General features: G+C 71.6%; 23 protein-coding genes, 2 tRNA genes, 1 pseudogene and 1 riboswitch. Of the genes and pseudogenes, 10 read left to right on the top strand and 16 right to left on the bottom strand.

What is annotated here, in order from left to right; genetic code table 11:
- Positions 1-384: 384 nt before the first annotated feature.
- Entirely contained in the window at positions 385-939 is a 555-nt protein-coding gene (locus ABZ434_RS03890; protein WP_359131863.1) for a MarR family transcriptional regulator, read from the bottom strand.
- Between the two features lie 147 nt (positions 940-1,086).
- On the opposite strand from ABZ434_RS03890, the gene ABZ434_RS03885 reads away from it, so the two are divergent.
- On the top strand, positions 1,087-2,388 hold the full coding sequence (locus ABZ434_RS03885) for an MFS transporter (RefSeq protein WP_359131887.1): 1,302 nt from the start codon (positions 1,087-1,089) through the stop codon (positions 2,386-2,388).
- Between the two features lie 27 nt (positions 2,389-2,415).
- Here ABZ434_RS03885 and ABZ434_RS03880 read toward each other — a convergent pair whose 3' ends face one another.
- A complete protein-coding gene (locus tag ABZ434_RS03880; RefSeq protein WP_359131862.1) occupies positions 2,416-4,080 on the bottom strand; it encodes a SpoIIE family protein phosphatase in 1,665 nt (554 codons plus the stop codon).
- Positions 4,081-4,274: 194 nt separating this feature from the next.
- Complete coding sequence (locus ABZ434_RS03875; RefSeq protein WP_359131886.1) at positions 4,275-5,627, bottom strand: NAD(P)/FAD-dependent oxidoreductase; 1,353 nt, start codon at positions 5,625-5,627, stop codon at positions 4,275-4,277.
- A gap of 383 nt (positions 5,628-6,010) precedes the next feature.
- Here ABZ434_RS03875 and ABZ434_RS03870 point away from each other — a divergent pair, with 383 nt between their 5' ends.
- Positions 6,011-6,925, top strand: coding sequence for a helix-turn-helix domain-containing protein (locus tag ABZ434_RS03870; protein WP_359131861.1), 915 nt, complete (start codon positions 6,011-6,013; stop codon positions 6,923-6,925).
- A gap of 524 nt (positions 6,926-7,449) precedes the next feature.
- On the top strand, positions 7,450-9,441 hold the full coding sequence (locus tag ABZ434_RS03865; RefSeq protein WP_359131860.1) for a sigma-70 family RNA polymerase sigma factor: 1,992 nt from the start codon (positions 7,450-7,452) through the stop codon (positions 9,439-9,441).
- Between the two features lie 150 nt (positions 9,442-9,591).
- Here ABZ434_RS03865 and ABZ434_RS03860 read toward each other — a convergent pair whose 3' ends face one another.
- Together ABZ434_RS03860 and ABZ434_RS03855 are read right to left on the bottom strand one after the other, a co-directional pair.
- Positions 9,592-12,969 carry a BTAD domain-containing putative transcriptional regulator gene (locus tag ABZ434_RS03860; RefSeq protein WP_359131859.1) on the bottom strand — a complete coding sequence of 1,126 codons (3,378 nt, stop codon included), beginning with the start codon at positions 12,967-12,969 and terminating at the stop codon, positions 9,592-9,594.
- 280 nt (positions 12,970-13,249) lie between these two features.
- Positions 13,250-15,361: an asparagine synthase-related protein gene (locus ABZ434_RS03855; protein ID WP_359131858.1), complete on the bottom strand. Its 2,112-nt coding sequence runs from the start codon at positions 15,359-15,361 to the stop codon at positions 13,250-13,252.
- A 1,311-nt stretch (positions 15,362-16,672) separates the two neighbouring features.
- Between ABZ434_RS03855 and ABZ434_RS03850 the strand changes: the two genes are divergently transcribed.
- From ABZ434_RS03850 to ABZ434_RS03835, 4 genes are all read left to right on the top strand, one after another.
- Entirely contained in the window at positions 16,673-18,355 is a 1,683-nt protein-coding gene (locus tag ABZ434_RS03850; protein WP_359131857.1) for a sporulation protein, read from the top strand.
- 121 nt (positions 18,356-18,476) lie between these two features.
- A complete protein-coding gene (gene lhgO, locus ABZ434_RS03845; RefSeq protein ID WP_359131856.1) occupies positions 18,477-19,733 on the top strand; it encodes an L-2-hydroxyglutarate oxidase in 1,257 nt (418 codons plus the stop codon).
- 4 nt (positions 19,734-19,737) lie between these two features.
- Entirely contained in the window at positions 19,738-20,589 is an 852-nt protein-coding gene (trmB, locus tag ABZ434_RS03840) for a tRNA (guanosine(46)-N7)-methyltransferase TrmB (RefSeq protein WP_359131885.1), read from the top strand.
- A 182-nt stretch (positions 20,590-20,771) separates the two neighbouring features.
- Positions 20,772-22,346, top strand: coding sequence for a PrsW family glutamic-type intramembrane protease (locus ABZ434_RS03835; RefSeq protein WP_359131855.1), 1,575 nt, complete (start codon positions 20,772-20,774; stop codon positions 22,344-22,346).
- A 12-nt stretch (positions 22,347-22,358) separates the two neighbouring features.
- On the opposite strand, the gene ABZ434_RS03830 is transcribed toward ABZ434_RS03835, so the two are convergent.
- The 4 genes from ABZ434_RS03830 to ABZ434_RS03815 form a co-directional block, all read right to left on the bottom strand.
- The gene (locus ABZ434_RS03830; RefSeq protein ID WP_359131854.1) at positions 22,359-23,303 is read right to left on the bottom strand and encodes an aldo/keto reductase; all 945 of its coding nucleotides are present in this window, start codon (positions 23,301-23,303) and stop codon (positions 22,359-22,361) included.
- A 163-nt stretch (positions 23,304-23,466) separates the two neighbouring features.
- Complete coding sequence (locus tag ABZ434_RS03825) at positions 23,467-24,624, bottom strand: M23 family metallopeptidase (protein ID WP_359131853.1); 1,158 nt, start codon at positions 24,622-24,624, stop codon at positions 23,467-23,469.
- 11 nt (positions 24,625-24,635) lie between these two features.
- Positions 24,636-24,789: riboswitch (cyclic di-AMP (ydaO/yuaA leader) on the bottom strand.
- Between the two features lie 308 nt (positions 24,790-25,097).
- A complete protein-coding gene (locus ABZ434_RS03820; RefSeq protein ID WP_359131851.1) occupies positions 25,098-26,261 on the bottom strand; it encodes a PP2C family protein-serine/threonine phosphatase in 1,164 nt (387 codons plus the stop codon).
- 211 nt (positions 26,262-26,472) lie between these two features.
- Positions 26,473-26,546: transfer RNA gene (locus ABZ434_RS03815), tRNA-Met, on the bottom strand.
- Between the two features lie 432 nt (positions 26,547-26,978).
- Between ABZ434_RS03815 and ABZ434_RS03810 the strand changes: the two genes are divergently transcribed.
- Positions 26,979-27,347, top strand: a complete 369-nt coding sequence (locus tag ABZ434_RS03810; RefSeq protein ID WP_359131848.1) for a hypothetical protein — start codon at positions 26,979-26,981, stop codon at positions 27,345-27,347.
- Positions 27,348-27,502: 155 nt separating this feature from the next.
- Positions 27,503-27,913, top strand: coding sequence for an SHOCT domain-containing protein (locus tag ABZ434_RS03805; protein WP_359131846.1), 411 nt, complete (start codon positions 27,503-27,505; stop codon positions 27,911-27,913).
- A gap of 81 nt (positions 27,914-27,994) precedes the next feature.
- On the opposite strand, the gene ABZ434_RS03800 is transcribed toward ABZ434_RS03805, so the two are convergent.
- Positions 27,995-29,428 (bottom strand): NAD(P)-binding protein, encoded by a 1,434-nt coding sequence (locus tag ABZ434_RS03800; RefSeq protein ID WP_359131845.1) that lies wholly within the window; start codon positions 29,426-29,428, stop codon positions 27,995-27,997.
- Between the two features lie 515 nt (positions 29,429-29,943).
- Here ABZ434_RS03800 and ABZ434_RS03795 point away from each other — a divergent pair.
- Positions 29,944-30,177, top strand: coding sequence for a hypothetical protein (locus ABZ434_RS03795; RefSeq protein ID WP_359131844.1), 234 nt, complete (start codon positions 29,944-29,946; stop codon positions 30,175-30,177).
- 158 nt (positions 30,178-30,335) lie between these two features.
- On the opposite strand, the gene ABZ434_RS03790 is transcribed toward ABZ434_RS03795, so the two are convergent.
- From ABZ434_RS03790 to ABZ434_RS03765, 6 genes and pseudogenes are all read right to left on the bottom strand, one after another.
- Positions 30,336-30,409: transfer RNA gene (locus ABZ434_RS03790), tRNA-Lys, on the bottom strand.
- Between the two features lie 91 nt (positions 30,410-30,500).
- Positions 30,501-32,120, bottom strand: a complete 1,620-nt coding sequence (locus ABZ434_RS03785; protein ID WP_359131843.1) for an amino acid permease — start codon at positions 32,118-32,120, stop codon at positions 30,501-30,503.
- 374 nt (positions 32,121-32,494) lie between these two features.
- Entirely contained in the window at positions 32,495-34,615 is a 2,121-nt protein-coding gene (locus ABZ434_RS03780) for an FG-GAP-like repeat-containing protein (RefSeq protein ID WP_359131842.1), read from the bottom strand.
- 269 nt (positions 34,616-34,884) lie between these two features.
- Positions 34,885-38,034 (bottom strand): FG-GAP-like repeat-containing protein, encoded by a 3,150-nt coding sequence (locus tag ABZ434_RS03775; protein WP_359131840.1) that lies wholly within the window; start codon positions 38,032-38,034, stop codon positions 34,885-34,887.
- A gap of 285 nt (positions 38,035-38,319) precedes the next feature.
- Positions 38,320-41,406 carry an FG-GAP-like repeat-containing protein gene (locus tag ABZ434_RS03770; protein ID WP_359131839.1) on the bottom strand — a complete coding sequence of 1,029 codons (3,087 nt, stop codon included), beginning with the start codon at positions 41,404-41,406 and terminating at the stop codon, positions 38,320-38,322.
- Positions 41,407-41,634: 228 nt separating this feature from the next.
- A pseudogene (locus tag ABZ434_RS03765) lies at positions 41,635-41,889 on the bottom strand (RNA helicase); the annotation flags it as partial.

Here is a 41,889-nt window from a genome sequence, read left to right as displayed (position 1 = left end):
CAAGGAACGGACGCTTCCTTTGTACTCACCCTCTCGGGCTTTCCTCCGGGCGCTTCCCTTCGGTCTTGCGTTTCCGACTCTATCAGACTCTTTCGTGTCCGATTCCCCGTCAGCGGGGTTTGTCTTTGCGGCTGTTGGGCCGTTCCGACGTCCCAAACTCTAGCGAATTTTCCCGGCGACTCATAATCGAGTCTTCGCAATCAATTTCGGCATGCCGAAATTGATCCCCAGTGGGAGTTCGTGTCGAGAGTGGTTGCCGCATTCGCGGCGGATGGTTGTCCAAGAACCGTTCCGGCTCGGGGACAACTCGAAGAACCTTACAGATCTCGGCGAGTCGCGTCAACCCCTCCCCGCCCGCACCCGCAGGGGCGGTGCCGGGCGGTCTCAGCCCAGGTCGGTGAGACGGCCGCCGGCGTCGGGCTGGGCATGTTCGACGCGGCGCAGGAGGCGGATCAGTATCTCGCCGAGCGCTCCGCGCTCGTCGCCGGAGAGGTCCTGGAGCAGGTCCTCCTCGAAGCGCGTGGCCATCCGCATCGCCTCCAGCCACTTCGTGCGGCCCTCGTCCGTCAGCTCGACGATGACCCGTACCCGGTTGTTCTCGTCGCGATCGCGCGTCACGAGGCCTTCGCCTGCCATGCGGTCGATGCGGTGCGTCATCGCTGCGGGGGTCAGGCCGAGCCGCTTGGCGAGTTCTCCGGGGCCCAGGCGATAGGGAGCGCCGGACAGGACGAGGGTCTTGAGGACCTCCCACTCGGCGTTGCTGATGCCGAGGGCTGCGACCTGCCGTCCGTACGCCACGTTCATCCGGCGGTTCAGCCGGCCCAGGGCGGACACGACCTGCTCGACCTGCGGATCCAGGTCGCGGAACTCGCGCTGATAGGCGGCGATCTGCTCGTCGAGGCTCGGCTCCTGGAGCTCGGGCTCGGTGGTGTCAGACATGGCGGGCAGTATGGCACGCCCTCCGTAGCCGTCGAAGTCCTTCAGCCTGTATTGTTGACGTTCTAACTTTAGTGTTAAAGTCTTCGGGTTCGAGTCGTTCGATCGTGTGGTTTCGAGACCTTGAGGTAGGTGAGTGTGACCAGGGAAATGGGTGCAGCACTGCGGCGGATCCAGCTGGGGAGCGCGCTGAGCGCGTTCGGGCTGGGGTTCACCGTCCCGTATCTGTACGTCTACGTGGCGCAGGTGCGGGATCTGGGTGCCGGTACGGCGGGAGTCGTACTGGCGGTCTTCGCCATGGCAGCGCTCGCCGTCCTACCGTTCACCGGCCGGGCCATCGACCGTCGCGGGCCGCTGCCCGTCCTGGTCATCGCCTCCGTCGTCGCCTCCCTGGGCGCCGTCGCGCTCGGCTTCTCCTCTCAAGTCACCGCAGCCGTCCTGTCGGCCGCGGTGCTCGGAGCGGGGACCGCCGTCATGCAGCCGGCCCTCGCCACGATGCTCGTCCGCTGCTCCGACACCGCCACCCGTACCCGCGCCTTCGCGATGCAGTTCTTCCTGCAGAACCTGGGGCTCGGCATCGGTGGTCTGGTCGGCGGCCTGATCGTGGACACGAGCCGTGCCTCGTCCTTCACGCTGCTGTTCCTGATCGAAGCGGTGATGTTCCTCGTGCTCGGCGCCATCTCGGCGACCGTGCGGATGCCGCGTCTCCCCGCCGCCGCGAAGGAAGTGGGGGCCGACGGATCGGCTCCACGCGGCGGGCTGCGGGTGCTGCTCTCGCACCGGGCCATGGTGCAGCTCTGCGTACTGGGCTTCGTGGTGTTCTTCGCCTGCTACGGGCAGTTCGAATCCGGCCTTGCCGCCTACGGCACCGAGGCCGCCGGGATCCAGCCTTCGACGCTCGGTATCGCGCTGGCCGCCAACACCGCTGTCATCGTCGTCGCCCAGTTCGTGGTGCTGCGCCTGGTGGAGCGCCGCAAGCGCAGCCGGGTCATCGCCTCGGTCGGCCTGATCTGGGCGTTCGCCTGGATCGTGGCCGGATACGCAGGGCTGGGACACGGCAGCCAGACCATGGCGACCGCCGCAATGATCTCCACGTACGCACTGTTCGGGCTCGGCGAGGCGATGCTGTCGCCGACCGTCGCACCTCTCGTCGCCGATCTGGCGCCGGAGTCGATGGTCGGTCAGTACAACTCGGCGTTCGCGCTCTGCAAGCAGTTGGCGCTGGCGGTCGGACCCGCTGTGGGCGGCCCGATGGGGGCCTCGCTGCACGGGCCGTACATCGTGACGTTCGTGCTGTTCTCGCTGGGCATCACGGTGCTCGCACTGCGGCTCGGCCGGCGGCTCACCCCCGTACAGGACCAGCCTTCCCTCGCGGCCGTGCCGTCGCGGGTGGTGGCCGTGTCGTTGCCGGAGAACACTCCGGCGCCGGCGCCGGTCGTCGCCGTGCACTGACGGTCCTGGTCCGTGCGGCCCTGGCCGTTACTGCGGCAGGGCGAACTCACACCAGACCGCCTTGCCACCGCCGGGTGTGCGGCGGCTGCCCCAGGACGTGGCGATCGACGCGACGATGGAGATGCCCCGGCCCGCTTCGTCCCCCGGTTCGGCGCGGCGACGCCGCGGCAGGTGGTCGTCGCCGTCGGTCACCTCGATGATCAGCCTGCGGTCCGTACGCCGCAGGCCCAGGCGCATCGGCGGCGTCCCGTGCTGGAGGGAGTTGGCCACCAGCTCACCGGCGGCGAGAACGCCGAGGTCGCACAGCTCCATCGGGAAACGCCACGACGTCAGCACTCCCGTCGCGAAGGCGCGGGCGCGGGGTGCCGCCTCGATGCCGCCGAGCAGATCGAGCGAGGCGTTGTGGAACAGCTCCGCCGCCGCGCCCGTGCGCGCGGGGTGCTGGACCACCAGCACCGCCACGTCGTCGTCGTGCTCCGCGGTGATGTTGAGAGAACGCATCAGGCGGTCGCAGACCACTTGCGGCGACCCCTTCGCGCCGGAAAGCGCCCGCTCCAGCGAGGCCACGCCCTCGTCGATGTCCTCGCTGCGGCGCTCGACCAGGCCGTCCGTATAGAGGACGGCGGTGGAACCGGGTGGCAGCGCGATCGTGCCCGAGGTGTGGATCCAGCCGCCGGTGCCGAGCGGAGGGCCGGGCGGGTCCGCGGCGCGGCGCACAGTGCCGTCCTCGTCGCGCACCAGGATCGGGAGGTGGCCGGCGGAGGCGTAGACGAGCAGGCCCTCGTTGGGATCGTGGACGGCGTAGGCGCAGGTCGCGATCTGGCTGGCGTCGATCTCGGCGGCGAGCCCGTCGAGGAGCTGGAGCACCTCGTGCGGGGGAAGGTCGAGCCGGGCATAGGCGCGCACAGCCGTGCGCAGCTGGCCCATCACCGCGGCGGCGCGCACCCCGCGGCCCATCACGTCCCCGATGACCAGTGCGGTGCGGCCCGCCCCGAGGGTGATGACGTCGTACCAGTCGCCGCCGACCGCGGCGTCCGTGCCACCCGGCTGGTAGGTGGCGGCGATCCGCAGGTCGTCGGGCTGTTCGAGCTCCTGCGGGAGCAGTGAGCGCTGAAGGGTGACGGCCGTTTCGCGGTGCCGGCTCTCGCTGGTGCGCAGCCGCTCCGCCGCTTCGGCGTGATCGGTGACGTCCGCGGCGTACACGAGGACGCCGCCCTCGTGGCCCCGGTCCTTGTCGTGCCGCACGGGGGTGCAGGTGACCGTGTACGAGTTGCCGCTGCCGGCCTTGCGGGACTTGACCGTGCGCGGCGTGCCGCTGCGCAGGACCTGGTCCATCAGGGGAAGCAGGCTGAGCTCAATGAGCTCGGGCATCGCCTCGGCCGCGGGCGCGTCCAGGGGGCGCGGGCCGAACGCCGCGGTGTAGGCGTCGTTGACGTACGCGATGCGGTGATCGGGTCCGTGCACCAGGGCGACGAGGGCGGGCAGCTGGCCGAGGATGTCGCCGGCGGAGAGGCCCTCCAGGGCTGGTGCGGAGCACTCGGTGGCGGGGCCGTCGAGATCGCCGCCCGGAGGGCCCGACCCGGTGTCGGCCTGTGCGTACTCGGCGCGGGCCGCCGGGACGGGACTGCGGTCGTCCCGGGCGGCTCTGCGCTGCGTACCGGGTAGGCGGGCGCTCCAACGCGTGAAGTTCACGGAATCTATGGCCTCGTGTGTCGGTCTGGTCCGCTCGGGCGGGCTGCTTCCTCTGCCGGGGCGTCGCAAGTATGCGTGGCGGTCTGTTTGCCCCTGGGACGGTCTTCCTCGGTGGTCACTGTCGGTCGCTGCCGGCCGGGTCACTCTGTGCAGATGTGAGCCCACCTATGGTCACACGTCCAGTGTGTCGGACCCTACTGACAGTCGCCGTCGTCCGGCCGCGGGCGCCTGCCTGCGGCGATTTCGAACTCGGCCCGGGGGTGTTCAAGCGATCCCAGGGAGACGATTTCCCGCTTGAAGAGTCCGGCGAGCGTCCATTCGGCCAGCACCCGGGCCTTCCGGTTGAACGTGGGGACACGGCTCAGGTGGTACGTGCGGTGCATCAGCCAGGCCGGATACCCCTTGAGCCGGCGACCGTACACGTGCGCGACGCCCTTGTGGAGGCCGAGGGAGGCAACGGATCCCACGTAGCTGTGCCGGTACTCCTTGAGCGGACGGCCGTCGATCGCCGCGACGAGGTTGTCGGCCAGGACCTTGGCCTGGCGGACCGCGTGCTGGGCGTTGGGGGCGGTCTCCCTGCCCGGTTCGGCGGCGGTCAGGTCGGGGACGGCGGCGGCGTCACCCGCGGCCCAGGCGTGTTCGGTCCCCTCGACGGTGAGCCGGGCGGTGCAGACGAGCCTGCCGCGTGCGTCGAGGGGCAGGTCGGTGGCCGCGAGCAGCGGGGCGGGTTTGACCCCGGCGGTCCACACGAGCGTGCGGGTCGGGAATCGGGAGCCGTCGCTGAGCACGGCGATCCGGTCCTCGCACGACTCCAGCCGGGTGTCGAGGCGCACGTCGATGTTGCGGCCGCGCAGCTCGCCGACCGCGTACCTGCCCATCGACTCCCCGACCTCGGGGAGGATACGGCCGGTCGCCTCCACGAGGATCCATTTCAGGTCCTCGGCCTTGATGTTGTGGTAGTACCGCGAGGTGTAGCGGGCCATGTCCTCGAGCTCGGCGAGCGCCTCCACTCCCGCGTATCCACCGCCGACGAAGACGAAGGTCAGGGCGGCGTCGCGGATGGCGGGGTCGCGGGTGGCGGACGCGATGTCCATCTGCTCGATCACGTGGTTGCGCAGCCCGATGGCCTCCTCGATCGTCTTGAAGCCGACGCCGTGCTCGGCGAGGCCTGGGACCGGGAGGGTGCGTGAGACGGAACCGGGTGCGAGGACGAGCTCGTCGTACGGGATCTCCACGGCACCGGTGCCGTCCTCGCCCGTGGCGAGGGTGGTGACGGTCGCGGTTCGCTCGCTGTGGTCGATGCGCCGGGCTTCCCCGACGACGATGGTGCAGTGCGCCAGGACCCGGCGCAGGGGCACGACGACATGACGCGGCGAGATGGAGCCGGCGGCTGCCTCGGGGAGGAACGGCTGATACGTCATATAAGGGTCGGGGGTGACGACGACGATCTCCGCCTCACCACTTCTCAGTCTCTGCTTCAGCTTCCGTTGGAGACGCAGCGCTGTGTACATCCCGACATAGCCCCCACCGACGACGAGAATGCGCATGCCCGGCGGGGGGCCGAGGGGTGTTCCCCCGGAATCTGAAGCCATCACCACCCCATGACGCAACGTGCGCAGGAGTTTGTCCACAGCCCCGGCAAATTGTGTGACCGGAGGTTCTGTGCGGGTCGCGGCCGTCGGCCGCACCGTATGTACGGAAGCCTCGCAGGTCAGGGGTTACGGAGGGGGCGACGGGAGGGGGCCTGATCGGATATCGGCCGGTCGGTGCTCCGACCGCAGGACGCTCCCGGCGGGCTGCCCCCTTCTGAATTGACCCTGGCTCAACTATGTTCGTATGTCGTCGGGGTGTCGGACGGTGACCATCGGTCCACCCTCGACTGACACGGCGGGAGTCTCCGGGGGGAGACGTCATAACCGGGGGAACAGTTATGCATATTCAGGAATCGCATTGGCCGACTGCTGCGGTCGCGTCCGAGGAAAACGGACGGATCGGCGCGGTCGGCACGGTGAGCGGTGTCGGAGCCGTCGCGGCCATGGCGCCGTCGGGGGCCATGAGCACGCTGGGAGCCGCGCTCGGCGCCCAGGCAGGCGGGGTCGGCACGCACGCCCGCTCGGCGCCGCTGCGCGTGGACGCACAGCGCAATCTCGAACACGTGCTGCGAGCCGCTCGCGAAGTGTTCGGTGAGCTGGGGTACGGCGCTCCCATGGAGGACGTGGCACGCCGCGCGCGGGTCGGTGTCGGCACGGTGTACCGGCGCTTCCCCAGCAAGGACGTGCTGGTGAGGCGGATAGCCGAGGAGGAGACGGCCCGGCTGACCGACCAGGCCCGGTCCGCGTTGGGCCAGGAGGAGGAGCCGTGGTCGGCGCTGTCGCGCTTCCTGCGGACGTCGGTGGCCTCGGGTGCCGGGCGGTTGCTGCCACCGCAGATACTGCGGGTCGGTGTCGAGGCCGACGAGGCCGAGGTGGCCGGCGAAGCGGGAGCCGTACGGGCCTCGGAAGCGGCGCCGGGCGACGCGTGGGACGAGCCCAGGGTGCCCCAGCAGCGCCAGGAGACCGGTCAGGCTGCGGCCCAGGCCGGCCTGCGGGTGGCCGACCACCGTCCGGTGCCGGGGGACGGGAGCGAGGACCTCGGTGCCGGAGCGGCCGATCTGCTGGAGGTCGTGGGGCAGCTGGTCGACCGGGCGCGGGCGTCCGGTGAGCTGCGCCGTGATGTGACGGTGGCGGATGTGCTGCTGGTCATCGCGACCGCGGCGCCGTCTCTGCCCGATGCGGCTCATCAGGCGGCGGCCTCGGCCCGGCTGCTGGACATCCTGCTGGAGGGGTTGCGCTCGCGTCCTGCCTGAGTGAGATGGCCCTGCTGCGGAACGGGCGGGGTAGGGACGGGGCGGCCCACGGACGCTACGGAACGGGCGGGGTAGGGACGGGGCGGCCCACGGACGCTGCGGAACGGGCGGGGTAGGGACGGGGCGGCCTACGGACGCGGCGGAACGGGCCCGGGCCGCGGAAGGGGTGGGCCGAGTCCGGAGGGGGCGGCCGCTGTCCGGAGGCGGTGGCCCTGTCGGGAGTCGGTGACCACGGTTTGGAGGCCGAGTCCGGATGCGGTGGCCGAGTCCGGATGCGGTGGCCGAGGTCCGGATGCGGTGGCCGAGGTCCGGATGCGCCTCGTCCTTCGCGGTCGTCGCGTTCCGTCCCGACTTCCACGTCAACACGTCCCGTCACTCCTTCCCCGAATGAGTGCCCCCTAGTGCTCACTCTCGGGAAGACGCCCCGGATGAGTGGTTGCCGCGGCTGAGGGGCCGCCGTTCCTGCCCTCTGTGGCACGCTTGCCCGGTGTTCGGGTCCGAAAGCGCATACGGGGGCGTCCGCGATGAGCGGTGACGGGCAGCAGGAAGAGTCGCTCGACGGTGTGGCCTCAGTCGCCGGCGGCACGGAGGCGGGCGGGCTGCCCGGGCATCAGGTGCCGAGCCAGGCCCGTCCCCGGGTCTCGGATGCCGGGGACGAGCGTGGCGGCACCGTCCTGCCCGGGCCTTGGCCGCCCGCTCCGGCCGAGAAGCCCGCAGCCATGGCCACCGACGCGATCGACGCCGCAGCCGCGGCCGGGGTGCCCATGCAGCGGGCACCCAGCGGTCCGCCCGCCGGGGACGCCCCCTCCGACGCCCGGTTGATCCAGCAGATGCGGGAGGGCGACGACCTCGCGTACGAGGAGCTGTTCCGCCGCCATTCCGACGCGGTGCGGCGCTATGCGCGTACCTGCTGCCGGGACGCGCACACCGCCGACGACCTGACCGCCGAGGTCTTCGCCAGGACCCTGCAGGCGGTTCGGGGCGGCAAGGGCCCCGAGGAGGCCGTACGGGCCTATCTGATGACTGCGGTCCGGCACGTCGCCGCCGCGTGGACGAAGACCGCCAAGCGTGAGCATCTGGTCGACGACTTCGCGGTGTTCGCCGCACAGGCTTCGCGCACCTCCGAGGTGTCGGACGCGGACACGCTCGATCTTGGTGCCGACGTGATGGCGATGCACGAGGCGGAGCAGTCGATGGCGATGCAGGCGTTCCGCAGCCTTCCGGAGCGCTGGCAGGCCGTCCTGTGGCACACCACCGTGGAGGAGGAGTCGCCCAGCGACGTCGCCCCGCTGTTCGGACTGACGGCCAACGCCACGTCCGTGCTGGCCAGCCGCGCCCGTGAAGGGCTCAAGCAGGCCTATCTGCAAGCCCATGTGAGCCAGGCGCTCACCTCCGGCGGGGACTGCGCGCGCTACGCGGACCGGCTCGGCGCGTACGCCCGTGGGGGCCTGCGCATGCGTGCCGAACGCGGCCTGCGCGGCCATCTGGACGAGTGCGGGAAGTGCCGGCTCGCGGCAGGCGAACTGGCCCATGTCAACGCCGGGATTCCCGCACTGCTGCCGATCGCGGTCATCGGCTGGTTCGCCGCCGGTTACACGCTCAAGGCTGCCGGAATCGTGGGTGGTGGCGTGGTCGGCGCCGCCGGTGCGGGAGCCGCCGCCGCGGCGACCGGAGGCGGCTCGTCCACGGGTTCCGCCGCCGGGGGCGCCGCCGCCTCCGAGGGGCTCGGTGCTCCGGCGAAGGCCGGTATCGCGGCGGCGGTGGCCGTCGCGGCCGCGGCCGGGCTGGTCTGGGCGCTGGTCGGGAACGACCAGCCCCGCCCCGAGGCGAAGCCGGTCGCCCGGCCCCCGGCCGTGGCGCCCGCGGTGCCGACCCCCACGCCCCCGAAGCCGACACCGAAGCCGTTGGCGCCCGCGCCGCCGGCCCCCGCACCACCCGATCCCACCCCGACACCCACGCCGACACCCACTCCGCCCCCGCCCCCCAAACCCACCCCCACGCCCACCCCGACACCCACGCCCACTCCCACGCCCACCCCCACACCTACGCCGACACCCCCACCGCCGCCCGCTCCCGCCCCGGAGGTGTACCAGGTCAGCGAGCTGGACTACACCCTGCTCGGCGACCACAGCGGCCCCGAGGTGGTACTCGGTGAGAGCAGTTGGGTGTGGCAGCGTTCCGGCATGTCGATCGGCGGCACTCGGTACGCGCACGGGGTGACCGTTCACAGCCGTTCCTCGGTCCACATCCAGCTGAACCGCCGGTGCACGCGCTACGAGGCGATGGTCGGCGTGGACGACCTGACCATGGGGCTCGGCTCGGTGCGGTTCTCGGTGTTCGACGGCGACGGGGCCCGGCTGTGGCAGTCCCCGGTGTTGAAGGGCGACGACCCCGCCGTTCCGGTGAGCGTCGGCATCGAGGGTCAGGAGCGGATCCGGCTCGTGGTGGAGCCCACGACCCCGTTGGGCGGGGTCGCCCTCGCCGACTGGGCCGAATCGCGCATCAGTTGCCGCTGATCGCCGGCATCCCTGCCGTGACGTGACGTGATGTGACCTGGCCCGGGGTGGGGTGACCTGCCGTGATGTGATGTGACCTGGCCTGAGTTGAGTGACCTGGCGTGCCATGCCGTGGTCGGTGCGGGCCGGAGCCGTCCTGTGCCCTTGGGGTCACGGCAGGTCCGCGGTGATGCCTTCCAACAGGTCGATGACCTCGTCGAGGGTCAGCCCCAGGCCCGCGCCACGCTCCTCCTCGTACCGCAGCGCACCGAGCTCCTTGCGGGCCAGCCGTTCGGCCGCGTCCACCTCTGTCTGCTCCGCCGCGGCCCTGGGCCCGGACAGCCGCCAGCTGTCGGCGGCGGCCAGGACGCGTGCGGCGGCCGCGTGACGGCCCACCTTCGGCAGCACCGTGGCCACGCCGTCCGCCACGTATCCGGTGACGATCTCGGGGCAGTGCGCATCCCTCGCCGCGACCAGGGCTGCCGTGAGCCTGCGCAGCCCTGCGACGGGTCCCCCCTCGGGCTCGGGTTCGCACACCGAGATCCGCGCCGACAGCCCCTCCAGTGCCACGGTGAAATGTGAGGGCGGGCCGCCGCGCCCGGCCTCTGCCCGGGCGGCGGAGAGCAGTTCCCGGGCGCCCGCCGCATCGCCGCGGTGAAATGCCATGGTGGCCCGGAGATAGTGGATGTACGCGGTGGCATCGTGCACCTGATGGCTCTCGGCCTCGGCCTCCGAACGGTCCAGCCCCAGGGCGGCGGCCTCCAGGTCACCCGTGCGGTAGGAGAGTTCGGCCAGCCGCGCCAGGAGGAACGGGGCCTCGGCGTGGGCACCGACCTCGCGGGCGAGCAGCAGCGCCTCCTCGTAGGCCGCACGCGCCTCGTCGTAGAGCCCGCGCATCATGCCGGCCTCTGCCGCGGCGCTCGCGACCTGGGCGCGCATCCACCGGTCGCCGATGCGACGGCTCAGTGCGCGCAGTTCGGCGAGGTCGTCGTCGATGCCGGGCATGCCTCCCGGCATGTCGACGATCATGTGGGTGCGGAACATCAGGGTGACGCCGTACTCCCACTCGCCCCCGTGAATGCGGGCGCTGTCGACGGCTGCGTCGATCTTCCGCCGTACGTCGTCCGAGGTTCCGGTGAGGAACGACGTCATCGGCCAGAGCAGTCCGGGGAACCGGGCTCCCCGCGGTCCTGCGGATGCGAAGGCCTCGGCCACCCGCCCTATGAACGCGTGGAGCTGCGCGTCGTCCTGGTTCATGTCGTCCGAGCCGCCCTCCGCCGCGTAGAAGAACCACAGCATGTGGAGGTTCATCCGGTCCCAGTACCGCGGGTCTGATTCGTCCGCGGGGTCCGGGCCGAGCGCCAGGACTCTCTCGGTCCAGGAGAGGCCTTCGGGACGGTAGTTGCGCAGCCACCAGAACCAGCCCATGCCCAGTACCAGGCGCGTCGCGTCGTGTTCGCAGGGGAGAGCGGCAGCCGTGGTGCGGTGCAGTGCGGCGCGGATGTTGTCGAGGTCCGTCTCCAGGCGCTGGATCCAGGGGAGTTGGTCGCCCGAGCGCAGGCGCGGCTCGGCCTCCTCGACGAGCGCGGTGAAGTAGGCGGTGTGCGCACGTCCGGCGGCGTTGCGGAGGTCCGGGGTCTCGGCGCAGCGCTCGACCGCGTACTCGTGGATGGTCTCCAGGAGGCGGTAGCGCATCGTGCCGTCCGCGGCCGGGGTGGCGACGACCAGGGACTTGTCGACCAGGGCGCCGATCAGGTCGGCTGTGTCGGCGCCCGCGTGCCGGCCGGGACCGGCAGGAATGCGGATGACGGCTTCCGCGGCAATCAGGTCCCAGCCGCCCGCGAAGACGGAGACCTGGCGCAGAGCTGTGCGTTCGTCCTCGTCGAGAAGGTCCCAGGACCAGTCGACGACCGCACGCAGGGTCTGCTGGCGGGGCAGTACGGTCCGGCTGCCTGCCGTCAGCAGGCGGAACCGGTCGTCGAGCCGGTCCGCGATCTGGCGTGGGCCGAGCAGCCGCAGGCGGGCGGCCGCGAGTTCGATGGCGAGCGGCAGGCCGTCCAGCCTGCGGCAGATCTCGGCCACGGCTTCGGGATCGTGTGCCGGTTCGTGTTCGGGATCGAAGCCGGGGCGCACGGCCCTGGCGCGTTCGGTGAACAGGCGGTGTGCGGGGTCGGCGGGCAGCGGGTCGACCGGTCGTACCGACTCGCCGGGCACGCCGAGCGGTTCGCGGCTGGTGGCGAGGACGCGCAGCTGCGGACAGCGGGTCAGCAGGGTCTCGGCCAGCGCGGCGGCCGCGCCGATGACGTGCTCGCAGTTGTCGAGGATGAGGAGCACCGGCCGGGCACGCGAGCCGAGGCGGTCGACGAGCAGATCGACCGGATGGGCTCGAGGAAAGGGCCCGTCGTGGGTGCCGTCCCGCAGCAGCGTCGTCTCACGCAGCCCGAGGGCGGACAGTACGGCCCCCGGTACGGCCTCGGGGTCCTCCACCGGGGCGAGCTCGGCGAGCCAGACGTCTCGGGGGACGTCGGTCGCCTGACTGTCGCGTGCTGCGGACTCCTCCGCGAGACGGGTCTTCCCCGAGCCGCCGGGGCCGGTGAGGGTGACCAGCCTGGACCGGGCCAGGTCGTCGCGGATGGCGTGGAGTTCGGGTTCGCGGCCCACGAAGGAGGTGAGCCGGGGGCGCAGGTTGCCCCGGGCCGGTTTCACGTGAAACGTGCCGGTCGGTGCGGGGGTGACGGGTGTGGGAGCCAGCAGTTCTTGGTGGAGGGCGGTGAGTTCGGGCCCGGGGTCGGCGCCGAGGCCCTCGGCGAGGGTGCGGCGCGCGTCCTCGTAGGCGGCGAGCGCGTCGGCCTGTCGGCCGTCGGCGCGAAGGGCGCGGATGAGCTGGGCCCGGAAGCGTTCGTCGTACGGGTGGGAGGCGGTCAGTTCGGTCAGCTCGGCGACGAGAGCAGCGGGACCGGGGACAGCGTCCGGCGGGGTGACGGCGGCCTTCCGCATCCCGGACGCGTCGGGTGCCGTAGCCGGCGCTCCAGGCACGGTGGACACCGCGCTGCGCAGATCGGCCTCGATCCGGCGTTCCAGCGTGGACAGCCGGTGAGCCTCAGGGCGAAGGGCGTGGCCGTGCTCCCCGTCGGGCAGGTCGTCGAGGGCGGGGCCGCGCCAGAGGGCGAGTGCGGTACGCAGGGTGCGCGCGGCTTCGGCCGGGGCGCCGGCCTCCAGCTCGGCCCCGCCCTGCCGGGCCAGCCGCTCGAAGACGTACAGGTCGACGTCGTCCGGTCGGGCGATGAGGCGGTAGCCGCCGGGGCTGCTTGCCAGCGCGTCCTTGCCCAGTACCCGTCGCAGCCGTCCGACGAGGGCCTGGAGCGCGGCGGTGGCGTCCGCCGGGGGCTCGTCCGCCCAGACGTCCGCGACGAGCTCGGTGACGGGTACGGCGCGGCCCGGTCGCAGGGCAAGGGCTGCGAGCAGGGCACGCAGGCGTGAACCGCCGAGGGGCAGCGCAGCACCGCGCTCGTCTCGCGCCTCCGTGATGCCCAGGATCAAATACCGCACCGCGCCATTGTGTCCCGCCGCTCGCGCCGAGGGGTGCCCCGCAATTCCTGGTGGGTCAGTGCGCGGCGTCAGATGCGGTGCATCGCAAGGTGGAGAGGGCTCCGCATACTGGACGTTACTGGATGTATTCGCGCGTTCCGACAACACTGCGAGATGCCGTAGCTGTCGTCGTGCGCCCGCCGGGGAGTGCGGGACACCCCTTGAAGGACGTCGCAGGTCCGGCCACTTCCTGCACACGGCAGGACCGGCCGCCCGTAACCCGGCGCCGGACGACCGCGGACTACCCCTGGAGCGAGCGCCGGGCCGGGGCCACCCCGCCGGCGACCGCGCGCTGGCGGGGTGCCGCCGTCCCCGTCCAGCAGGTGCCGCGCCGCGAGATGAGGCGGCGCAGCCACAGTTCCGTCGAGGCGAGGTCGGCCAGGCCGTCCAGGGGGAGGGGCTCGCCCTCGGAGGCCGCGCGCAGGGCCTTGCGCACGACGCGGGCCTCGACCAGACCCGCGTCGGCGAGCAGCGGAGCGTCGAACAGAGCGATCAGCTCGGGCAGTGAGGCGCGCAGCCCGGTCCGGGTGACGGCGGCCGAGGTGGCCTGGGACGGAGCGCCCCAGCCGGGTGGCAGTTCGTGGATGCCGGTACCCGCCAGGACCCGGCGCAGGATCGCCGCACGGGCGCCCGGCTGGACCCGGAGGGACTCGGGGAGCGCACGGGCCGCGCGTACGACCTGGTTGTCCAGGAAGGGTGCGTGCAGGCGCTGGCTGCGGACCTCGGCGGCCTGTTCCAGGATCCGGTGGCCGGCGGCGTGCCGGGCGAGAGAGGCTCTGGCCCGCGCCTCACCGGGGCGCTGGACGGAGGTGGGGCGGATCGCCGCTTCCTGGAGCCGAACCGATACTTCAGCCAGGGCCTCTCCCGTGAGCCACCGGGCGGCGGGGCCCGGGCGGGACCAGGTCAGTGCGGCGAGCGAAGCGTCGGCGGGGGTGTCGAGGTCGGGGGTCAGGCGGTTGGCGTCGGGCAGGCGGCCGGCCGCGGCTTCCAGGCCGGTCCGATAGGACGTGCGGGCCAGCCGGCGGGCCGCCCGGTAGACGGTCAGCGGCACGAACAAGGAGTGTGCGGACGTGCCTTCGGCCTTGGCGAGCGCGGCGACCGGGCGCACCAGATGGCGTCGTCTGCGGTCGATCAGCAGATCGGCGAGGCGGGCCGGGTGGGCGTCGAGCACCTGCCGGGCGCCGTCCCCCACGAAGTGGTCGGCGCTGCCCGCGGAGAGGCGGCGGCGGTGACGTTCGACGAGGACGAGGGAGGGGGCCGGCTCGTCGGTCAGCGGGCCGTTCTCCAGGTCGGCGTAGGGCAGAGCCTCTTCGCCCGCGGCGACCACGACGTGGTGGAGCCTCGGGTTGGTGGCGATGATGCGGGCGCGTTCGAGTTCGTCCTCGTGGGCGCGGGTCGTCAGGTCGTTGAAGGTGACGGCGAGCAGCCGCTCCCCCGCTCCCGTGCCGTGGCCGAGGATCGTGCCGGGCAGACCGGGAAGCCCGGCGGCGAGCAGGGCGAGCGTCGCCGACGCGCTGCCCCCGGAGAGGTCGGAGCCGATTCCGGGGACCGGGGCTCCCCGGGCGGCGCGGCGTTCGGCAGGGCCCATGCCGGGGACGGGGCCGGGGTCGGGCGGCAGGGTCTCCGGGGCGTGACGCGGTGCCAGGAGTCTGGCGCGGACGGCTTCGACGAGGGCGTCGCGCACCCCGTCGACAGCGCTCACCGGGTCGAGTTCGGGTGCGGCCACGGCGAGGGAGGCCACTGCCTCGTAGCCCGTGATCTCCCGCGAGCCCTCGCGGAGGATCAGCGCATGCCCGGGCGGGATGCGCTTCACCCCCTCGTAGGGAGTGCCGTCGCGCAGCGCCTCCGGGGTTTCGGGGCAGGCGAGCAGGGCTGCGAGGTGGCCGATGTCCAGCTGGGCCTCGATGAGGTCGGCGAGGGGGAGCGCGGCAGTGGCGTAGGCCGTGCCGCCGGCCCAGGGCGTGTAGAAGACCGGGCGGGCTCCGGCGAGGTCTCCGGCCACGGTGATCCGGCGGCCTATCTGGACGACGGCGGTGTAACTGCCGGTCCATGCGGTGAGGTGGCGCAGGGCTCCGCCACGTGCGGCGAGCAGGCCGACGCGCAGTTGTTCGTCCGTGGCACCGCAGCAGCCGAGGACGGCAAGCCGTGCCGTGGGGGCGCCTTCGGCGGTGTCCACCCGGACGGTGCGGATCTCGTCGGGCCGCCAGTCACCCACTGCCCACAGCGGGTCCGGGTCCCCCCACAGGAGTTGGGAGCCCACGGGGTGCATCGTGCGCCCCTCGTCACTGCCGCCGACCGCTCCGGCCGTGCCGAAGCTCGCGGCGATACTGCTCCAACCCACCAACCAACGCATCGCCGCCTCCACAGGCTGTGGACAAAACGGCACAGCAGGGCTGTATCGGGAGAACTCCGGTATCGCGCGGCGCCGTTGCGGACATGCTGCCACGACAACGGCGCGCAGGAGTGGCTACGGACGGCGCACGTCGTGAGCGCATGCGCCCCTGGCAAAGGCCGGAGCGTGGCCGCCGGACCTGGTGTTCCGTGAACGGCCCGCGCGCGTCGGGCGCGGCAGCAACGGAGTTGCGGATTGCACGTGTTGCGTTCCCCGCGCGCGTCCCGGGGTAACGGCCCGGTTCCGGCCACGGGCGGCAGCCCGCCGGCGCGCGTGTCGGGATGTCCGCGATGCGGTCGACCCAACCTCGTCCGAGCAGCGACATCCGGCCAATCTCAGAAGGCGCCGGAACCGATCGACCATCGCACCACTGCTGCGTATGTACTGTTTGACACCAGTATGTTCCATGCCGTGCCCAGACCCGTGCGGCGCCGGCCCGAGCCCCTCGAAGGGCCCGGCACGCACTCAGGAGCCCGTTCCGGTGACCGGTGCCCACCGGCTCCACGCACGGCCCGGGAGGCGCAGTCCGCCCCCCGGACCGGTCCGCCGCCTGCGGGGAATGAGGCGGCGGTGTTCCCCCAGCCCGCTGAGTCCAGTGCAGCGGGCCGACCCACGCAGCACCCATGCAAGCGCTCCCGCGGAGGCCGGGCCAGAGCGCACGGCCGGGCGCACGGCCACACACCAGGAGCACGCGCCGACACACCGGAGAGAGGCCTCGGCGGGCGCCGGCGAGGCCGTACGGGCGGAGGGCCCGGCCCGCCCCGGCCTACGGGTCCGTGCTGGTCGGCGGCCGGGCGGCCGCCGGCACTCCCCGTCCCGTCCTCCTCCCCGCACCACGACCACGCCCTCCGGCAGCTCCTGGCGGGCGCCGCACCGGCGATCTCCGCACGAGGGTGCCGAACGGCTCCACGGACCCTCCCCCGCGCCCCCGCCTTCTCTCCGCAGTTCCTCCGCGCTTCCTTCGCGCGGCGTTCGCCTCCCGCTCGCCCGCCCGCCCCCTTCAGCCCCTCCCGCCCCAAGGCTCCCGCTCGTCCCCGCGCGTGGCCGGTACGGACAACAATCCCGCCATACGGACGTCCGGCCCTTAACGGTAGGGATGCGGCGAACTACGCTGGGTTTACTGATGTTCTCAGCAGGGCGGCATATTCCTCGGGGCTCGGCCAAATGCGTGTGCGGCCGGAGTGCCAGGGTTCGTCCCTGGGGAGAACCCGGTACGAATGCCGCGCGCCGCATCGGTGACGCGGCTGCCGTCTGTGTGTCGAGGGGTGGCGCATGTCCAGGGAGCAACGCGGACCGAACGACAAGCTCGGAACCGTTCTCGCCCTCGCGGGAATCAGCAACGCCGGGCTCGCCCGGCGGGTCAACGACCTCGGGGCGCAGCGCGGACTGACACTTCGGTACGACAAGACCTCGGTGGCCCGGTGGGTCTCCAAGGGCATGGTGCCGCAGGGCGCCGCGCCCCATCTCATCGCGGCGGCGATCGGCGCCAAACTCGGCCGGCCGGTCCCGCTGCACGAGATCGGGCTGGCCGACGCCGACCCGGCGCCGGAGGTCGGCCTGGCGTTCCCCCGCGATGTGGGTGAGGCGGTCCGTTCGGCGACCGAGCTGTACCGGCTGGATCTGGCCGGGCGGCGCGCGGGCAGCGGCGGGATCTGGCAGTCGCTGGCGGGTTCGTTCTCGGTGAGTGCGTACGCGACCCCCGCGTCCCGCTGGCTGATATCCCCCGCCGACCCGTCGGTGGCACGCGCCTCGACGGCGGCGGTGGCGGCCATCCTGGGCACGCACGGCACGCCGGGCGCACGGGGCGCATCAGGGGCGCAAGGGACGTCGACTGCGCCAGGCTCTCCGCTTCCGCCCGGCAGCCACGAGCAGCGGAGCGGGTCAGGATCCGTACCGGCGCCGGACGCGTCGGGCCGGCCGACGGCACCGGCCGCCGGACACCACACGCCCGCCGGGGCCGGCGCCTCGCTGCTGCCCGGCCACGGCCTGTCGATCCCCGTCCAGCCGGGCCCGGACTCCGCACACGCCGTCTCGCCGCTGCGGGTCGGCCACAGTGATGTCTCCAAACTGCGGGAGGCCGCTCAGGACGCGCGCCGCTGGGACTCCAAGTACGGCGGCGGGGACTGGCGTTCGTCCATGGTTCCGGAGTGCTTACGGGTCGACGCGGCCCCGCTGCTGCTGGGTTCGTACAGCGACGAGGTCGGCCGGGCGCTCTTCGGCGCGGCAGCCGAACTGACCAGGCTCGCCGGATGGATGGCCTTCGACACCGGTCAGCAGGAAGCCGCCCAGCGCTACTACATCCAGGCACTGCGCCTGGCCCGGGCCGCGGCCGACGTACCGCTCGGCGGCTACGTCCTCGCGTCCATGTCGCTGCAGGCCACGTACCGCGGCTTCGCCGACGAGGGCGTCGACCTCGCCCAGGCGGCGGTCGAACGCAATCGCGGTCTCGCGACGGCACGCACCATGAGCTTCTTCCGTCTGGTGGAGGCCCGGGCCCATGCGAAGGCGAACGACGCCCCGGCCGCAGGGGCCGCGCTGAAGGCCGCCGAGGGCTGGCTGGAGCGCTCCAGGGACGGCGACGCGGACCCGTCGTGGCTGGGCTTCTACTCGTACGACCGTTTCGCCGCCGACGCCGCGGAGTGCCACCTCGACCTGAAGGCGCCGCGGCAGGTGCGGCGCTTCACCGAGCAGGCCCTGTCCAGGCCCACCGAGGAGTTCGTCCGCTCGCACGGCCTGCGGCTCGTGGTCTCGGCGGTCGCCGAGCTGGAGTCGGGAAACCTGGACGCGGCCTGCGCGGCGGGCACCCGGGCCGTGGAGGTGGCGGGCCGCATCTCGTCGGCCCGGACCACCGAGTACGTGCGCGACCTGCTGCACCGGCTGGAGCCCTACGGGGACGAGCCGCGCGTCATCGAGCTGCGGGAGCGCGCCCGCCCGCTGCTGGTCGCGCCCGCGTAGGGGGCCCGGCGCCGGGGGCCGCCCGCCGGCCGGGTCTACGCGAGATGCGCCACGCTGTGCCCGCACTGGTTTGAGAGCGTTGTCAGTGGGTCAGTGCACTATCGGGGTGGGAGGTGGCGTGATGATGACGCACGCGGCGTACGACTGCGATGTGCTGGTGATCGGCGGCGGGATCGTCGGCCTGTCGGCCGCGTATGCGATCACGCGGACCGCACCGGGCACACGGGTGACGGTGCTGGAGAAGGAGTGGGGCCCCGCGCTCCACCAGACCGGGCGCAACAGCGGGGTGATCCACAGCGGCATCTACTACCCCCCGGGCTCACTGAAGGCGCGGTACGCGGTGCGCGGCGGCGCGGAGATGGTCGATTTCTGCCGGGAGCACGGCATCGCGCACGCCGTGACCGGCAAGCTGATCGTCGCGACCGGCCGCGCCGAGCTGCCCCGGCTGCACGCCCTGGTGCAGCGCGGCCGGGAGCACGGGCTGCCGGTGCGCGAGCTGGGGCCCGCGCAGATCGCCGAGTACGAGCCGCGCGTACGGGGCCTCGCCGCGATCCGCGTAGGCACGACGGGGGTGTGCGACTTCGGCGCGGTCGCCGAGCGGTTCGCCACCGAGGTGCGGGACGGCGGCGGCCTGATCAGGTTCGGCGCCGAGGTCACCGCGATCGACCGGCGGCCGTGGGGCGTCGCGGTACGGACGGCGGACGGCCTGGTGGTGCGGGCCCGGGTGCTGGTCAACTGCGCGGGGCTGCACTGCGACCGAGTGGCGCGGCTGGCGGGCGACGACCCGGGGATGCGCATCGTGCCCTTCCGGGGGGAGTACTACGAGCTGGCCCGGCCCGAGCTGGTGCGCGGCCTGGTCTACCCGGTGCCCGACCCGGCGTTCCCGTTCCTCGGTGTCCATCTGACCCGCGGCCACGACGGCAGCGTCCACGTCGGCCCGAACGCGGTGCCGGCGCTGGCCCGCGAGGGGTACGGCTGGCCGGTCGTACGCCCCCGCGAGCTGCTGTCCACGGTGAGCTGGCCGGGTTCCTGGCGGATCGCCCGCAGGCACTGGAGGTACGGGGCGGGTGAGGTGCACCGCTCGCTGTCGAAGCGCGCGTTCACCACAGCCGTGCGGCGGCTCCTGCCGGACGTGACGGAGGCCGACCTGCGCCCCGCCCCGGCCGGGGTCAGGGCCCAGGCCGTGCTGCGGGACGGCACGCTGGTCGACGACTTCCTGATCCGTGAGGCACCGCACACCGTGCACGTGCTGAACGCTCCGTCGCCCGCCGCCACGGCCGCGCTGCCCATCGGGCGGGAGGTGGCACGCAGGGCGCTGCTCCGGGCACAGGGGACGGGGTGGAAGCCGCCCGCCGTAGAATCAGGGCATTGTGTCTGAGCCCATGAACCCCTCCCCCGCGACGCCCGGCGACGCCGCGCCCGGAGCCGACCGGACGGGCGCCGCGCCCGCGACCGCCGGAATCCCGGACGAACTGCGAGCCGCGGCCCTGGACCGTGCCCGCAGGCTGCGCCAGGAACCCCGCTTCCCCGGCGGCCCCGCAGCCGACCCGGCCGGTTCGCACCACGAACGCCGGATCCGCAGCTTCCAGCCGCGCCGCAGCCGCGTCACACCCGGCCAGCAGGACGCCCTGGAGCGGCTCTGGCCGAAGTGGGGCCTGGACATCGACGGGCTGCGCGTCCTCGATCTGCCCGAACTGTTCGACGGGCTCCCGGTGGTCCTGGAGATCGGCTTCGGCATGGGCGAAGCCACCGCGCAGATGGCCGCCGACGACCCGGGCACCGGGATTCTCGCCGTCGACGTGCACACCCCGGGCCAGGGCAATCTGCTCGGTCTCGCCGACCGGAACGGCATGTCCAACATCCGGGTCGCCAACGGTGACGCGATCATCCTGCTGCGCGAGATGCTGGTGCCGGACGCGCTGGACGGGCTACGGGTGTACTTCCCCGACCCGTGGCCCAAGTCGCGGCACCACAAGCGCCGGCTGATCCAGCCGGAGTTCCTCGACCTGGCTGCACAGCGCCTGAAGCCCGGAGCGGTCCTGCACTGCGCGACCGACTGGGAGCCGTATGCCGAGCAGATGCTGGAGGTGCTGACCGCGCACCCCCGGTTCGAGAACACGGCGGCGGACGGCGGCTACGCGCCACGGCCCGCGTTCCGGCCCCTGACCCGGTTCGAGGGACAGGGTCTGGACAAGGGCCACGTGGTTCACGACCTGCTCTTCGCCCGCCACTGACCGGTTGCGGACCAGCCACTTCCGGACCGTCGGCCAGCCATTGCCGGACCCCTGACGGGGCGCCGTCTGACCGCCGGTCAGCCGCTGACCGGCCGCTGACCAGGGGCCGGGCGGCCATCCGCCGAACCCGGGGGCCTTCACGCGCCATGGCCGTTGTCGGTCCCGCTCGTTAGGGTCGTGGGGTGTCCGACGGGTCTGTTCAGCATCAGCGGCAGTCGCAGCCGGCCGTCCCGGTGCTCGAGGAGCAGCTGGACGGTGAGGTCCTGTCCGCTGTGCCGGACCGGGGCCAATGGCGTTACCGCCCACGCCGCGTCGGCATGCTGTGGCGCAGCAGGCCGCTCCGCGTCATCGCCGTCTTCACCGTGCTGGCGCTCTGCGGGCTGGTGATCCTCGCGCTCGTCCGCGACCAGACCGGGACGCAGGGGCTGTTCGTCGGACTGGGCCTGGCCGTGTTGCCCGTCCCGGTGCTGATGACGGCTTTCCGCTGGCTGGACCGGGTCGAACCGGGCCCGTGGCGCAACATGCTGTTCGCCTTCGCGTGGGGTGCCTGCGCGGCCGCCCTGGTCGCGATCATCGCGAACTCCTTCGCGACGCGGTGGATCGCCACCGCCACCGCCGATCCGGGCAGTGCGGACACCCTGGGCGCCACGGTCATAGCGCCCGTCGTGGAGGAGAGCGCCAAGGCAGCGGCCGTACTGCTCCTCTTCCTGTTCCGGAGACGCGACTTCGGGGGCATCGTCGACGGCGTGGTCGTCGCCGGCTTCACCGCGACGGGTTTCGCCTTCACCGAGAACATCCTCTATCTGGGCAACGCCTTCGGCGAGGACCAGCAGATGGGCTCGGGCTTCGCCTCGGTGACGGCGGCGACGTTCTTCGTACGTGCGGTGATGTCGCCGTTCGCCCATCCGCTCTTCACCGTACTGACCGGCATCGCCTTCGGGATCGCCGCGAGCAGTGCGCCCCATCAGCGTCTGAGGCGCCTGGCGCTGCCGCTCGTGGGCCTGCTCCTGGCGATGGGCATGCACGCCCTGTGGAACGGATCGTCCTCGTTCGGCCCGTACGGCTTCTACGCCGTGTACGGCGCCTTCATGGTCCCGGCCTTCGGGCTGGTGACCTGGCTGGCGATCTGGGCCCGCCGACGCGAGCTGCGCACGCTCGGCGTCGAACTGCCGGCGTACGCGACGGCCGGCTGGCTGTCCCCCGCCGAACCTCTCGCCCTCTCCTCGATGCGGGCCCGCGGCATGGCCAGGGACATCGCTCGCCGACGCGCGGCAGCTGACGGCCCGTACGCAAGGCCCCACGGCCACGCGCACTCGGGCCACGCTCCCACGCACGCCCATGGCGCCTCGCACCCCCACCACCGCATGCCCGCCGCGGCACGGAAAGAGGTGAAGGCCCGGGGCAGGGCGGCGGCCCGCACGGTGGCCGAGTACGAGTCGTTCGCGACCTCACTGGCATTTCTGCGCCGGCAGGCCCGCCGCGGCACGGCGGGCCCGGACTTCACCGAACGCGAGCGGGAGCTGCTGCACCACCTGTGGCAGCGCAGGGAGACGGCCGGCCCCGCCCTCGCGTACGCGGCGCAGGCCACGGGGCGTCTGCGCCCCCGGCCCGTGCCCGCGGTGCGCCGGCCGTACCCGCACCCCTCGTACCCGTACGACGGGCATCCCTACAGCGCGCCTGCGTACACGGCCGCGCCGTACACGAACCCGCCGCGCCCCCCGTACACGGACACGCACGGGTACGGACCGCAGGGCTGAGAGCTGTCCCGCTCAGGCGGAAGCCTCCGTGAGGTCCGCGAGCTCCTGGTCCGTCAGCCGCAGACCGGCGACGGCCACCAGCGCGGGGAGCTGCTCGACCGTCCGGGCCGAGGCGATCGGTGCGGCCACGGTCGGCCGGGCGGCCAGCCAGGCCAGCGCCACGGTCGCGATCTCCGCGTCGCGCTCCTCGGCCACCTTGTCGAGCGCGGCGAGCACCTTCTGTCCGCGCTCGGACTCCAGGTGTGCCCCCGCGCTCCCGGCCCGGGCGCTCTCCACGGCCGTGCCCGGACGGTACTTGCCGGTGAGGAAGCCGGAGGCGAGGGCGAAGTACGGGACGGCCGCGAGCCCGGCATCGGCGGCGGTGTCCTGGAGCTCGCCCTCGTACGTGTCCCGGGAGACGAGGTTGTAGTGCGGCTGCAGGGCCACGTATCGGGCGAGCCCCTCGCGCTCGGAGAATTCCAGCGAGGCGCGCAGGCGCTGGGGGCTGATGTTGGACGCGGCGATCTCCCGGACCTTGCCGTCCTTCACCAGTTGGTCGAGGGCGGTGATGATCTCCTCGACCGGGACGGACTCGTCGTCGAAGTGCGTGTAGTAGAGGTCGATGTGGTCGGTGCCCAGCCGGCGCAGCGACTCCTCCGCGGCGGCCTTGATGGTGGTGGCCGAGAGCCCCTTGTACGCGGGGTGGGCGCCGACCTTGGTGGCCACGACGATGTCGGACCGGTTGCCGCGTGCGGCGAGCCACTTGCCGATGAGGGTCTCGGACTCGCCGCCCTCGTTGCCGGGGATCCAGGCCGAGTAGGAGTCGGCGGTGTCGACGAAGTTACCGCCGGCCGCCGCGTACGCGTCGAGGACGGCGAAGGACTGCGCCTCGTCGGCGGTCCAGCCGAAGACGTTGCCTCCGAGGGCGAGAGGGAAGACCTGAAGGCTGGAGGAACCGAGCGTGCGAAGAGAAGTCATGGGTGCAACAACGGCTTCCACCAGGCCCCTATTCCGTGGCCTCTGCATCTGAACTACTGCCACGGGCGGACGCGGACGGACCGGCAGCCCTGACGTCGGGGGGTGAGCGTCAGGGCTGCCGGGGTCACGTGGGCCGGAGGAGGCCGTCGTGCGGGGAACGGGCTCAGACCGTCAGGCCCCGGGCGCGCAGCCAGGCCATCGGGTCGATGCCGGCGCCGTCCGCGGTGTGGACCTCCAGGTGGAGGTGCGGGCCGGTCACGTTGCCGGTCGCGCCCACGCGTCCGATGGTGTCGCCCGTCGTGACCTTCTGGCCGATGCTGACGTCGATCGAGGACTGGTGGCAGAACCACACCTCGGTGCCGTCCTCCAGCTCCAGGACCGTGCGGTAGCCGTAGGAACCGGAGTAGCCGGCCGACTTGATCGTGCCGGTGTGAACGGCCTTGATCGGGGTACCGGTCGGCGCCGCGAAGTCGAGGCCCGTGTGGTAGCCGGAGGACCACATGGAGCCGGCCTCGCCGAACGTCGAGGTGATCGTGTACGAGGAGGTGGGGATGGCGTAACTGGCTGCGAGCTTGGCGAGCCGCAGCGCCTCCGCCTTCTTCGCCGCCTCCTCCGCCGCCTTCTTCTTCTCGGCGGCGATCTTGGCCTCGGCGGCGTCCTGCTGCTTCTTCGCCTCGGCGGCGGCCTTCTCCGCGGCCGCCTTCTCCGCGGCCGCCTTGACCTCGGCGTCGGCGGCGTCCTGCTGCTGCTCGGCCTGCTGGAGGATGCGGGCCCGGAGTGCCTCACCGGCGTCGGTGGTGCCCTGCTCGGCCTCGGCGGTGGTGATGCCGGCAGTCGTCAGCGGGGCGGAAGCGGTCTCGGCCGCCGTCTTGTCCGCCGCGGATTCGGACCCGCCCGAGAACAGTGCGCCGACGCCCGGGAGGGACTTGGCGTCGGGAAGATTGTCCGCGATGGAATCGGGAAGAGAGATGGAGACCGGCGGCTTGCTCTGGGCGGTGGCCATGCCACCCGCACCGACGGCCGCGATGACGCCGACCCCGAGGACGGTGGAGCTGCGGGCCAGACCATTGCGCTGCTTGGCGACGCGGTGCTTGCCGCGCACAGGGCGGATGGACTCCTCGGTGGGGTTCCATTCCTCCCAGGTCCTCTCGGGCCCGGCCTCGTCGGCGCGGAAGTCGTTTCCGAAGTCGCTGCCCCGATCGGTCGCGTAGTCGGCCCCGTACTCCGTACCGAAAACGGTGGCGGGCCGGGTAGCGAAGTCATCGCCGTACTCGGGCCCGAACCGGGAGGGAGCCTCGGGGGCAGGCTTGTTGGACGCCACGTGGGCGCACTCCTTTCCTTCCTTCTCGCCTACCGGGTTAGCTGACGGGTTCGGAGCAGGAAGGTCTCCTACGGGCCCCTCCGTCTTATGGCAAGACAAAGATGCCCGATTCACCCCATGTAGGTGGTTCCCCGGTTCCCTTGCGGAATTCGGCGCTCGCGCACGGTGCCGCCACTGACGGCGGCTGGGACAACCGCGCTGCGTTATCGAACGTTAATAGACACCGGGGTCCGATTCCAAGCTGTTCCCACTGATCGTTCACGTCCTTGGCCTGGACTTTACGGGACACAACCGGGTGGAATCGGGCGAGTTGATCGCCCCTCAACCGCCTGCCGATTTCTGACGTTACGTCAAATGTTATGCGGAGTGGTGCCCTTCGGTTACGGACGGTGGCATCCCGGCCGGCCGCTCCAACACACCCGTCACCGCGGGGCTCCGGTGCCGCACCACACTCGTCGTCCCGAAGCTCCGGCTCACTCGCCGCCGTCGCCCAGACCGACGATCTTCACGGTCCTGCGCCGGTCGGGCTGGCCCTCGGCCGGCCGCACGACCGCGAGCAGGGCCATGTCGTCCGTGGACTCGCCCCCCGTGTGCAGCCGCACGTCGTCGGTCAGCGCGGAGAGCAGTTCCTCGGGACCCGGGAAGATCCGTCCGCGCAGCCGCTCGGCGGGGTCGTAGAAGACCCCTTCGGCATTACGGGCCTCGGAGAGGCCGTCCGTATAGAGGAGGAGCGTCGCCCCGGGGGGCAGATCCCACTCGTCGGCCCGGTCCGGCCACACCCCGAGGTCCATCCCCAGCGGCAGCGCGGGAACCGACGGGCCCAGCACGTCCAGAGCCCCGTCCGTATGCAGCAGCAGCGGCTCGGGGTGGCCCCGGTTCACGATCCGCACCCGGTCCGAGTCCGGCGGGACCTCGGCGAGCACCGCGGTGATGAACCCCTCGAACGCGTCGAGCCCACCGCGCCGGTCCGACTCCCGCGCCAGCGCACGCTCCAGCCGCCGCGCCACACCTTCGAGCGTCTCCTCCTGCTCGGCCGCCTCCCGGAAGGCGCCGATGACCACCGCCACCGCCTCCACGGCGTCCAGCCCCTTGCCGCGCACGTCCCCGACCACCAGCCGCACCCCATGAGGGCTGTCCGTCACCGAGAACAGGTCACCGCCGACGAACTCGTCCGCCTGCGCCGCCTCGTACCGAGCCGCCACGTGCAGCCCGCCGATCCGGTCGGACGGCGTCGGCAGCACCGCCCGCATGGCCGTCTCCGCGATGACGCGGGCCGAGGCCAGCTGCTCGTTGCTGCGTCGCACGACCCCGTTGATCACGACGGCGAGGACGGAGACGGTGAGGACGGTGAGCAGTTCGATGGAGGGCACGACCTGCAGCAGGTTCCCGCTGAGGACGCGCAGCCCGACGACCGCCAGCAGCGCGGCGACACCGGTACGGATCGTGCTGGCCCGCGAGAAGAACGGCGCAGCGATCAGCGGAGCTGCCGCGAACAACGGGATGGCGGTGAACTTGGGCGGGGTCAGTGCGTCGAACAGCACGCCCCCGGCGATCATCAGCGTCGGCAGCGCCCTGACGAACCGGCGGGTCCGCACAACCCCGGCACGCCTCGTCCGCCGCTTCTCCCGCTTCCCCACCTGCTGGTCTCCTGCCCGGTGCATCCACGGCCGCGGACGGTACCGCGCACCACCCCCAGGCTTCCCGCAGCAGGGTCGCGGGGCGACTCCTCGTCGGCCAATGGGGGTACGTACGCGGCATGCGGCTTCCTACCGAGCGACCCGGCGGGCCGACGGCGCACAAACGAATCAGGCCCGGCACGCTGTATGCATGCCGGGCCTGATTCTTCAGTAGCGGGGACAGGATTTGAACCTGCGACCTCTGGGTTATGAGCCCAGCGAGCTACCGAGCTGCTCCACCCCGCGTCGGTAAACACAACTCTACGGCATGTTCGAGGCACTCATGACCACCCGGCGCGCACGCCCCCGCAGACGGCGCTCGGCCCGGCCCGCCGACCGCGCCCCCGCCGAGGACGCCCCTGTAGCCACTCGACGTGCAGTTCTCTCCCAACCACCGTCGATGGAGGGCGACACCATGCCGTCGAGACCGAACAGGCCGCCGCTGCGGCCCCCTTGTGCATCAGGAACACCTCACTCCCCACGACCGATCTTCGCCAAGTCGTCAAAGTGTCGAAAACGAGAAGGTGTTGCAAGGAACACGTGTTCTGCCGCAAGGTAACTGCTGCATCCCCCGGACCGGTGGGCTGCCCGTGCGAGCAGGCCCCGGAGCGCGCAGTCGCCGCGCCCCGCAAGCCACTCCCGGTCTCTCATCGCAGCCTGTCTGGAGGGCCCTCGACGATGACCGCACCGATCACTCCCGCCCCTGCCCCGGCCACCTCACCCTCGCCCGTACGCGGCGCCGTCATCAGCGGCGTCATCGGCGGCCTGATGGGTGCGGTGATGAGCGCGGCGGTGAACTACACCGCCGTCGGCCTCCCGGACAGCGAATCGGTCAACGCGCTCAACCACGCGATATCGGGCCTGATCAGCGGGTTCATCGCCGGCTTCATAGGAATCCTGGCGCACAGCCGGAAGACCGCATCGGCCGCACGCGCGGCGGCGGCCTCCAGCGCGCCCACGGCGCCGGGGCCGGCGGAGGCCGAGGAACGGTCCACCGAAACGGTCTCCGCGGAGGCTTCCGGCACCGCCCCCGTACCGGAGAAGTAGCCGCCGCACTCCACGCCGCACCGCGCCGCATCGCGCCCGCCCGTCCCCCTTCCCCCTTCCGGCGGAACAGGGACAACTCCAACGGGCGCATGCACAAATGCGGTGATATGACTGATTTCACATTCAGCCATTCGACGCGGTGCCTGGAGTGGACGATGGACGACTACCCTCTGCTCAACCTGTTCTGGACCATGCTCTGGTTCTTCCTCTGGATCATGTGGCTGTTCCTGCTCTTCCGGGTCATCATGGACATCTTCCGCAGTGACGACCTGGGCGGATGGGCCAAGGCGGGCTGGCTGATCCTGGCGCTGGTGCTGCCGTACCTGGGCGTCCTCATCTACGTGATCGCACGTGGCAAGTCCATGGGCACACGTGACGTGAGGGAAGCGAAGGAACGTGACGCGGCCTTCAAGGCGTACGTGAGAGACGCCGCGGGCACGTCCGACGCGAACGGCGCGCCGAAGAGCAGCCACGTCGAGGACCTGTCGAAGCTCGCAGACCTCAAGGACAAGGGCGCGATCTCGGAAGAGGAGTACCAGCGGGCGAAGACGAAGCTCCTCGTCTGACCACCCGGTACGGCGGCGGTGCCGGCGGTTCCACGGTCGGCACCGCCGCCATGTCAGGGCGTACGGGGGCGCCGCGGCCGGTCACAGCGCCTGCCCGGTGCGCACGGCCGACTCCCACTCCTCCCGCGCCGGGCCGTCGTACGCGGGTGTGAACCCTGGGTGCTCCACCAGCCAGCGCGCCACGCGGGCGCGCACCTCCGCGGTGCCGTAGGCCTGGTCGGCGGGCTGGACGAGATGACGGATGCGGGCGCGCGCCCGCATCACGACAGGGTCCTCCCAGGAACAGGCGGACACGGCGGCCGCGTCACGAGCCGCCGTCGAGAGCGGTTCGGACGACGGCCGCGCCGGATGTGCGAGCCGGGCCTCGTTGGCGCGGTCCATGGCGACCTGGACGTCGAACCAAGGACGCAGGGTCCGCCCGGCCCATCGGTGGTAGTCGGCCGCGAAAGCCTCGGGGTCGACGGCGGCCCGCGCCGCGTGACCGGCCACCCACTGCGCCGCCCACAGGGCCAGCGCGACGCCCTGGCCCATCGTGGGATTGGTGTGCGTGACCGCGTCTCCGACCCCGACCAGGCCGGTGACCACGGGGCCGGCCGCATCGGACAGCCCCGTCCAGCGGTTGTCGAGGCCGCCCATCGCGAGCACCCGGGAGACCGCGTCGGGCCGCAGGTCCAGCCACGCGGCCACCGCGGGGAAGGTCCGGGCCACCCGCTCGAAGACCTCGGGATCCAGGAGTGCCCCGCGGGTGGGGTCGGCGGTGGACACGGTCAGGAACACCGCGAAGGTGCCGTTGTCCGACGGGAACACTCCGCCGACCGCGAAGGCCGCCACCGATCCCGACTTGACCCGTCCCGGATCCCGCGGCCCGTCCGGAGGCAGCCGGTACCAACGGCAGAAGTACGCGATGCCGATGCGGTGGTTCTCCACGACCGCGTCCCGGCAGCCCGCCCCGGTGAGCCAGCCCGACACCGGGGAGCGGCGCCCTCCGGCGTCCAGCACCAGATCGGCGTCATGCCGCCCGGACCGCGACCGCACCCCTGTCACCCGGGGAGCACCGCCGAAGGCAGCACCGTGCCGGTCGACGACGAGCCCCTCGGCGGGCTCCCCCAGCCTGACGTCGACGTTCGGTTCGCGGTGTACGGCATCGTGCAGGGCGGCCTCCAGCACGATGCGTCGCGTCTGGACCGTGACCAGGTCCTCGTCCCCCGGGCGCTCGGGCGGGCGCTCGGGAAACCACTCCAGCTCGTTGCGCTCGCCGGCCCCCATCCGGAGCATCGCGTCGTACACATCGGGGGCCTCCTCGCGCAGCACGGTACGGACCGGTGCCAGGAGCCCGTGGGGCTGGACGGCCTGGGGCACGCCCGGGCGCCGCCAGTCGAAGAAGTCCGCGTCGAGATCGCGCCCCGGCCTGCGGCCGTCCCGCTCCAGCACGGTGACCGCATGCCCCCGACGGCCCAGGAACAGCGCGACGGCCATACCGCCGATCCCACCACCGACAATCGCGACCCGTGTCAATACAGCTCCCTCTGCGCCGTGTTGCCCATCCACGGTAGCCCAGGGGCAGCGGCCGTACCGCGCGCTCGGGGTGCCCGGACGTGGCGTCGGGGCGCCGCGGCATCCGGACGGCGGATCGCTGTCAAGCGGGCTGTCGGGACACGTCCGGTCGAACGTGGTGAAAGCCTGAGCACGAGACCCGCGGGCCGGCCGGCGGTACGGCTCGCCGCCCTCGCCCGCCGGACTGCGCAGCGCACGGTGAACGACGCGGGTGGGGCTCCGCCGACGCACCTCGTCTGCACCCCGCACGCGGTACTCACCGCGTCGCCAAGGCCCGCCCAGCGGGGCGGAATTGATCCTGTGTGGTCAGAGGTGGACACGACCCGCCGAGCCCTGCCCATGCCTCGCGGAGGAGGCGACAGGCGCGGCGCGGTCGGCCCGGCTGCCGAGGCTCCGCCCCCGGCGGCGCCGCCCGCTCATGGCGGCGGCTGTCGCGGCAGCGATCGTGGGGCGGCGAGCCTCGCCTACACCGCCCCGTGGGACTCGGACCCGGCCGTGGCGGCGCCCCCCACCTGCGAACCCCGTGGTGCCATGTCAACGGCGGCGGGACGCACACGGACGACTTCGACGACGAGGGCGAAGTGTCCAGCTCGTCGTACTCGAGCTCGACCGCCACCTGCCTGTGGCAGCAGATCCTCATCCACACCGACGGTGACCGCGACAAGGGCGGCCCGGTGTACGCCTCGTACACCACCGACTTCTGCGCCTGATCCGCCGCACGGCCCGTCGGCAGGCCGACGGGCCTCGGCGCGTCCACCGGCGCATCGCTCGCACAGCGCACCCTGGTCGATGCGTTCGCAAGGCCGGGGCAGGCCCCCGGGCGACATGCAGCCCCGGCCAGAAAGCGCTCTGACCTGGGGCTTAGAGGTAGGCCGTGTGGGACTCGAACCCACAACCAACGGATTAAAAGTCCGCTGCTCTGACCAATTGAGCTAACGGCCCTCGGCGAATCACCCCCGAGCATAGCCCGCCGTGGCCCGGCCGCCGATCGGGTATCGGTTGCCGGGCCCCGTCGTCGTGGAAGGGGCCGCGTTCAGCGGGTGCTGTCGCGGGCGATCGTGCGTTTGTGATCCGGGTTGAGGAACCAGTGGCGGGCCGAGGCGAACCACCACGTGGCGGCGAAACCCAGGACGACGAGGACGGCGACCGGGGCGTAGTTGAAGGTCTCCCATGTGACGGGCGATACCTGGGGCAGCATGAACAGCACGGTGATGACCACGACCCACACCACGGCGACGATGCCGATGGGGCGGGACCAGCGGCCCAGGTGCCAGGGGCCGGGGGTGAAGTCGTCGCCGCGCAGGAGGCGGAGCAGGGTCGGGATGACGTACGCGATGTAGAGGCCGATCACCGCGATGGAGGTGACGGCCGCGTACGCGGTGACGTTGATCAGATACGGGAGGCCCAAAACCAGCGCGCCGGAGGCCGCCAGCCAGACCGCGGCCACGGGGGTGCGGGTGCGAGGGCTGACCGAGTGCCAGACCCGGGAGAACGGCAGGGCGCCGTCCCGCGAGAAGGCGTAGATCATCCGGCTGTTGGCGGTCACGGACGCCATACCGCAGAAGAGCTGGGCACCGATCACCACCAGCAGCAGGAGCTTGCCGGTGGTCGCGCCCAGTGCGTCGAGGAGGATCTGGGCGGGCGGGGCGCCGGTCGGGGAGGCCAGGGCTCCGTCGTACGACTGGATGGCGAAGGTGAAGCCGAGGAGGAGGACGAAGCCGGCGATCCAGGAGGTCCAGATCGACTGGACAATGCCGCGCGGGCCGGCGGTCGCGGCGTCGTGGGTCTCCTCGGTCATGTGGGCGGAGGCGTCGTAGCCGGTGAAGGTGTACTGCGCCATCAGCAGCCCGATCATCACCACGTAGAAGCCGCTGCCCCAGCCGGTGTTGTTCACGAACTCGGTGAAGACGAACGATGCCGACTGGTGCGAGTCGGGTACGAAGGTCAGCGCGCCGACGATCACGGCGACGCCGAGCACGTGCCACCAGACGCTGACGCTGTTGAGGATCGCGACGATGCGTACGCCGAAGGTGTTCAACAGGCCGTGCAGCAGCAGGATCGCGGCGAACAGGAGGATCGTGCGGCCGGGCGTGACCTCGAAGTCGAACTGGAGGTTCAGATAGGCACCCAGGAACGACGCCGCGCCGAAGTCGATCCCGGCGGTCACGGCGACCTGACCCAGCACGTTGAACCAGCCGGTGAACCACGCCCACGCGGCGGCCGAGCGGGGCGGGGCCAGCCGGTGGGCCCAGAAGTACAGGCCCGCGGACGTCGGGTACGCCGAGCAGATCTCGGCCATCGACAGCCCGACGAACAGCGTCATCAGCCCTACGCCCACCCAGCCCCAGGTGATCAGGACCGGGCCGCCGGTGTTCATGCCGAACAGGTAGAGCGTCAGGCAGCCGGAGAGCACCGAGATGATGGTGAACGAGACCGCGTAGTTGGAGAAGGCGGACATCCGGCGGGCGAGGACCTGCGTGTAGCCGAGCTCGGCCAGCCGCGCCTCGTCGGAGCCGGCGGGAGGGGCGGATGCGGCAGGAGGGGCGGGCGGAGCCGTGGTGTCGGACGCCTGCTTCGACAGGTCGGGCGGGCCGGCTGCGGGGGGTGGGGAGGACGGTGGTTCGGAAGGCGCTCCAGGTGGGTTGCTTGTCATGCCCCCAGCGATTCCCTCGCTGGGGGCATGACATGCGTCGGGCGCGGTCCGCGTACGGACGCCCCGGCGTCAGACGATCCCCGTGCGGACCTGTTGCCCGACCGCGATCGGGGGCCGGGGCCCGAGCGCCCCCGTCCCGTGGGCGTCGTCGCGGAAGAGGTTCCCCGCCGAGCCACGAACGACGACGACACGCCTGCCGTCGCCCGGCAGGCCCCGATGCCCACGCCGGCGTCCCGCGTACGCCCCGGTTCGCGCCCACCTCCGCCCGCGGCGAACGTGCGACCGGCCCGGCCGTCGTACCGCTACGGGCGTGCGCTGCGGTCGTGCCCGAGCAGGCCCGGACGGCCGGTCGGAGGTGGCTGCGAGTCGGGAGGTCAGGCGAGCCTGGAGTACGCCTGCCAACCGCCGCCGACCCTCACCCGGGCCGAGAACAACCCCTTGCCGTCGCCCTTGTAGCTCCACAGCACCCCGGACGTGTCCCGCGCCAGCAGGTCGGCCCTGCCGTCACCGCTGATATCGCCGACCCCCACCAGGGAGTTGTAGCCCTGCCAGCCACCGCCGACCCTCACCCGCGTCGCCAGCGTCCCCTTGCCCGTCCCGGCATAGCGCCACAGCACCCCGGCCGTGTCCCGCGCCAGGAGATCGCCCTTGCCGTCACCGTTCAGATCACCGGCACCCGCCAGCAGGTAGCCCTTCCAACCCGTGCCGATCTTCACCCGCGCCCTGAACGCGCCGGTCCCGGTGCTCTCGTACACGTAGAGGTAGCCGGTCGAGCGCTCCCGGGCGATCACATCCGCCCGCCCGTCACCGGTCAGATCGCCCGGCGACGTCAACTCGTCGTACACGTTCCAACCCAGGCCGACCCGTGTGTGCGCGGTGGTCCTGAACAGAGCGCCACCGCACGTCGGCTTGTACACCCGCAGTTCGCCGCTCCCCACCCGCACCAGCACGTCATTGCACCGGTCACCGCTCACATCGTCGAACGGCACCGCTTCCGTCACCGCGTCGGCGCCGTACCAGTCGAGGCTGCCCGGCTCGTGCGAGTCCACCCGGCCCGTCCCCGTACCGGCCCGGAACTCGGAGAAGCCGGTCGACGTGAACGCCAGGAGGTCGCCGAAGCCGTCACGACGCACGAAGTCACGCGCCACTGCCGCACCGCCGGTCAGGTTCACGGTGCCCGAGGTGCTCCCGTCCGGCCCCTTCCCGTCGAGCGGCTCGGCGGACAGCGTCCAGACGTACGCACCGTTCGGCACGTACCCGCCCTTCTCGTTCCGCCCGTTCCACGTTGCCGAGCCCGATACGCCGCCCGCGTTCGGCAGGCCGGTGACGGTGCGTACGAGCGTGCCGGTGGCCTTGTTCCGGATGACGATCTTCCAGGAGGCCGCCGGCCGGGACGTCAGCCAGGTGGCCTTCCAGGGGTTGGCCCACCCGGTCATGGCGCTCGCCTCGGTCTCGATGACCGCGACCGGTTGCCTCGCCACCCCGCTCGACGCGAGATACACGCCCTGGTCGGCCGCGATGTAGGCGACCGGACCACCGAACCTGTCCACCGTCCAGGTCACTCCGCGCTCAGCGGTGTCCGGCACCTCCCCGATGGGGTGGGTGTCGTTCGCCGTGCCGTCCTGGAACCCGGTGAGCATCAGCTTTCCGGTGCTCCTGTCGTGCTGCACCAGATAGCCGTCGCCGATGAGCGCCTCACCGCGGGGCACCTCGATGCTCCTGCCGGCCGTGACGTCCCAGACCCCGGCCTGTCCGGTCGGCCCGCACGACCAGTAGACCCACCGTCCGACCGCCTGGAGCTCCTTGAAGACGCAGGGCAGACCGGTGCTGATCGTCCGGGTGATCTGCTTCGTCTTGAGGTCCTGGGCGGTCATGACCCCCTTCACCGTCGTGGCCGACCACAGCGTGGCGCCCCAGACGGAAGCGGCTCTGATCGGGCGGGACACGATGACGGAGGGGCTCTCCCCGAGATCGCCGACGTACTGGAGCGCCGGGTTGGTGCCGTTGATGACGGCGTAGCGCCCGGTCACCTCGACCATCGAGTCCAGATCGGCACCCATGCGGAACGACCGCCGGTCGTCCTGGTCGCCGACCGAGCTGACGCTGGTGATGCCGGCTCCGTAGCGATACAGCTCGAACACGTGACCGTCACCACTCGGATAGGGACCCACGTACGTATCGTCCGTGGGACCCAGGAGTTCGGGACCGCCCACGCTGAGCCCCGTCGGCGTCGCCGTCACCATCCGGCGGTAGAAGGCCTCCTCGGAGCCGTTCGACTCCCTGGTCGCCAGCACGCCGTTGGACAGCGAGACCCGGCTGACCCGCCCCGCGACGGGAGCTACCGCCCGCACCGTCGTCACCGCGAGTCCCCCGGGCGTATCCACCGGCGAGCTTTCACCGGCGGCCGCCGGCCCACCCGCGAACAGCCCTGCCCCCACCATCAGCCCGACCGCCACCGCAGTGGAGATCGTTCTGCGCGCACGAATACGCCTCACGTCCGTGTTCCTCCCCAGGAGCAGAAACGGGCACGGGGACCACGGTGGCCCGTCTGCGAAGACACGCGGAAAGGACGACAGCCGAGTGGTGATGATCCGAGCGGGCTCCCCGCCCCGCTCTCCCCCTGTGAGCCCGGAAAGCTGAGCGGATCCTAGCAACGATGTGATCAGCGGCGAAGACCGTTATCGAACTCGTTCAAAGAGCGGCACAGCACGGCGCGCCCGGCCCGTACGGCAAGGAATGCCGTACGGGCCGGGCGCGCCGAGTGTCAGGACAGGGTCCCGTACATCTGCCAGCCGGCCCCGACCTTCGTACGGGACGCGAACAGGCCCTTGCCGTCACCCCGGTAGGCCCACAGCACACCTGCCGTGTCCCGGGCGAGCAGGTCGGCCTTGCCGTCCCCGCTCGTATCGCCCACGCCGACGAGCGCGTCATAGATCTGCCAGCCCCCGCCGACCTGCACGCGGGCCGCCAGGGTGCCGTTGCCCGTCCCGGCGTAGCGCCAGAGCACACCGGCCTTGTCCCGGGCCAGCAGGTCGCCCTTTCCGTCACCGTTCAAGTCGCCGGCCCCGGAGAGCAGATAGCCCTTCCAACCGGTACCGATCCTCACCCGCGCCTTGAAGACGCCGGCGCCTGCGCTCTCGTACAGAAAGAGGTAACCGGTCGAGGTCTCCCGGGCGATCACGTCCGCCCGCCCGTCCCCGGTCAGGTCACCGGGCGAGGTCAGCGTGTCGTAGATGTTCCAGCCCAGGCCCACCTTCGTGTACGGGGTCGCCGGCTTCAACGCCCCACCGCACGACGGCTTGTACGCCCGCAGCTCACCGCTCTTCACCCGCACCAGCACGTCATTGCACCGGTCACCGCTCACGTCGTCGAACGGCACGGCCGCCGTCACGCTGTTCGCGTCCGTCCAGCCCGTCCCGGAAAGCTTCGAGCTGACCGTGCCGGTCCCGTTGCCCGTACCACCGCGGAAGTCGGCGACCCCCGCCGGCGTCATGGCCAGCAGGTCACCGAAGCCGTCGTCGCCGACGAAGTCCCGGCCGACCGCCGCGCCGCCGGTCACCTTCACCGCACCCGACACCGCCAGAGCAGCGCCCTGGCCGTCGGCCGGCTTCGCCGACAGCGTCCAGGTGTACGCGCCGTTGGCGACGAGCCGGCCCGCCGCGTCCTTGCCGTCCCACGCCGCACCGACCGTGCCACGGGCCTCGCCACCGGAGACCGTGCGCACGACCTGGCCGGACGCCTTGTTCTTCACCGTGAGCTGCCACGACGCGGCCGGCTTCGACAGCCACCACGTGCCTGCCCAGCTCGGAGCGGCGGCCCGCAGGTCGAGCGAGGTTCCGGGCGCCTTCGTGTCGATCACCGAGAGCGGCGACGCCGGAATGCCCGTGGGGACGATGCGCACCCGCCGGTCGTCGCCGGTGTACGCGACATGACCACCGAAACGGTCGACCGTCCAGCCGGAGCGGCGCACCGTGCCCTTGCCCAGGTCCGCCGTGCTCACCAGCGCGCGCTGGGGCAGGTCGGCGTACGTGCCGCCTGCCGGAAAACCGTTGTGGAGGTCGAACAGCGTGAGTCCGGCTTCCTCCGTGTACGCGACGAAGTAGCCGTCGCCCAGGAGGACCTTGGCATTCGGCGCCGTCGTGGAGCGTCCGGTCTGCCGGTCGTAGACACCGGCGCCCTTGAGCCAGTTCGTGTTGTCCCGGCACTCCCAGTACACCCAGCGGCCCACGGCCTGCAGCTCACTGGGGACACATTTGTTGAGCGTGGTGAAGGTGGTACCCGCCGTACCCGCCGGCAGTGTCTTCGAGGACACCGTGGACGAGTTCGGCGCGTTGCTCCAGAAGGTGTTGCCCCACAGCGCCGCCGCGCCCACGGAACGCGTCTCCAGAACGGTGCCGGAATCGGGTCCACGGAACTCGGTGATCACGTGGTTGCCGCCCGACGCCTCGTTCACCACGCCGAACCGGCCGGAGAGGTCCACGAGTTGGGGAGTCGTCAGGCCCGTGGTGACGGTGGGCCCCCACTGGGGGTCCCCGTTCCGGAAGAGCATGGTTCTGCTCTGCTCGGTCCCCGCCTTGCGGCCGTGGAATCCGTCGCCGCTCGCGAACATCGTGACGCAGTACGAGCCGTCCAGCCATCCGCAGTCCGCGTCCCGCCCGCTGGTGAACCCGTCCACCGTGGTCCGGATCTCCTCGGGCCGGCCGGAGGTCTTGAGCCACGTACTGCGGTAGCTGCCGATGTAGGTGTACGGCTCGAAGATGTTCGTGTCGTCGGCCGTGGTGAGGATGCCGCTGCCCAGGGCGATGCCCGCAGGCTGTGCGGGCATGTCCTCGATGTCCGCGACGCGCTCGCGCGTCAGGGTGCCGTCGGCGGCTGCCGTGAACCGGTAGTAGCCCCACTCGAGAGGGCCGTGGTCGGCCAGGGTCTCGGCGCCGGCGACCAGGACGGAGCCGTCCGGTGCACGATGGAGATCGTTGCGGGCGACGGCCAGAAGCTCCTCGCCCCGCCGGCCGTCCGGGGTGACGCGGTACAAGCTCTCACCGCGGTACTCGTTGTTTCCGGAGTTGGGATGGTCGACGGCGACGAGTGACTTCCCGAGCATCCGGAAAGTCGTGTCGTACGGGAGGTCCCGGAGGTCCAGTGCTCGGGGTGCGGCTGCCGGGTCGTTCCGGTCCAGCACCTCGCCACTGTACGAACGCACCTGGAGGATGGTGTCCGGGGTCAGGGTGACCGACTCGGCATGTGCGTCCAGTGTGGTGATCCGACCACTCGCCAGATCGATCAGCCACCAGCCGTTCGTCATGGTGCTGCTTTCCCAGAGGATGCCCCGCACCACCGCCGACCGGGTGTCACCTTCCGCGACGGACAGGTTCCATCCCTCGGGAAGCCCCTCGAGCCGCTGGTCCTCGATCCCGTCGGCCCCCGGCCGCAGCAGATGCAGGCTCGTCGTGGCCTGCTCGGTGCCGGTGCGGGTCACCACCGTGGTGCCATAGGTCTGGACGTACGTCTGCCCTTCCGGGATCGGTACGACGGTGGTCGCCCCGCCGCCCGCGCGCTGCTGCAGCGTGACGTGCGGGCTCGGGGTCTGCGAGTGGACCGCCACGGTGTCGGACCCGTGGCCGAACCCGGTGGGCCAGTCGCCGCGCGGGCGGCCCTCCTCGGGGTCGTACTCCAGGGGTTTCGGCAGCCGGTCGGCCAGCACGGTGGCCGATCCGGAGGCGTAGTCGATCCAGCGCAGGCGGTCGTCGCCCTCCTGCGCCGTCAGGAAGCCGGTCTCACCGGCGTTGAGCACGTGGGTGGCGCGGGGCACGAAGCGCGCACCCGGGTTGACCACGACGGTCTCGCCGGACGTGTCGGCGACCGCTGTTCCGGTGGTGGCCGCACCGGTCCCGGCGGTGATCGCCAGGGTGACCAAGAGGGCGATGCGGCCGGACGCGCGCCGACGTCTCCACCCGCTGGATGAGCGAGTCAATGTGAAAGTCCCTCCCCGGGAAAAAGACACGGGGGGAGGCCCGCAGTGAAAGCGCTGGGCGCACTGCGGCCTTCGTGGTGCGGCTGATTCCGCTCGCACCACCCCCCGAGCAGATGCCGTGACTTTAACAGCCGCCGCGGACACCCCGACAGGGTATTTCGAACCCGTTCAAAGGGCAGGGCCCGTACGACGGAGAACGCCGTACAGGCCCTTCGCCCGGTCATCCGGTCAGACCAGCGACTTGTACATCTGCCAGCCCCCGCCGACCTTCGCCCGGTACCCGAACAGCCCCTTGCCGTCGCCCCGGTAGCTCCACAGCACGCCAGCCGTGTCGCGGGCGAGGAGATCGGCCTTGCCGTCACCACTCACGTCACCGACTCCGACGAGCGAGTTGTAGACCTGCCAGCCCCCGCCGACCTTCACCCGGGCCGCCAGCGTGCCCTTGCCGGTCCCGGCGTACCGCCACAACACCCCGGCCGCGTCCCGGGCCAGCAGGTCACCCTTGCCATCACCGTTCAGGTCACCGGCACCGGTCAGCAGGTAGCCCTTCCAGCCCGTACCGATCCTGACGCGCGCCTTGAACGCACCGGCGCTCGTCTGCTCGTACAGGTACAGGTATCCGGTCGACGTCTCCCGGGCGAGCACGTCCGCCCGGCCGTCCCCGGTCAGGTCACCCGGCGAGGTGAGGGCGTCGTAGATGTTCCAGCCAAGACCCACCCTCGTGAACGCGGTCGTCGGCTTCAACGCGGCGCCGCACGACGGCTTGTACGCCCGCAGCTCACCACTCTTCACCCGCACCAGCACGTCATTGCACCGGTCGCCGTTCACATCGCCGAACGGCACCGCCGCCGTCACGGTGTTCGCACCCGTCCAGCCCGAACCCGACACCTTCGCATCCACCGACCCTGTGCCCGTACCGGCCCGGAAGTCAGCGACTCCGGCAGAGGTGAACGCCAGCAGGTCACCGACACCGTCACGCTTCACGAAGTCGCGCGGCACCGCCGTCCCACCGACGACGTTCATCGTGCCGGTAGTGCGCAGATCCGCTCCCTGCCCGTCGGCAGGCTTCGCCGTCAGCGTCCACGTGTACGGGCCGTTGGGGAGGTATCCCCCGCCCGCGGACCGCCCGTCCCACGTAGCGGAGACGGAGTACGCAACAGCCCCGCCCGAGCGGGTGGCCACGGTCTGCCCCGTCACCTTGTTGCGGAGCGTCAACGTCCATGACGCGGCCGGTTCCGTCAGCCACCACGTACCGCGCCAGGCAACGGGAGTGCTGTCCGTGTCGGCCGTGGCGGACACCGATCGGTACGGAGAGGTCAAAGGAGCGGCGGGGAGGCCCTCGTGCAGCACACGGGTACCGGAGTTCGTGTGGACCGCGATGTCACCGGAACGCGGGTCCAGCGCGCTTCGCCCACCACCGAGAGGTGTCACCAGGACCGAGCCGGTGTGCACGTCGTAGCGCTTCGACTGGAAGGTGTCGACGACCACACCTCCGTCACCGAGTTGGGCGGGTCCCGTGACGGGAAGGCGCGTGTTCGTTCCGGTCCGCATGTTGAGGACGCCCGAGGCCGTCCCGACGTCAAGGATGTAGCAGCTCCAGTAAATCCACTCGCCCCGCACCTGAAGATCGCTCAGATCGCTGCAGCCCTCCTTGATGGTCGAGGTCGCCACGTTGGCTCCGGTGGACAGGTCCTTGCCCGTCACCTCCAGATTCCCGGCAGGGAAGGTTCTGGCCAGCGTCCAGAGCGAGCTGCCCCACAACGCGCTGACAGATACCGGCCTCTTGTCGATCACCGTGCCCGTGTCGATGTCGATGACCCGGGTCTCCATGGCACCGGCCGCTGACTGCCCCGTCACGAGAACCAGGTTGCCGGAGGCGCCATCGATGCCCGCCCTCCCGTCCTGCGTGGGAACCAGTCCCGTCTTCACCTCCGCCGCAGCGGGATACCCGGCACCCCTGTTCACCACAGCCACCGCGTCGCTGCCGTCGGCCTGCGTGCTGTCGTAGACGACCCTTCCGTCTCCCGTCGCGACGAGTGGGGGGCAGTAGATGCTGCGTCCCGGCCAGTCGCAGTTCTCCAACGGCTTCTGGAAACTGCCTCGATCGACGCGGGGGCCGTAGCCGGGTGAGTCCGCTACGAGATCCCGGGTGTAGACCGCGGTACGGCCGTCTCCGCGCTCCACCGTGGTGACCTGTCCCTGATCGATCAGGAGGTCGTGGACGACCATCTGTACGGGTGCGATCGGGTGGAGGAGATCCACCCGGGGCTTGCCCGCACTATCCGCGGTGATGGATACGAGTCCGTAGTCCAGGGCCGAGGAGCCACCGTTGAGTATCAGCCCCCCACCGGGACGGATCGCCACAGTGTCCACGTTCGCCCGGGCGACGAGTTCGTACTCGGCCGTGCCGTCGAACGGGACAGCGGAGATCCGCCACTGGGACTCGTCCTGCATTTTCTCGCCGTAGGCGGGGTCGTAGCGCCCGACGATGAGCGCGTCCCCGGCGAAGCCGATGATCCGCGCGCCCTTCTGAGGCCGGGCGACCACTCGCTCAGGGGCGGAGAGATGCCCGATGGCGTTCATGCCTATGCCCGCTACCTCCCGGGTCAGGAGATAGCCGTCAGCGACCACCGCGTCGGCAAAACGGATGGGCAGCAGTTCGAGATGGGCCGTGGCAAGATCCACCCAGCCGTTGATCAGGTTCTGGCCCGGCACACTGACATACACCAGGAGTCCCTGCGCGCTGCCCCGCTTTCCCGTCAGGAAGTTCGCACCCTCCGGAAGTCCGGTCACCTTCCGGTCCACGGTCGCACCCTGATCGGCTCGCAGCAGATGTATTTCGCTCACATAGCTGCTCTGCGTCGCCGGGACCTTGGTCACCACGGTGTCCCCGAGGGTCATGTAGTACTCCTGACCCGCCGGAATCGTGATGTGCCACGACGCTCCGGTTGCCATGTCGCGCAGGAGAACATCGGAACTGCCCGGCGCCCGCAGCGCCACTACGTCCGAATCCGCGCCGCGGTATTCGACCGGGGCGGGCACCCCCATGCCCTCGGTGCCCTCGACCGGGCGTGTCTCGCCGCCGTAAGTGGTCCACTCCAGAAAGGTTCTGCTCGAATCGGTGTCCGCGTGGAGAAAGCCCGTGCTGCCCGCGCTGTGTACTCCGCCGGCCGAAGAGGGTGTGGTGCGCATGGTCGGCGGAATCACGATCTCGGTGGGCGGAGGCTCCGCGTTCGCGGTAGGCATCGGGCCAAGGCCCACCGCAAGCGCCACCAGAGTCATCACGGTCGTACGGCCGCGCAGAAAACGTGCCAAGGCAGTCCCTCCCCAGGAATCAGCCGGCGATACGGGGATCGCGCCGGTATGCGCGCTCAGCCGCCACTGACAGCGACCGGCACCGGCCCCCCGCCCCCATGGCTCATGGCCCCCACATCAAAGTCGCCGGATCGTAACAGCCGTTCCGCATGTGACGTAAGCGAAAAGAGAAGCGGGCCCGTCCGTGAAGGACGGGCCCGCTTCATCAGGTCAGAGACCTACGGACGATCAGCCGTTGCGCTTCCAGCGCGGCTTGTCGTCGCGGCGGCCGAAGGTGCCGGTGCCGGTACCCGTGCCGGTACCACCGCGGTGGTCGTCGCGGCGGCCGGTCGGGCGGTCGCCGGAGCCGCCGGAGCGGAAGCCGCCCGACGGGCGGTCGTCACGACGGTCGCGGTTGAACGGACGGTCGCTGCCACCGGAGCGGAAACCGCCCGAGGGACGCTCGTCACGACGGTCGCGGTTGAACGAGGGACGGTCGTTGTC

Origin of the sequence: Streptomyces sp. NPDC005761, assembly GCF_040630635.1 — a bacterium.
Taxonomy (GTDB): Bacteria; Actinomycetota; Actinomycetes; order Streptomycetales; family Streptomycetaceae; genus Streptomyces.
This window is presented reverse-complemented; position numbering and strand designations above follow the sequence as displayed.

Excerpts from the sequence above, each read along its gene's own strand:
- ABZ434_RS03855 (WP_359131858.1), bottom strand. The coding sequence starts at position 15,361 with ATGCGTTGGTTGGTGGGTTGGAGCAGTATCGCCGCGAGCTTCGGCACG.
- ABZ434_RS03890 (WP_359131863.1), bottom strand. The coding sequence starts at position 939 with ATGTCTGACACCACCGAGCCCGAGCTCCAGGAGCCGAGCCTCGACGAG.
- ABZ434_RS03830 (WP_359131854.1), bottom strand. The coding sequence starts at position 23,303 with ATGACTTCTCTTCGCACGCTCGGTTCCTCCAGCCTTCAGGTCTTCCCT.
- ABZ434_RS03875 (WP_359131886.1), bottom strand. The coding sequence starts at position 5,627 with ATGCGCATTCTCGTCGTCGGTGGGGGCTATGTCGGGATGTACACAGCG.
- ABZ434_RS03810 (WP_359131848.1), top strand. The coding sequence starts at position 26,979 with ATGACCGCACCGATCACTCCCGCCCCTGCCCCGGCCACCTCACCCTCG.
- ABZ434_RS03785 (WP_359131843.1), bottom strand. The coding sequence starts at position 32,120 with ATGACAAGCAACCCACCTGGAGCGCCTTCCGAACCACCGTCCTCCCCA.
- ABZ434_RS03870 (WP_359131861.1), top strand. The coding sequence starts at position 6,011 with ATGCATATTCAGGAATCGCATTGGCCGACTGCTGCGGTCGCGTCCGAG.
- ABZ434_RS03850 (WP_359131857.1), top strand. The coding sequence starts at position 16,673 with ATGTCCAGGGAGCAACGCGGACCGAACGACAAGCTCGGAACCGTTCTC.
- ABZ434_RS03885 (WP_359131887.1), top strand. The coding sequence starts at position 1,087 with ATGGGTGCAGCACTGCGGCGGATCCAGCTGGGGAGCGCGCTGAGCGCG.
- trmB (WP_359131885.1), top strand. The coding sequence starts at position 19,738 with ATGAACCCCTCCCCCGCGACGCCCGGCGACGCCGCGCCCGGAGCCGAC.
- ABZ434_RS03865 (WP_359131860.1), top strand. The coding sequence starts at position 7,450 with ATGAGCGGTGACGGGCAGCAGGAAGAGTCGCTCGACGGTGTGGCCTCA.
- ABZ434_RS03805 (WP_359131846.1), top strand. The coding sequence starts at position 27,503 with ATGGACGACTACCCTCTGCTCAACCTGTTCTGGACCATGCTCTGGTTC.
- lhgO (WP_359131856.1), top strand. The coding sequence starts at position 18,477 with ATGATGACGCACGCGGCGTACGACTGCGATGTGCTGGTGATCGGCGGC.